Annotated in this window: 43 protein-coding genes; 25 read left to right on the top strand and 18 right to left on the bottom strand. The window is 72.5% G+C overall.

Going from position 1 to position 57671, the window contains the following annotated elements:
• Window positions 1-10: 10 nt before the first annotated feature.
• A complete protein-coding gene (locus ABTW95_RS22465) occupies window positions 11-10984 on the bottom strand; it encodes a LamG-like jellyroll fold domain-containing protein (RefSeq protein WP_500227298.1) in 10974 nt (3657 codons plus the stop codon).
• A 324-nt stretch (window positions 10985-11308) separates the two neighbouring features.
• Here ABTW95_RS22465 and ABTW95_RS22460 point away from each other — a divergent pair, with 324 nt between their 5' ends.
• On the top strand, window positions 11309-11845 hold the full coding sequence (locus tag ABTW95_RS22460; RefSeq protein ID WP_396447697.1) for a hypothetical protein: 537 nt from the start codon (window positions 11309-11311) through the stop codon (window positions 11843-11845).
• A 30-nt stretch (window positions 11846-11875) separates the two neighbouring features.
• Here the strand turns inward: ABTW95_RS22460 and manB are convergent, their stop codons facing one another.
• The 3 genes from manB to ABTW95_RS22445 form a co-directional block, all read right to left on the bottom strand.
• Window positions 11876-12943 carry a mannose-1-phosphate guanylyltransferase gene (gene manB, locus ABTW95_RS22455; RefSeq protein ID WP_500227297.1) on the bottom strand — a complete coding sequence of 356 codons (1068 nt, stop codon included), beginning with the start codon at window positions 12941-12943 and terminating at the stop codon, window positions 11876-11878.
• 34 nt (window positions 12944-12977) lie between these two features.
• Entirely contained in the window at window positions 12978-14126 is a 1149-nt protein-coding gene (locus tag ABTW95_RS22450; protein WP_396447695.1) for a glycosyltransferase family 4 protein, read from the bottom strand.
• A gap of 120 nt (window positions 14127-14246) precedes the next feature.
• The gene (locus ABTW95_RS22445; protein WP_396447694.1) at window positions 14247-14951 is read right to left on the bottom strand and encodes a class I SAM-dependent methyltransferase; all 705 of its coding nucleotides are present in this window, start codon (window positions 14949-14951) and stop codon (window positions 14247-14249) included.
• 67 nt (window positions 14952-15018) lie between these two features.
• On the opposite strand from ABTW95_RS22445, the gene ABTW95_RS22440 reads away from it, so the two are divergent.
• Entirely contained in the window at window positions 15019-15987 is a 969-nt protein-coding gene (locus tag ABTW95_RS22440) for a lysylphosphatidylglycerol synthase domain-containing protein (protein WP_500227317.1), read from the top strand.
• Complete coding sequence (gene trxA / locus ABTW95_RS22435; protein ID WP_396447693.1) at window positions 15984-16307, top strand: thioredoxin; 324 nt, start codon at window positions 15984-15986, stop codon at window positions 16305-16307. The genes ABTW95_RS22440 and trxA overlap by 4 nt, the downstream gene beginning before the upstream one ends.
• On the opposite strand, the gene ABTW95_RS22430 is transcribed toward trxA, so the two are convergent.
• The 3 genes from ABTW95_RS22430 to ABTW95_RS22420 form a co-directional block, all read right to left on the bottom strand.
• Window positions 16279-17376 (bottom strand): glycosyltransferase family 4 protein, encoded by a 1098-nt coding sequence (locus ABTW95_RS22430; protein ID WP_396447692.1) that lies wholly within the window; start codon window positions 17374-17376, stop codon window positions 16279-16281. The genes trxA and ABTW95_RS22430 overlap by 29 nt on opposite strands.
• A gap of 17 nt (window positions 17377-17393) precedes the next feature.
• Window positions 17394-18272, bottom strand: a complete 879-nt coding sequence (locus tag ABTW95_RS22425) for a glycosyltransferase family 2 protein (RefSeq protein WP_500227316.1) — start codon at window positions 18270-18272, stop codon at window positions 17394-17396.
• 208 nt (window positions 18273-18480) lie between these two features.
• On the bottom strand, window positions 18481-20538 hold the full coding sequence (locus ABTW95_RS22420; RefSeq protein ID WP_500227296.1) for a hypothetical protein: 2058 nt from the start codon (window positions 20536-20538) through the stop codon (window positions 18481-18483).
• A gap of 137 nt (window positions 20539-20675) precedes the next feature.
• Between ABTW95_RS22420 and ABTW95_RS22415 the strand changes: the two genes are divergently transcribed.
• The 8 genes from ABTW95_RS22415 to ABTW95_RS22380 all read left to right on the top strand — a co-directional run bounded on the left by ABTW95_RS22415 (window position 20676) and on the right by ABTW95_RS22380 (window position 33292).
• Complete coding sequence (locus ABTW95_RS22415; protein ID WP_396447690.1) at window positions 20676-21551, top strand: TIGR03089 family protein; 876 nt, start codon at window positions 20676-20678, stop codon at window positions 21549-21551.
• Window positions 21552-21666: 115 nt separating this feature from the next.
• Window positions 21667-23088, top strand: coding sequence for an LCP family protein (locus ABTW95_RS22410; RefSeq protein WP_396447689.1), 1422 nt, complete (start codon window positions 21667-21669; stop codon window positions 23086-23088).
• A gap of 12 nt (window positions 23089-23100) precedes the next feature.
• The gene (locus ABTW95_RS22405) at window positions 23101-24234 is read left to right on the top strand and encodes an acyltransferase family protein (protein ID WP_500227295.1); all 1134 of its coding nucleotides are present in this window, start codon (window positions 23101-23103) and stop codon (window positions 24232-24234) included.
• A gap of 17 nt (window positions 24235-24251) precedes the next feature.
• Window positions 24252-25421: an acyltransferase family protein gene (locus tag ABTW95_RS22400; RefSeq protein ID WP_500227294.1), complete on the top strand. Its 1170-nt coding sequence runs from the start codon at window positions 24252-24254 to the stop codon at window positions 25419-25421.
• A gap of 48 nt (window positions 25422-25469) precedes the next feature.
• Window positions 25470-27722 (top strand): bifunctional glycosyltransferase/CDP-glycerol:glycerophosphate glycerophosphotransferase, encoded by a 2253-nt coding sequence (locus tag ABTW95_RS22395; RefSeq protein WP_500227293.1) that lies wholly within the window; start codon window positions 25470-25472, stop codon window positions 27720-27722.
• A 111-nt stretch (window positions 27723-27833) separates the two neighbouring features.
• Window positions 27834-31256 carry a bifunctional glycosyltransferase/CDP-glycerol:glycerophosphate glycerophosphotransferase gene (locus ABTW95_RS22390; protein WP_500227292.1) on the top strand — a complete coding sequence of 1141 codons (3423 nt, stop codon included), beginning with the start codon at window positions 27834-27836 and terminating at the stop codon, window positions 31254-31256.
• A 114-nt stretch (window positions 31257-31370) separates the two neighbouring features.
• Window positions 31371-32117, top strand: coding sequence for a hypothetical protein (locus tag ABTW95_RS22385; protein WP_396447684.1), 747 nt, complete (start codon window positions 31371-31373; stop codon window positions 32115-32117).
• Window positions 32114-33292 carry a glycosyltransferase family 4 protein gene (locus ABTW95_RS22380; RefSeq protein ID WP_396447683.1) on the top strand — a complete coding sequence of 393 codons (1179 nt, stop codon included), beginning with the start codon at window positions 32114-32116 and terminating at the stop codon, window positions 33290-33292. Before ABTW95_RS22385 ends, ABTW95_RS22380 begins: the two co-directional genes overlap by 4 nt.
• A gap of 76 nt (window positions 33293-33368) precedes the next feature.
• On the opposite strand, the gene ABTW95_RS22375 is transcribed toward ABTW95_RS22380, so the two are convergent.
• The gene (locus tag ABTW95_RS22375) at window positions 33369-34859 is read right to left on the bottom strand and encodes a hypothetical protein (RefSeq protein ID WP_396447682.1); all 1491 of its coding nucleotides are present in this window, start codon (window positions 34857-34859) and stop codon (window positions 33369-33371) included.
• 126 nt (window positions 34860-34985) lie between these two features.
• Between ABTW95_RS22375 and ABTW95_RS22370 the strand changes: the two genes are divergently transcribed.
• Window positions 34986-35987 carry a CDP-alcohol phosphatidyltransferase family protein gene (locus ABTW95_RS22370; protein WP_396447681.1) on the top strand — a complete coding sequence of 334 codons (1002 nt, stop codon included), beginning with the start codon at window positions 34986-34988 and terminating at the stop codon, window positions 35985-35987.
• Window positions 35988-36040: 53 nt separating this feature from the next.
• Here ABTW95_RS22370 and ABTW95_RS22365 read toward each other — a convergent pair whose 3' ends face one another.
• Window positions 36041-36850: a class I SAM-dependent methyltransferase gene (locus ABTW95_RS22365; protein WP_396447680.1), complete on the bottom strand. Its 810-nt coding sequence runs from the start codon at window positions 36848-36850 to the stop codon at window positions 36041-36043.
• Between the two features lie 113 nt (window positions 36851-36963).
• Here ABTW95_RS22365 and ABTW95_RS22360 point away from each other — a divergent pair, with 113 nt between their 5' ends.
• Window positions 36964-37656, top strand: coding sequence for a winged helix-turn-helix transcriptional regulator (locus ABTW95_RS22360; RefSeq protein ID WP_500227290.1), 693 nt, complete (start codon window positions 36964-36966; stop codon window positions 37654-37656).
• A 10-nt stretch (window positions 37657-37666) separates the two neighbouring features.
• Here the strand turns inward: ABTW95_RS22360 and ABTW95_RS22355 are convergent, their stop codons facing one another.
• Window positions 37667-39541, bottom strand: a complete 1875-nt coding sequence (locus ABTW95_RS22355) for an outer membrane protein assembly factor BamB family protein (protein ID WP_500227289.1) — start codon at window positions 39539-39541, stop codon at window positions 37667-37669.
• Between the two features lie 135 nt (window positions 39542-39676).
• Here ABTW95_RS22355 and ABTW95_RS22350 point away from each other — a divergent pair, with 135 nt between their 5' ends.
• The 7 genes from ABTW95_RS22350 to ABTW95_RS22320 all read left to right on the top strand — a co-directional run bounded on the left by ABTW95_RS22350 (window position 39677) and on the right by ABTW95_RS22320 (window position 46309).
• Window positions 39677-40273, top strand: coding sequence for an HD domain-containing protein (locus tag ABTW95_RS22350; RefSeq protein ID WP_396447674.1), 597 nt, complete (start codon window positions 39677-39679; stop codon window positions 40271-40273).
• A 32-nt stretch (window positions 40274-40305) separates the two neighbouring features.
• Entirely contained in the window at window positions 40306-40803 is a 498-nt protein-coding gene (locus ABTW95_RS22345) for an SRPBCC family protein (protein ID WP_396447673.1), read from the top strand.
• A gap of 51 nt (window positions 40804-40854) precedes the next feature.
• A complete protein-coding gene (locus ABTW95_RS22340) occupies window positions 40855-41589 on the top strand; it encodes an acetoacetate decarboxylase family protein (protein WP_500227288.1) in 735 nt (244 codons plus the stop codon).
• Window positions 41586-42215 carry an SDR family NAD(P)-dependent oxidoreductase gene (locus ABTW95_RS22335; protein WP_500227287.1) on the top strand — a complete coding sequence of 210 codons (630 nt, stop codon included), beginning with the start codon at window positions 41586-41588 and terminating at the stop codon, window positions 42213-42215. The genes ABTW95_RS22340 and ABTW95_RS22335 overlap by 4 nt, the downstream gene beginning before the upstream one ends.
• Before the next feature lie 91 nt (window positions 42216-42306).
• Window positions 42307-44817 (top strand): HelD family protein, encoded by a 2511-nt coding sequence (locus ABTW95_RS22330; protein ID WP_500227286.1) that lies wholly within the window; start codon window positions 42307-42309, stop codon window positions 44815-44817.
• 85 nt (window positions 44818-44902) lie between these two features.
• On the top strand, window positions 44903-45607 hold the full coding sequence (locus tag ABTW95_RS22325) for an MBL fold metallo-hydrolase (protein WP_500227285.1): 705 nt from the start codon (window positions 44903-44905) through the stop codon (window positions 45605-45607).
• A 63-nt stretch (window positions 45608-45670) separates the two neighbouring features.
• Window positions 45671-46309, top strand: a complete 639-nt coding sequence (locus ABTW95_RS22320; protein ID WP_396447668.1) for a TetR/AcrR family transcriptional regulator — start codon at window positions 45671-45673, stop codon at window positions 46307-46309.
• A gap of 14 nt (window positions 46310-46323) precedes the next feature.
• Here the strand turns inward: ABTW95_RS22320 and ABTW95_RS22315 are convergent, their stop codons facing one another.
• Genes ABTW95_RS22315 through ABTW95_RS22300 form a run of 4 tightly spaced genes read right to left on the bottom strand, consistent with a single transcriptional unit; the run spans window position 46324 to window position 49884 of the window.
• The gene (locus ABTW95_RS22315) at window positions 46324-47178 is read right to left on the bottom strand and encodes a glycosyltransferase family 2 protein (RefSeq protein WP_500227315.1); all 855 of its coding nucleotides are present in this window, start codon (window positions 47176-47178) and stop codon (window positions 46324-46326) included.
• 23 nt (window positions 47179-47201) lie between these two features.
• Complete coding sequence (locus ABTW95_RS22310; protein ID WP_396447667.1) at window positions 47202-48050, bottom strand: CDP-alcohol phosphatidyltransferase family protein; 849 nt, start codon at window positions 48048-48050, stop codon at window positions 47202-47204.
• Window positions 48040-49113, bottom strand: a complete 1074-nt coding sequence (locus ABTW95_RS22305) for an iron-containing alcohol dehydrogenase family protein (RefSeq protein ID WP_396447666.1) — start codon at window positions 49111-49113, stop codon at window positions 48040-48042. Before ABTW95_RS22305 ends, ABTW95_RS22310 begins: the two co-directional genes overlap by 11 nt.
• A 39-nt stretch (window positions 49114-49152) precedes the next feature.
• A complete protein-coding gene (locus ABTW95_RS22300) occupies window positions 49153-49884 on the bottom strand; it encodes a phosphocholine cytidylyltransferase family protein (protein ID WP_500227284.1) in 732 nt (243 codons plus the stop codon).
• Window positions 49885-50150: 266 nt separating this feature from the next.
• On the opposite strand from ABTW95_RS22300, the gene ispD reads away from it, so the two are divergent.
• Both ispD and ABTW95_RS22290 read left to right on the top strand, forming a co-directional pair.
• Complete coding sequence (gene ispD, locus ABTW95_RS22295) at window positions 50151-50852, top strand: 2-C-methyl-D-erythritol 4-phosphate cytidylyltransferase (RefSeq protein ID WP_500227283.1); 702 nt, start codon at window positions 50151-50153, stop codon at window positions 50850-50852.
• On the top strand, window positions 50849-51598 hold the full coding sequence (locus ABTW95_RS22290) for a glycerophosphodiester phosphodiesterase (protein WP_396447663.1): 750 nt from the start codon (window positions 50849-50851) through the stop codon (window positions 51596-51598). Before ispD ends, ABTW95_RS22290 begins: the two co-directional genes overlap by 4 nt.
• Here ABTW95_RS22290 and ABTW95_RS22285 read toward each other — a convergent pair.
• The 3 genes from ABTW95_RS22285 to ABTW95_RS22275 all read right to left on the bottom strand — a co-directional run bounded on the left by ABTW95_RS22285 (window position 51532) and on the right by ABTW95_RS22275 (window position 54037).
• Entirely contained in the window at window positions 51532-52032 is a 501-nt protein-coding gene (locus ABTW95_RS22285; RefSeq protein WP_396447662.1) for a hypothetical protein, read from the bottom strand. The genes ABTW95_RS22290 and ABTW95_RS22285 overlap by 67 nt on opposite strands.
• 81 nt (window positions 52033-52113) lie before the next feature.
• The gene (locus tag ABTW95_RS22280) at window positions 52114-52890 is read right to left on the bottom strand and encodes a hypothetical protein (RefSeq protein ID WP_396447661.1); all 777 of its coding nucleotides are present in this window, start codon (window positions 52888-52890) and stop codon (window positions 52114-52116) included.
• A gap of 94 nt (window positions 52891-52984) precedes the next feature.
• The gene (locus ABTW95_RS22275) at window positions 52985-54037 is read right to left on the bottom strand and encodes a glycosyltransferase family 2 protein (RefSeq protein ID WP_396447660.1); all 1053 of its coding nucleotides are present in this window, start codon (window positions 54035-54037) and stop codon (window positions 52985-52987) included.
• 271 nt (window positions 54038-54308) lie between these two features.
• Between ABTW95_RS22275 and ABTW95_RS22270 the strand changes: the two genes are divergently transcribed.
• The 3 genes from ABTW95_RS22270 to ABTW95_RS22260 all read left to right on the top strand — a co-directional run bounded on the left by ABTW95_RS22270 (window position 54309) and on the right by ABTW95_RS22260 (window position 57362).
• Window positions 54309-55973, top strand: coding sequence for an LCP family protein (locus ABTW95_RS22270; RefSeq protein WP_396447659.1), 1665 nt, complete (start codon window positions 54309-54311; stop codon window positions 55971-55973).
• A gap of 40 nt (window positions 55974-56013) precedes the next feature.
• Entirely contained in the window at window positions 56014-56814 is an 801-nt protein-coding gene (locus ABTW95_RS22265; RefSeq protein WP_500227282.1) for a thioesterase family protein, read from the top strand.
• Between the two features lie 74 nt (window positions 56815-56888).
• Window positions 56889-57362, top strand: coding sequence for a hypothetical protein (locus tag ABTW95_RS22260; protein ID WP_500227281.1), 474 nt, complete (start codon window positions 56889-56891; stop codon window positions 57360-57362).
• Between the two features lie 217 nt (window positions 57363-57579).
• Here ABTW95_RS22260 and ABTW95_RS22255 read toward each other — a convergent pair.
• Window positions 57580-57671, bottom strand: a 92-nt coding sequence (locus tag ABTW95_RS22255; protein WP_353821960.1) for an acyl-CoA dehydrogenase family protein, incomplete at its 5' end; no start/stop codon positions are given.

The raw sequence follows: 57671 nt of genomic DNA, 5'->3' as shown, positions 1-57671 counted from the left end.
GATGGCCCGGCTACCGGCCGAAGGTTTTCGGATGAACGACCGAATCCGGGAAGACTATGCCGTATTCTGCAAACTTCGCACGTGCCAGGGCGAGAGATTCCGGTTTCGGCCAGAAATGACCGCTGAAGTTGTCCAGATACTCTCCCACATACCCACCTGCAACCTTCCGTATCGCAGCCACACCTGCGGCGTTCAAATAATCCTCTTCCTTGCTCACCATTCCGTTGAGCGCCCCATGGCTGAGCGGCATGGAATTCGGATCGTTCGGGACCGAGTACTGGGGGAGCGTCACCAAATTGCCATCGGTTCGCACTCCGAAAAGCACCCTGCCACCATCGGCAATCTGGCGATCGAATTCGGCGGATCCAGGAGTGGCCGGACTGAATCCAGAAGCTTCCATATCTGCGATGTCGAGTACCTTTGCGTCATCGTATTCGCGGTTGGGATACGGCGGGCAGTTGTGGACGAGGACGGGGGTGGTGCCGGCTTCTACATAGTAGGTGTGGAGGCCGTTGATGGTCAGGTCGTAGGTGACCTGTGTTGCGGTGTGGCGGTGGACCTTCTTGACCGTGGCGGTGGTGCCGTCGGGCTGTTGGAGTTTGTCGCCCGGCTTGATGTCGGCCGCGTCTGCGAAGGCCGACTGCGTGATGTCGTAGAAGGGGTGGGTCGCGGTGGTGGTGAGGGTGGCGGGAGGGCCGCGGCCCGGGTGGCTTGTTGCGATGGTCAGGTCGACGAAGTCGTGGTCGGTGCGGGTGACGATGACGCGTTCGACCTTGTGGGTTTCGGTGTGGCCGCCGGGGACGGAGGCTAGGACCTTGTCGCCGACCTTGATCTTGCTGATCGGCTTGGCCGAGCCGTCGGCCATCAGGACGGGGGTGGCCGCGGTGAAGCTGTGGCACTTGGAGCGCAACAGGCGGCCGCCTGCGGCGCCGAACGCGGCTCCGCTTACGGCGCCGATCGCGGCGCCCTTGCCGGCGGCGCTCACGGCGCCGGACCAGGTGCAGCCGCCTGAGCGTTCCTGGCAGTTCAGGCCGTAGTCGAGGGCACCGGTCGCGCCGCCGGACAGGCCGCCGATGGTGGCGCCTTCCAGGGCGTCGGTGGCCAGACTGGGGAGGATCCTGCCCAGAGCGGACTGGGCTAGTTTGCCGCCCAGGCTTCCGCCGAGCGCGCCGCCGATGGCGCCGCCTACGCCGCCGATCAGGATCGACTTGCCGAACGAGCCCGCGGAGCAGGCGCCCTTCTGGCCCTTCATGCACTTGGAGCCCTGGTCGATGGCGCCGCCGACCATGCCGGCGAGCATCCCGCAGCCCGCCGCGCCCGCCACGGCGCCCACGCCCGCGGTGGTGGCTCCGAGCACGGCCTCGCAGCCGACGAATGTCGCGGTCGCCAAGGCGATGGACGCTATGGCGGCGCCGTGGTGCTTGACGAAGGTGGCGGTGGTGTTCACCGCCTTCTGGAGTTTGCTGACGGAGTACTTCCCCAGGTTGTACGCCTTGTTGTAGGCGTCGATCGCGCGTTTCTTGGCTCGTGCCGCGGCTTTTCGTGCTCGTTCGGCGGCGCGTTTGGCCGCGGCTTTCGCACGCACGATCTGCTGGTGCAGCTCGCGTTTCAGGTCCCTGATCTCCTGGGCCAGGACCTGGAGCTGGTGTCCCAGGGACGCGACGGCGTCGCTGAGGGCGTGCGCGGCGTGGCTGACGGTCCAGGAGACCCCTTGCTGCACCTTGTGGGCGCCCCACTTGATGAAATGCCATACCGGCTGGACGACATAGCGGTTGACGGCGCTCGCCGCCTTGCAGACCAGGCCGAAACCGCTCCAGCAGTGACCGGTCGGGTCGGTGCCGAGCAGCGGGTTGTCGCCGACGTAGGCGAACGGGTTCGCCTGCGCCGGGTCGGGGATCGGGTTGAGGGCGACGGTGTCCTTGTTCTGGAACTGGCCGACGGCCGGGTTGTACCAGCGGGCGGCCATGTTGACCTTGCCGGTGGTGTCGTCGGTCCAGCCGGACTGGTAGCCGAGCCGCCCGGACATGGTGGTGCTGTCGGTGACGTTGCCGAGCGGGTCGTAGGTGGCCGAGCCGGCGAGGGCGGTACCGGTCGCGGTGAAGTCGCCGACGACGTCGTCGTGCTGGTCCAGGTAGGCCAGGACGCCGCTGCCGCCCGCGGGCGTGCCGATGCCGACCAGGGAGTCGTCCGGCGTCCAGGTGTAGGTGCTGGTGCCGTCGGACGCGAGAGTGTTGCCGGTGCCGGAGTAGGCGAAGGTGCGGTCGGGGCCTGCGGTCGAGTTGGCGGTGATGACGCGTCCGAGCGCGTCGGTGACGTAGGTCTGGGTGCCGGCGGTGGCGGCGACGGTGACCTGCTGCCCGTAGGCGTCGCTGGTGGCGGTGAGGGTCTGGGTGGGCGTGGTCTGCGCGGAGAGGGTTCCCCGCGCGGTGTAGGTGTAGGTGTTCGTGCCGTCGGAGGTGAGCTGGTCCCGGGCGTCGTAGGTGTAGACGTCGGCCCCGACCCGGGTGCGGTTGCCGGAGTCGTCGTACTCGTAGGGCGTGACGGTGGTTCCGTCGTCCCAGCTCGTGAGGCGGTTCGCCCAGTCGTAGGCGTAGGTGTTCTGAACTGTGCCGCCGAATCCGGTCGTGGTCTTGGACGTCTCGTTCCCGTTGTCGTCGTAGCCGTAGGCGATCGACGCGATGGTGGCGCCGTCCGGTGTCTTCAGGGCGTCGCCGGTGAGCCGGTGCAGGTGGTCGTAGGTGTAGGTGCGGGTGTTGCCGCCCGAGCCGTAGGCGATCGAGGTGAGCTGCGAGAGATCGTCGTAGCCGTAGGTGAGGGTCGTGCCGGTGGCCGGGTCCGCGAGCGTGGACAGCCGGTCGGCGACGTCGTAGGTGTAGGTGGTCGTCCCGGCGGCGTCGGTGCGGGACGTGGGCAGGCCGTCGTCGTTGTAGGCGAACGAGCTGGCGCCGGCGGAGCCGGACGCGGTGAGCAGCAGGCCGCGGTCGTTGTAGGTGAACGTCTCGCTGGTGGCGGGCGCGGTCCCCGCGGCCGAGGTCGCGGCGGTGAGCATGCGCCCGTCGTCGTCGTAGGTGAACGTCCGGTCGGGTGTGGGAGCGTCGGCTCCGCTTCCCGATTGGCTGGTGACCCTTCCGAGGTCGTCGTAGCCGGTGGTGACGGTCACGCCTCCGGGCAGCGTGTTCGTGACGGGACGCCCCGCTGCGTCGTAGGCGACGGTGGACGTGCGGTCGCCGGCGGAGGTGTAGGTCGCGGTGGCCGGTTCGAGAACCGATTCGGGTTTGTTCCAGGTGTTGTAGCCGTAGATCCACGAGTTGCCGCGCCCGTCGGTGAAGCGGGTGCGGTTCCCTGCCGCGTCGTAGCCGAACGAGGTCGTGATCGAGTGGGTGGCGTCGACCGGCTGCACCTCGGAGGTGATGTTGCCGACGCCGTCGCGGGTGAAGGTCGTGGTGTGGCCGCGTGCGTCCGTGGTGGAGACCAGCTGCCCGTTCGAGTCATAGGCGGCGGACACGGCGGCCAGCGTGCTTCCGTCGGTGTCGAGTTCCTGGGTCGTGGTCGGCTCGCCGTACTGGTTGAGCGTGTACCTGGTGGCGGTGCCGTCGTCGCGGATCTTCTTCGTCACCTGGCCGAGCAGGTTGCGGCGGTACTGGGTGAGGGCTCCGGCCGGGTCGGTGACCTTGACCAGTTCGCCCATGTGGTCGTAGCCGTAGGAGGTCGTGGCCCCGTCGGGCGTTGTCTCGGCCGCCAGCCACGTCCCGCCCCGGTTGTCGTTGGAGGCGGCGTAGCTGTACGTCGTCGTGGCGGCGGTCGGCGAGGGGCGGCGTTCCAGCACCGTCCTGGTGAGGGGCCGTCCGAGGTGGTCGTAGGTCTGCCGGGTCTGCGCCCCGGTCGGCGTCGTGACCGACAGCAGCTCGCCGTTGGTGTCGTACACCGTCTTGGTGACGCCGCCGGACGCGTCGGTGACCGTGGCGACGTCTCCGAGCTGCGTGTAGTCGTAGTGGGTGGTCTTGCCGAGCGGGTCGGTGACGTCGGTGGGGTTGCCGTCGAGGTCGTAGGCCCGGCTGGTGACCGCGGTGATCTCGCTGGTCCCGCCCGGCGGGGTGTATCCCGGCAGGGTCGTGCTGACCTGCTGCCTGGCGGCGTCATAGGCGATGGTGCTGACGTTGCCGTTGGGATCCTGGAGTTCGGTCGTCTCGCCGAACGTGTCGTAGCCCGTCGTCATGATCGGATGCGCGACCACGGGGGTGCCGCCGCCGGTCTCGGTGTTGACGGTCGGCAGGCTGGTGACCGCGAGGCGGCCCGCCTCGTCGTAGGTGTAGTGGGTGTTGCGGCTCTTCGGGTCGGTCATCTTCGTGGGCAGCCCGCGCTGGTCGAGCTCCCAGGTGGTGGTGGCGGTGTGCCAGGAGTGGACGGTGCCGCCGTCGCGGCCCTTGCCGTAAAGCGAGGACACCTCGTCCGCGGTGAGGATGCGGTCGTAGACCTGGACGTTGGAGACCGACCCGTTGAACAGGTCCGTCACGGCGCTGTTGTACTGGGCGCGGCCGATGACCAGCGGGCCGGGCGCGTTGAACGGCGTGGAGTCGACGGCCGAGCCGTCCGCGGCGCCGTCGACGTAGAGGGTCATCGAGCCGTCTTCGGCGTCGAAGACGCCGACCAGGTGCGTCCAGGTGCCGGCGGACGGCGTCTTGGTGGTGGACAGGGCGCGCATGCCGGCCGCGCCGTCGGTGTCGGTCGCGACCCGGCTGAAGGACCATTTGCCGTCGGCCCCGTCGTACTGGAGGAAGAAGCCGCTGGCGTGCTCCCCGTCCTGGCTGACCGCGGTCTGGAACCCGGTGGACGGTGTGGCGGCGAGTTTCACCCAGGCCGACACCGAGAAGCTCTGCGATGTGTCCACTACGGGGCCGTTGGTGGCGATGTCCTGGCCGGACGTCCCCGGGAGCACCGCGGCCTGGTCGGCCCAGGTGACGCCGGTTCCGACGTGGGCGTCGTTGCCGACACCGGAGGAGTCGGGCACGGATTCACCGGACGTCTGGTCGAGCTTCCACCAGGCGACAGGGTGGTCGGGATGGTCGCCGCCGAGGACGCGGCTGGTCATCCGCCCCATCGGGTCATAGGTGAAGGACGTCGAGTACCACCAGCCGTCGATGTCGGTCTGGACGCGCCGCGCCACCTGGTCGTCCGGGGTGTAGGAGATGGTGGTGGTGCGGCGTTCCTTGTCCGGGTCGACGACGGTCCTGGTGGGACGGTCGGCGGCGTCCAGGGTGGCGGTGGTGACCGTCGCCCCGTTGTTCGTCACCTGCTGGACCGGGTTGCCCGCGGCGTCGTAGGTGGTGGACCGCTCGACGAAGGGGTTCGCCCCGGTGGAGTCGGTGCGCGTGACCGTCGCGACCAGGTCGTTGTCGGTGTAGGTGTAGGACGTGGTGTTGCCCATCGAGTCGGTCAGCGTGGCGAGGCGGCCGGCCGGGTCGTAGGCGCGGGAGGACTCGACGAGGTCCGTCGCGTCCTGGGGGTCGTTCGGGTCGCCGGTGTAGTTCTTGAGGGTCTGGGTCAGCTGCTGGCCGCTGGGGTCGTAGGTGTAGGCGACGGTGATGCCGCCTGGGCTCTTCTCCGTCGCCTTGTTGCCGTAGGCGTCGTAGGTGAATTCGGTGACCCTGCCCAGGGGGTCGGTGCGAGAAGTGATCTGGCCGTGCTCGTTGTAGCCGGTGTGGGTGGTGCGTGAGGCGTCCCCGCCGGTCGTGTCGGCGACGGTCGTCGACGTGACGTCGCCGTTGGCGTTGTAGGCATTGGTGGTCTTCGCCGTGTGGACGGCGCCGGTGACCCGGTTGGTGACCGGCGGATCGGTCTTTGTGAGGACCTGGCCCATCTTGTTGTAGGTGTAGGACGTCGTCAGCCCGGCCGGATAGGTGTCGGACACCTCGGTGCTGGTGAGCACCCGCCCGAGGCCGTCGTACGTGAACCGGGTGATCTTCCCTGCGGCGTCGGTGACCGAGGCGACGTCGCCGGTGTGGAAGTAGCCGATGGTGTTGACGGCTCCGCCCGGCGAGACGGTCTTGTAGGGCAGCCCGGCGGGCGCGAGGCCGGAGTCGGCGGCGGCGACGGTGGTGCCGTCGGTGTAGGAGATCTTGGTGGTGCGGCCGTTCGGGAAGCCGGCCACCGGCGGTGTCGTCACCGCGGTGCGGTTGCCGGCGTCGTCGTAGGTGTAGGACGTCTTGTACCTGTCGTCGGACGGCCCCGACGAGCGGCCGTCCCGCACGGTGGCGACCAGGTCGTTCTTCGGATCGGGCGTCAGTTGCGCGCTGGTGTCGTCCGGCAGGTAGGTCGTGTACGTCGTCGAGCATTTGCGGGCGGCCTGGTCCTGGCAGGTCGTCTCAGAGACAGTGTTGCCGCGCACGTCGTGCCCGGTGGTCTTCACGTTCCCGTTGGGGTCGGTGACGGTGTGCAGGAAGCCGCCGGAGTCGTAGCCGAAGGTGGTGCGGTGGCCGAGGCCGTCGGTCTCGGAGATCGGACGGTTCCCATGGCCCGGGTCGTACTGGTACACCAGCGTCCTGCCGCCGGGGTCGGTGACGTTGACGGTCGTGGTCGGGGCCAGGCCGCGCGAGTCGCGTCCGGCGGTGAAGTGGCGGACGACGTCCTCTCCGGACAGTTGCGAGTGGTAGAAGGCGAACTCGGCGATGGACCCGGTGAAGTACCCGGTGGTGTCGGCGGGGTGGGACGGCCAGTGGCCGCCGGAGATGCCCGCGCCGACGTAGACGTAGTTGACCCCGGTGGTGGCCAGTGGCGCGTTCAGCGTGCCCTGCGCGACGCCGTCCAGGTAGAGGGTCTGCGTGTTCGTACCGGCCGCGAGGGCGACGTGGTGCCAGACGCCGTCGTTGACCTTGCGCCCGGAGGCGAGGACCTTGGTGGTTCCGTCGGTGTCCCAGAACTTGCCGTGCATCTTGCCGTCGGTTCCGACGTACAGCGCGGGGACGTAGTTGCCGGCGACCGGGCCGACCGGTTCGGACTCCTCGTCGAACAGGACGCCGCCCGCGGTGTTGCCCGCCGGGACCTTGAACCACATCTCGATCGAGCCGGGCGAGGTCTGGACCTGGTCGTCGATCGGCAGCCGCACGAGCGACGACGAGCCGTTGAAGGCGGCCGCCGTGGCGTCGTCGAACGGGCCGTCCGTGCCCAGCGTGACGTTCGAGTACTCCGCCTTCTCGGAGTTGGTCTCCCCGACGGCCTGGGCCGCGCCCGCGGCCTCACCGAACCGGTAGTAGGTCGCGGGTCGCGAGCCGAGCACCGCGGCCCGGTACACGTTCGAGGTGCCGGTGACGGCGGGGGCGGGCAGGGTCCACGAACCGCCGTTCTCGTCGGTGACGTGCGTGACGGTGGACGTCAGCGGGTCGTAGGACACCGCGGCGTAGGTGTCGCCGGACGGCTTGGTGACCGAGGTGAGCAGGCTCGACTGCTGCTTCCCGCTGTTGTAGAGCGCGGTGACATCGGCTTGGACGAGGGGCTCGCCGAACAGCGCCACGTCGGCCATCGAGCCGTTGAAGTACGTTCCGTAGACGGTGTAGGACGACGTGCTGTAGTGCGGCTGGTCGGGCCATTTCCAGCCGAGGTAGCCGGTGCCCAGGTAGTGGTGCCTCAGCGAGGACGGCTGGAAGTTGAAGGAGAAGGACGAGGACCCCGGCCCCGTGCCGGCCACGGTGCCGTCCAGCCACATCGTCTGGCCGGTCGGCGAACCCGACAGCACGACATGGTGCCAGGCGCCGTCGGCCACGGAACCGGACGTGCTGATGGGGTTCGGGTTCTCCCCGTCCCACCAGAGGGTGCCCTTCAGCTTGCCGTCCGTGCCGATGTAGAGGGCGGGCGTGAAGTCGCCCTTGTCGTTGCTGGGCTTGATCTCCACGTCGGAGTAGGACAGCAGCACGCCCGGTCCCTGCGAGGTCTTGAACCACATCGAGACGGACTCGGTGGTGGAGACGCCCATGTTCAGGTCGGGCAGGCTCACCTTGGACGACGTCCCGTTGAATCCGGCGGCCGTCGCGGTCGCGGGGTTGAGCGGTCCCGGCTGCCCCAGCGTCACGTCCGTGTAGGTGCCGTTGTCGGTGCCCTCGCGGATCAGGACGGCGCTGGCCGCCGTTGTCCCCGAGGTCTCCGCCAGCGGCCAGAACGACGACGCGCCCTCGTCGAGCACCTGCTCGTGGTGGGGCGACGCGCTCTGGTAGCCGTACCGGGTGCAGTCCGGGGCGGTGTCCTCCGGTGAGCACACCGAGGTGAGCCGGTCGCCCGTGTAGGAGTACGTCCAGGTCAGCGCGGTCGACGTGTCGGCCGGATCGACCGGGTCGGTGACGACGGTCGCGATGTGCGGGCTCGCGGCGTCCTGCGACGCGGCCCAGGTCAGGTGCAGCGACCGCCCGGACGCCTGCGACGTCATCGCGGTGATGTGCCCGGACGACCAGGTGAAGTCCACCGTCCGGCCGGAGGCGTCGGCGACCGAGGTGATGCCGTACGCGCCGGAGCCGAGCGCGTGCCCGAAGGTGTAGACGGTGTCGTTCTTGTCGGTCAGCCGGTAGCCGCCGGTGATCGCGGTGAACGTCGCGAACCGCCCGGACGGCGGGCTGAAGGACCCGTCGGAGTTCTTCCCGAACCCGACTGTGGAGCCGTTCGGGTAGGTGACCGCGACGCTGCGGACGGCGCCGGACGGCGTGTACCACTCGGTCGCCTTCGCGTCGAAGACGCTGGCCCAGCCCGCCCCGAACCCGCCCGATGTGCGGGGGTCGCGGGAGTTGTAGTCGCGCACGACCGACAGGCTCGGCCCCACCGTGGCGATGTTCGCGTCCGTCGCCGTGGAGGTGTAGTTGCCGATCGCGGGGTCGAAGTCGTGCCCGGAGTTCTGCGCCAGGCTCGACGTGATCGACGGCTGCGGCACGCTCACGACCAACTGGTTCAGGGTGGGCGCCGCCGAATAGTTCGTGCCGTCGAAGGCGACCGCGCCCCAGTAGTAGGTGCGGCCCCATTTCAGCTTGCCCGCGGGCACCTTCCACGTGGCGGTCGTGGAGTCGCCGGGCGGGGTCACCAGCCCGGAGTCCGCGACCGTCTTGCCGTCGGCGTCGAGGACGCGGAACTGGAACTTCACCGTGACGGGCAGGTTGGGGTCGCGGCCGCCCCACGCGGTCAGCTGCGGTGTCAGTGTGTCGGCGCGGTGGCCGCTGGCCGGGATCTGGCCGTACACCTGCGGGAGCAGCGCGCCCGTGTAGGTGAGGGCCAGGATCGGGGTGCCGGTCGGCGCGTAGGCGGTGTTGAACTGCTTCCAGTGCAGGTTGTCGGACGTGGCGGCGTACAGGGCGAGGCCGAAGTCGTCACCGCCGTTGGCCCAGTCGTTGAACGGGGTGGTCGAGAGGTTCACCGTGACCCAGTCGCCGACGGTCCGGTCGGCGCCGGTGTTCGCGCAGGCGTGCGGGACGTTCGGGGTGGCGTGCCCGATGGAGCCGCTGTGCGACGGCCCCGGATAGGACACGACCTCGTACGGCGTCCAGTCCTCGGTGACGGCGGCGACGTCGAACCGTTCGGCGGTGCAGGTGGACGCCCAGGTGTCGAAGAGCGTGAGCTGCGCGGCGGAGACGGGGACCTGGGAGCCGTCGATCCCGGCGCGCGGGAACTTCAGGAAGGAGTTGGCGCTGTGCGGGCCGGCGTCCCAGGATCCGACCTTGATGGTCTGCTCCGTCGAGTGGTCGCCGGGGTCGATTCCCGATTCGGCGTAGGTGGTCGACCAGGTCAGGATGTTGTTGTAGGACGGGTCGACGGTCACGGGGAAGACGCGCTCGGGGGCGTGCAGCCACTTCGCGTCGAGCGTGACCGTCAGCGCGGGCTTCCCGTCGACCTCGGTGAGGCCGTAGGTGACGGCGTGCGTGCTCGCCCCTTCTCCCGACCGCTTGTCGATCTTGGAGTCGTAGGCGTACCCGGCGGGGATCCGCCCGGCGGCCTTGCCCGAGCCGTCCACCAGCTCGATCGACCCGTCGGCGGCCTTGCGCGGCTTGAGGCCCGTCAGCTTCAGCGGGAACACCCAGAAGTTCCCCGCGTCCGCCGAGTGCAGGACGATCGACTCCTTCATGCCGGTCGCGGTCGGCCACATCGACAGGTCGGTGGACGGGAGCACCCGCGGATAGGTGACGACGGAGCCCGACACGGTCGGGGCGACCGGCGCCGCGCCCTGCAGCGCGTAGGCGAGCCGCCGCCCGTCCTCCCCCTCCACCTGGGCCAGCCGCGCGTCGGACGCCTTGGGCGCGAAGCTCACCCCGAACGCGTTGGCCCGCTCGTGCCAGCGCCGGTCGCCGCCTTGCCGGACGGTGGTGTCGATGGGTTGCCAGCCGCCGTGCCCGTCCGGGTAGTTGATCGGCTGCTGCGCGAACTCGCGCGTGTAGGAGCCGTCGGCGTTCCGGTAGTAGTCGGTCGTCGCCGTGGATTTCGCGGCGTCCCGGCGGCTGGTGCTCTTCGCGAAGCCGACGCTGCCATGGCCGCTGCGCCCCTTCGGGACCTTGCGCCCGCCGGCCTCGTAGGCGGGCAGCTCGCCCTTTCCGTGCCCCGGCTCGCGGCCCGTGCCGCGGCCGGCCCGGGTCGCGCCCGCCGTCGCGGAGTGCGAGCGGCCGGCCGCCGTCCCGGACTTCTGCCGCGGCAGCCGCCCGAAGTGCGGGACGGGTTCGCCGGTCAGCCATCCGAACATCCCGGTGATCCCGGCGAACGACACCTCCGGCATGCCCTCGCTGGCGAGGGCGGGCTGCTCGGTGGCCATCAGCGCCAGGGCGACGCACAGCAGGATCGCGGTGCGCCGGGCCGCCGCGCTCCGGCGGAGGCCGCGCAGCGCGCCCGGCCCGCGGCGCGGCCCGCGGGGGCGCCGGAACCGCAGCGCGAGGCGGTACAGCGCGTCCGCCGTGCGGGCGCCGGCCGCGGCGGCGAGGGCCACCGCGAACAGGACGATCACGATGCCCAGAACCTGCGAGCTCGGCACCGAACACCCGGCCTCTCCTGGAGCCGGGTGTCACAACACGACAAACCAGCCCAATGTGAACTTTTCTCCCATAACTTCCAAACAGCCGGAAAGTAACCTCGTTCATTGCACTGTGCAAGACTCGGCCCGGGCCGCTGACCGGATCCGGTAAGCGATGTTTTCGTGATCGTCGCCGAGGGGAGAACGATCATCCGGAAACCGGTCGCACGGTTCGCGCCGAGGCCGGCCGACCCCGGGAGAAGCGAGGCACCCCCCATGCCGGCACACCGCACGCGTCCCCCTGACCTGCGGCGACGCACAACCGGCCGGGGGCGCCGAGGCGTCGTGGAGACCGCCGTCCGGCGGGCGGCGGCCGGGCTCGACCGGTGCAGGCGCCTCTCGCCGAAGTGGCGGGCGTCCATCGCCGCGGCACTCGCGGCGGCGGTCGCGGGCGGGGTCTGCCTGGCGCTCCTCACGCCGTCGGACAAGCCGCGCGCACGCCGGTACATCGCCTTCAAGGCGTGTCTGCTGACCGACTCCCGCGGCGTCGCCGGCCGGGAGGCCGCGCCCGTCTGGGAGGGCATGCGGCGGGCGTCGCTGAAGACCCGCGCCAAGATCCAGTACCTCGCCGTGCCCGGTCCGGCGACGGTCGCGAACGCGCGGCCCTACCTCGCGAGCCTCGTGCAGCGGCACTGCGGCATCATCCTGGCGGCCGGCAAGCTCGCCACCGACACCGTCACCGCGAGCGCGCGGAGCTTCGGGGACGCGCGCTTCGTCGTGGTCGGGGCGGCCGGTGCGACCGGGAACGTCCGCGCGGTGCGGGCGTCGGGCGCGCCCGTGCCCGACGCCGTCGAACGCATCGTCTCCGCGGCGGTCACGTGAGCCGGCCCCGGGGACCCCGCGGCGGCGCGGTCAGGTGTCGGTGGAGAAGCGGATGGCCGTCGGAGGCAGCTCTATGCCCGGCCAGACGCGCAGGCCGGGGCGCAGTTCGTTGCCGGGCCCCACCACCGCGCCGTCGCCCAGGACCACGCCGTCCAGGACGGCGCCGGGGCCCACCCGGGCGCCTCGGCTCAGGACGGAGTCGCGGACGGTGGCGCCCTCGGCGACGAAGGCGTCGTCCAGGAGGACGCTGCCGGTCACGGTGGCGCCCGACTCGATGACGGCGTTGCGGCCCACCGCCGTGCCGCCCCGCACCACCGCGCCCGGCGCGACCCGGGAACCCGCGAGGGTCAGGCGCTCGCCCGGCTCGCCCGGCATGGCGGGGGAAGCGAGGGCGCCCATGACCAGGTCCCGGGAGCCCTGGACGAACGCCTCGGGGGTGCCCACGTCGAGCCAGTAGGCCGATTCCACGTGGCCCATCACGACGGCGCCGGAGCTGATCAGGGCGGGGAAGGTCTCGCGCTCCACCGAGACCACCTCGTCTTCGGGGATCGTGTCGATGACGGAGCGGCGGAAGACGTAGCAGCCGGCGTTGATCTGGTTCGTGACCGGGTGGGACGTCTTCTCCAGGAAGGCGGTCACCCGGCCGCCGGGGTCGGTGGGGACGCAGCCGAAGCGGGACGGGTCGTCCACCTCGGTCAGGTGCAGGGTGACGGCGGCGCCGGCCTCCTCGTGCAGCTTCACCTGGGCGCGGACGTCGTGGCCCGACAGGATGTCGCCGTTCAGGATCAGGACCGGGTCGTCCGGGGCGCAGGTCAGGGCGCGGGCCGCGTTGCGGATGGCGCCGCCGGTGCCGAGCGGCTCGCGTTCGCAGACGTAGGCGAGGTCGACGCCGTAGGCGCGGTCGCCGAAGGCGGCTTCGAACATCTCCGCGCGGTAGGACGTGGCGAACACGATGCGTTCGACGCCGGAGGTGTGGGCGCGGGCCAGCTGGTGCGCGAGGAAGGCCACGCCCGCGGTGGGGAGCAGAGGCTTCGGGGTGGAGATCGTCAGAGGGCGCAGGCGGGTGCCCTGGCCTCCCACCAGGAGGATCGCTTCCACTCGGCTCCTTTCTCCACGCGCGGTTGGAGAGAGCCTAGTGGGTGCGGGACGCGGTGTACTGGTCGACTGCGCGCTGGTAGGAGGCCATGTGCGCCTCGGCGGAGGCCGACCAGGAGAACTCGCGGGAGCGGGTGTGGGCGGCCTCGGCCAGCGCGGCGCGGCGGGACGGGTCGTCGATGAGGGCGGCCAGCGCGGCGGCTATGCCGGACGCGTCGGGTTCGGTGTAGGCGACCGCCTCGCCGCCGACCTCGGGCAGCGGCCCGCGGTGCGTGGTGAGGACGGGCGCGCCGCACGACATCGCTTCGAGGACGGGCAGGCCGAACCCTTCGCCGCGGCTCGGGATCGCGACGACCAGGGCGCCGCCGAAGAAGCCGGGCAGGGCCGCCCACGGCAGGTAGCCGGGGCGCAGGACGCGCAGGTCGAGGGGGACGGTGGCGAGCGCCGCGTCGACCTCGTCGTCCCAGCCGCCGCTGCCCGCGAGGACGAGCGCGGGAGGGTCGGGGCGGTCGGCGCAGGCCCGCACCCAGCCGCGGATCAGGTTCGGGACGTTCTTGCGCGGCTCCAGCGCCCCCAGGTAGGCGATGTAGGGGTGCCCGTGCAGGCCGAGGCGGTCGGAGACCTGCTTGGTCTCGGCCTCGGACGGGCGGTGGAACACCTCGTGGTCGACGCCGTGGTAGGCGACGTCGATGTTCGCCGGGTCGGCGCCGAGCACGCTGACCAGCTCGTCGCGCGTGGCGCGGGACGGGGCGATCAGCCGGGTCGCGCGGCGGGCCGCGGTGCGGGTCGCCGACTTGATGTAGGAGGTGCGCACCGGGTCGTGCGGTTCGGGCTCGGCGAACAGCGTCACGTCGTGGATCGTCACGACCGTGGGCAGGGCGGCGCTCACCGGCATCGTGTACGTGGGCAGGTGGATGACGTCCGCGCCGACCCGTTCGGCGACGTGCGGCAGGCCGGACTGCTCCCAGGCCAGGCGGGTGGCGCGGTGCGCCAGCGTCGCCGGGCCGGCGACGACCCGGGCCCCGGGGACGAGGCCCTCATAGCGCTTCTCGTCGGCCCGCTGGCAGGCGACGGCGAGATCGGCGCCCTGCGCGTGCAGTGCGCACAGCAGCCCGTCCACGTACCGCCCGAGCCCGCCGCGGTCGGCAGGCACGGCGGTGGCGTCGAGGAGAATTCGAGGCGCCACGGTCCACTCCCCCATCCAGCGCGGTGGCGTAGATCACTCTTTACTCTCCGAGCCTACGCCCGGAGGGCGCACGCTCGGGTGACCTCATCCACGTGATTCACGAGGGCACCTACCCGTCCGCTACCTCTTACGCGCCTGGACGAGGACGATGCTGCCGCGCTCGTTGGGCGCGCCGCGGTCGGCGAGGGCGACGAGCGGGGTGAGCGGCGCGGCGGCGTTGAAGCCGACCTTGCCGCCGTAGGTGGAAAGCGACAGGTAGAGGCGCTCCGTCGCGGCCGTGCGGAACTGGTAGCTGTGCCGGACGAGGTCGAGGCCGCGCTCGTCCATGAGCTTGCGCAGGCTCTCGTGCGTGTAGGTGTGCTGGACGTGGTACTTGGCCTTGTGCGCGTCGCGCAGCTTCGGCCACGCGTCGGCGCGGCTCAGCACGTCGGCGGACATGAATATCTCACCGCCGGGCTTCAGCACCCGCGCCATCTCGTCCAGCGACCTGCCGCCGTCGTCGAAGTGCTCGATCGCGCAGACGGACAGGATCGCGTCGAACGACCCGTCCGCGAAGGGCAGCCGCAGCGCGTCGCACTCGATCAGCGCGGGGGCGTTCGCGAGCGTCCGGCCGTAGACCATCTTGCCGCGGGCGAGGTCGATCGAGACGGCGTCGGCGCCGCGCCTGCGCGCCTGACCGGCCCAGTAGCCGTCGCCGCCCGCGACGTCGAGGACGCGCCTGCCGCGCAGGTCGCGGCCCATCCAGGCGAGCAGCGTCCCCGCCTCGCGGTACCGGCACACGTGCACCTGGTGGCCCATGAAGGCGACCACATCCGAAATCTTCATCGTGTCCCCAACTCTAGGGCGAGCGGGCGGGTGGGAGGTCGCGTTCGCCTAGGCTGGGCGGGTGAGGATGAAGGTCGTCGCCGTGCGGGCGCTGCGCGTGCTCCTGGTGCTGCTCGCGCTCGCGTTCTGCGGCTACAGCGTGGCGTCCCAGTGGGACGCGACGGTCCGGGCGTTCGAGCAGATGTCCTGGGCGGCGCTCGCCGGGGCGCTGGCGGCCGGGCTCGCGGGCCTCTTCATCTGGATGCTGGGGTGGCGCGAGTTCCTCGCCGGCCTCGGGTCGCCGCTGCCGGTGCGGGCCATCTTCCGGATCTCCGGGATCTCCCAGCTCGGCAAGTACGTGCCGGGCAAGGTGTGGGCGCTGGTCACGCAGATCGAGATGACCCGCGAGCACAGGGTGCCGCCGGAGCGCAGCTTCGGCTCGACGATGCTGGCGGTCGCGACGTCCACGGCGTGCGGGCTGGCGGTCGCGGCGGTGACGCTGCCGCTGACGTCCGAGGCCGCGCGGAACGAGTACTGGTGGCTGTTCCTGCTCGCGCCGGTGCTGCTCGCGCTGCTGCACCCGAAGATCGTGACCTGGGCGCTCGGCACGATGCTGCGGCTGATCCGGCGGCCGCCGCTGGAGCACCCGGTGAGCCTCGGCGTCACGCTGCGCGCCGTCGGCTGGACGGTCCTCGGCTGGCTCCTGTTCGGCGTGCACACCTGGCTGCTCTGCACGGCCGTCGGCGGCGACGGGACGGGGCTGCCGTTCCTCGCGACCGGCGCCTACGCGCTGGCGTTCGTCGCCGGCTTCCTGGTGTTCATCGCGCCGGGCGGCATCGGGGCGCGGGAGGCCGCGCTGACGGTGGTGCTGACGCCGGTGCTGCCGGCGGGCGCGCCGGTCGTGGTCGCGATCGCGTCGCGGGTGCTGCTGACGCTCGCCGACCTCATCAACGCGGGGGTGGCGTTCCTGCTCGGGCGCACCGTGCCCGGCGCCGGGAATGAACCGCCCCCCAAAGAGCTTGTGACGGGAACACAGCCTACGAAGGAGGGACCGTGACGGCCCCGATCACCGTGACCGACGCGACGTTCGCGGACGAGGTCCTCAACAGCGACACCCCGGTACTGGTCGACTTCTGGGCCGACTGGTGCGGGCCGTGCCGCATGATCGCGCCGATCCTGGAGCAGATCGCCGAGGAGCAGGACGGCAAGATCCGGATCGCGAAGATGGACTACGACGCGAACCCGGAGACGCCGAACAAGTACGGCGTGATGGGCCTGCCGACCCTGCTGCTCCTCAAGAACGGCGAGGTCGTCGAGCAGATCGTCGGCGCCAAGCCGAAGCGCGCCCTCATGAAGGTCCTCGAACCGCACCTGTGAGCGCGTCGATGTAGGCGGCCCACACCGGGCCGTGGTCGACCGGGCGGACGCCGGAGCGGAGGCGCTCCGGCGTCCCCGGCTCGTAGAAGCGCCGCAGCGCCGCCGCCAGGGACGCGACGTCGTCCGGCCGGCAGACCAGGCCGTCGACGCCGTCGCGGATCTGGTCCGCGAACCCGCCGACGTCGGTGGCGATCACCGGCAGCCCGTGCTCGTAGGCCATCCACACGTTCTGCGACGCGGTCGCCGTCCGGTACGGCAGGACCAGCGCGTCGGCGGCGGCGAACAGCCCCGGAACATCGGCGGCCGGGACGTAGCCGGGCCGCAGCTCCACCCGCGACGCCAGGTCGAGCGACCTGATCAGCTCCCGCGTCTCGTCCAGCCCGCCCCAGAACTCGCCCGCGACGGTCAGCGCCACGTCGTCCGGGCCTTCCGCCAGAGCGCGCAGGAGGACGTCCAGGCCCTTGTACGGGCGGACGATCCCGAAGAACAGCAGCCGCCGGCGCACCTTCTCGTCGCCCGCCGGAACGTCCCCGCCCCCGGTGGCGGGCAGATGCGCGGCCATCTCCGCGACCCGCACCGGACGCCCGGTGAGGCCACGCGCCGCCTCGGCCTGCGCCTCGGTGTGGACGAGGACGCCGTCCACCTTCCGCAGCAGCCGCTTCATCAGCGGCTCGTCGTACGGCTTGCGCTCGTGCGGCAGGACGTTGTGGCACAGCGCCACCACCCGCGCACCGCGCCGGACGCCGGCCAGTATCCCCAGGTAGGACGGCACCTGGACGGTGCTGAGCACCACCAGGACCACCAGGTCGCGGGAGCGCAGCGCGCGGCCGGTGCGCCACCAGCCGTCCGGACGCCGCCAGTCGAGCCGGCGCCGGGTGCCGGGGAACGGCTCGCCCTCCGGCTCGGCGATGGTCTGCTGCCCCGGATACAGGAACGACGGGTACTGGGCGCGCCACGACTCGATGACGACCTCGTGCCCGGCGGCGGCCAGCCGGTGCGCCAGCTCGGTCGTGTGCCGGGCGCCGCCGCCCTTGTACGGGAACGCCGGCCCGACGATCGCGATGCGCATGCCCCCGGCCGCCACCGCTAGACGTCGCCGCGCGATCGGACGATCAGGTCGGCGAGCAGCGCCAGCGACGCGATGATCAACCCCGTCACGAAGATCATGATGGTGTTGTTGGCGAAGTAGCCGAAGTGCACCACCATGTCGAACACCCCCTTGGCCAGCCCGATCGCGATCAGCCACAGCGCGGGCGGCATCAGCACCTTGAGCGGGTTGAAGTACATGACCATCCGCAGCACCTGCAGGATGTAGCGGTAGGCGTCCTTGGTGAAGTGGAACTTGGACTTGCCTGCCCGCTTGGCGTAGTCGATCGGCATGTACCGGACGGGGTGCTGGTTCGACAGGAACGCGATAGTGATCGTCGTGACGCAGGAGAACCCGGGCGGCAGCAGCCGCAGGTACGGCAGCGACACCTCGCGGCGGAACGCGCGCAGCCCCGAGTTCAGGTCGGGGATCTTGGAGTTGGTGAGCCGCTCGGCGACCTTGCGGATGAACCACTTCGCGGGGACGCGCAGCACCTTGTGCGTCCCCTCCTCGCTGGTGCGCGCACCGACGACCTGGTCGATGGACGGGTCGTCGTCGAGCGCGTCCACGAGCTCGGGGATCCGCTCGTTCGGGTAGGACATGTCGGCGTCCGTCCACACGACGATGTCGCCGCGGGCCTGCTGCGAGCCGATGCGCCGGACCGTCCCGGACCCGCTGTTGTGCTGGAAGGCCATCACCCGCATGTGCGGGAAGCGCGGCTCGGCCTCGCGCAGCCGCGCGAGCGTGTCGTCGGTGGAGCAGTCGTCGACGGCGAGCAGCTCGTAGGTCTTGCCGCTGTTGTCCATCGCCTTGCAGATGCGCTCGACCTCGTCGATCACGTGGTCCTGCTCGTTGTAGCAGGGCAGGACGATCGTCACGTGGACGGGCGGCTCCGCGGCGGGCTCGGCTGGCGCGGCGTGCTCGGCGGGCGCGGCGTGCTCGGCGGGCGCGGCGTGCTCGGCGGGCGCGGTGTCGGACGTCGGCTCGGCAGACTGGGTGCTCACGCAGCGCGAGGATACTCGCCCGGTCCCACCTCAGCAGCCTCGTCGCACGCGAGGACGCGCGAGAGCACGCGCGGGGGCGCGGTCACGGGGCAGACGGGCGGGCGATCCACACGTCCATGACCAGGCCCCACGTCCCGCCCGGCGGCCTGCTGAGGGTGCGCCCGTCCTGCCGGGTCCGCACGTGCAGGACCCGCTCCGGCGTCCCGTACGGCGCGACCTGCCCCGGTTTCGCCGCCATGATCACCGGCTGCCGCCCGGCCCGCCGCACGCCGGCGATGACGCGCGCCACGTCGGCGGGCGCGGCGCCGCCCCGCACCCGCGCGGCGGGCACCCCGCACATCCCGCGCACGACCTCCAGGAACCGGTCGGCCGTCGACTGCTCGACCACCACGACCGAGCTGCGCGGGCGCAGCGCGCCGCACATCCCCCGCACGGCGCCCACCTCGTGCTGCTCGGTCCGGGTCACCAGGAACCCGCCGGACGTCAGCACGACCGGCACGAGCATCAGCGCGACGCCGGCGACGGCGCCGCAGTTCACCGGCTTCGTCCCGTACCCGAGCCGGCGGACGCGCCGCACCGTCCACGCCGACGCGAACACGGTGAACAGCAGCAGGCCGGGGATGACGAGGCCGATCAGCCGCCGGGACGCCCACGGGTGGTCGGGCGTGATGCCCGGCCGGATCAGCACCTGCGTCGTCGTCCAGGCGATCATCGCGTAGGGCGGCAGCCACTCCGGCGACCGCCCGCTCAGCAGCCGCCGCGCCAGCAGCGCCGCGCCCAGCGTCGCGAACAGCAGCGCGGGGACGCCGATGTACCAGGCGACCCAGTAGAGGGACAGCTCCGAGTACTGCCGGGTGCCGTCCACCGGGAGGTGCTGGATGCGCTGCACCATCTCGATGAACCGGACGTTCAGCTCGTCGTCCCTCGTCGCCGGTACCCGGCGGACGGTCTGCACCAGCGGCCGGACGGCGAAGCCGGCCATCACCAGCACGGTCAGGCCGGCGGCGATGCCCGGCAGCGGGCCGCGCGCGGCCGCCGAGCCCAGCCTCCGCAGCCGCGTCCCCGTCCGGTCCAGGCGCAGGAGGACGGTCAGGGCGACCGTGGCGGCCGGCACGGCCGCGCTGATGGCCAGCAGCGGCTTGAGCGACGAGTCGAGGTACCGCAGGTAGGGCCGGGACATGGTGAAGCCCTCGACCAGCCCGGCGCCCGCGCCCAGCAGCAGGCCGCCGGCGAGCCAGTACCCGGTGCGCCGCCGGAGCCCGACCAGCAGGCCGGCGAAGGCGAGCACGGGCAGGACGTCGCGCAGCCCGTCGATGCGGACGAGCACGATGAGCCCGAGCGCGAGGCCCGCGAGGAACGCCTTCGCGGTGGCGTCGCGCCCCTTCTCCCTGCGGACGTCGTCCAGCAGGGACAGCCCGCCCAGCAGCAGCACGATCGCGGGCAGCTCGCTGAAGGTGCTGCGCGAGACGTAGAGCATCGGCAGCGTCAGCGCCAGCAGCAGCGCCCCGGCGGGCGCCCAGCGCGGCCCGACGAGCCGCGCGACGAGCCCGGCGAACGCGAGCACGCCGCACGCGCCGAGCAGCGGCGCCATGAGCAGGATGCCGTGCGTGCCGCCGAGCCAGCCGCCGAGCGCGAGGACCAGCGGCATCCCAGCCATGAACTGCGGGACGATCGCGCCGCCGTCCTCGTAGAAGGCGGGGCTGTCGAAGCGGAGGGCGGCGTCCGGACCGCCGAACGCGCCGGCCGAGCGCGGGATGGGCAGCGATCCGTGCTCGGCCAGCCAGGTGGCGAACTGGACATAGGACGCCGGGTCGCGGCGGACGACGATCTGCTCCGAGACCATGACCACCTGGAGCACCAGGAACGCGACCGTGATCGCGAGGACGCTCCCGGTCGTCCACCACGGCACCGCGTCGGCGCCGCGGCCGCTCAGGCTCCCCCGCGCCGCCTCCGGCAGGCCGCACGGCCGGTACCGCAGCCCGAACCACAGGACCACGGCCGCGACCGGCGCGAACAGCGCGATCGCCGGGGCCGGGCGGAACACGCCCGCCATCAGCAGCGGCAGCGCGACCGCCAGCCACGCGAGCACGAGCAGCGCCGGGGCGACGGTGGCGCGGACGAGCAGCCGACCAGCGTTCATCGTCCCGCCCCGTGCGTGTTCGTGCGGCGTTCGTCCGCCGGCAAATGGTTCATGGGGTGGTCATCCACCCGTGCGGAGCGTAGCGGCACCGGGCGGGTGGTGGCTCCCGGACGATCATGCGGGCATACGCTCTGCCCATGAGCGCACACGACCGGGGCGCGGCCGTGCCCGCCGACCTGCTGCGGCGGCGGGTGGCGGACGACCCGTCCAACCCGCTGGTCACCTTCTACGACGACGCGACCGGGGAGCGCGTCGAGCTGTCCGCCCGCACGTTCGACAACTGGGTCGCCAAGACGGCGAACTTCCTGGTGGACGGCCTCGGCGCGGAGCCGGGGACGCGGGCGGTGCTCGTCCTGCCGCCGCACTGGCAGACGGCGGTGTGGCTGATGGCCTGCTGGTCCGCGGGCATCGTCGCCGAACCGGTCGATCCGGCGGAGGTGAAGGGGCGGGCCGGCGAACCGGCCGGGGCGCCCCGGCCGTACCCGGATGAGGGGGCGGCCACCGGGGACGCCCCCTACATCCTGGCCGCCGCTCGGGAGGTGCTGGACGACGTGGTCGACGACGCGGACGCCGAGGAGATCGTCGGCCTGTCGCTGCACGCGCTCGGCGCCCCGCTCGCCGACTGCCCGCCCGGCGTGACCGACTACGCCGACGAGGTCCGCGGCTACGGCGACCGGTTCGCGCCGGGGGCGGAAGTGACGCCGGAGACGCCCGCGCTGAGTGTGACAAACACCACATTCACCGGGGGCGAACTGGTGGCGGCCGCCCGCGAGGCCGTCGAGAAATGGGAGCTGGACGCACGCGACCGGCTCCTGGTTGACATGCCCTTCACCACACTGGACGGGGTACTGATCGCACTGCTGGCACCACTAGCCTCGGGTGCTTCCGTCATAATCCAACGAAACTTCGACAAAGCCGCCCAAGATCGACGTCTGGCAGTGGAGCATGTGACGGTGGTTGCCGGTCTGCCGGGACCGAATGACGCATCCGGGTCCCTGTACCGGCTCCCCTGACCTACGCTCTCCTTGCCCCAGTCCCGTTACCCGACCCCTGAAAGCGGGCGATCCGCTGCGGGAGGGATGACCCCCGCACCACCATGAACCGCTGAGAACCTGGACCACGGAGCCGATGAACAGCAACCCGATGTACATGGAGTACGTCGACGACGCCGACCCGCAGCCGGCGCCGCGGCGCGGCTGGCGCATCCTCGGCTGGGTGTGCATCGGGCTGTCGGCGGTCATGGTGGCCGGCTCCCTGACCGCCTACGGCCTGTACCGCAAGGCGTTCGGGAACATCTCGCACGAGGACGTCAACGCGCAGCTGGGCCCCAACCGGCCGAAGAAGCTGAACAACGCGATGAACATCCTGCTGATCGGGTCGGACAGCCGCGCCGGAGCCAACGTCAAGTACGGGCGCTCGTACCGCAACGTGGCACCCCGCTCGGACACGATGATCCTGCTGCACCTGTCGCCCGGGGGCGGCCAGGCGCTGGGGATCAGCTTCCCCCGCGACCTGGTGATCCCGATCCCGGCCTGCAAGAACCGCAAGGGCGAGACGGTCCCGGCGCAGTCCAGCGCCATGATCAACTCATCGTTCACCAACGGCGGCGCGGCCTGCGTCATCCTGACGATCGAGCACCTCACCCACATCCGCATCGACCACTTCATGCAGGTCGACTTCACCGGCTTCAAGAACATCACGAAGGCGGTCGGCGGCGTCCCGGTGTGCCTGTCGAAGCCGGTGAACGACAGGCATTCCGGGCTCCGGCTGAGCAAGGGCAAGCACGTGATCTCGGGCGAGACGGCGCTCGCCTACGTGCGCACCCGGTACGGCCTCGGCGACGGCTCCGACACCTCCCGCATCAAGCGGCAGCAGAAGTTCATGGGCGCCCTCGCCAACAAGGCGATGAGCGCGGGCGTGCTGAGCAACCCCAAGAAGCTCTACTCGCTGATGAACGCGACCACCAAGTCGCTCACCACCGACAAGGAGCTGACGCCGCAGGTCATGATGGACATCGCCCAGGAGATGCAGGGCATGACCTCCGGCAAGCTGCGGTTCGTGACCGTCCCGTCCGGGCCCGACCCGGCCGACCCGAACCGGGTGGTGCTCAGCGACGCCGCGCAGCCGTTCTTCGCGGCCGTCCGCAACGACACGACCGTCCCCAAGGAGCCGGCGGCCCGCGGCCCGAAGATCCCGCCGAGCCAGGTGCGGGTGCGGGTCTACAACGGCAGCGGCATCACCGGGCAGGCCAGGCGCGTCGCCGACGACCTGGAGTCGCAGGGCTTCCAGGTGACGGTGGGCGGCAACGCGCCGTCCACCACGGCGGCCACCAAGGTGCTGTACGGTTCCGGCGCCGACCAGCAGGCCGCGACGCTCGCCGCGCTCATCCCGAGCAAGCCGCAGCCCGCTGCGCGCGGCAAGGGCGCGAGGCCGGGCGTCGTCGACCTCGTCGTCGGAAAGAACTGGACGAACCTGAAGAGCGCCGGCGCCGGTATCCCGAAGCAGCAGGGTGAGGTCCGGGCCAGCGACGACATCTGCAAGGAGACCTGACCGGGCATCCCCATGACGTACACCACCAGCCCCTCGGGAGCCGACACCGCTCCGCCCCCCGCGCAGCCCGGGCCCACCGCGGCCCCCGGAACCTCCGGCGCCGCGGTCGCCGCGCCCGCGCAGGCGGCCCGGCCCCGCAGGCAGCGCGACCCGTTCTTCGACAACGCGAAGTACTTCGCGATCCTGCTGGTGGTGGCGGGCCACTCCCTGGCCAACCTGCTGAACGTCCCGATGGCCAAGGGCCTGTACATCTTCATCTACATGTTCCACATGCCGCTGTTCATCGTGATCACCGGCTACTTCTCCCGGAACTGGACGTTCGCGGGCGGCAAGGCCCGCAAGCTCATCACCAACGTCGGCGTCCCGTACGTGGTGTTCGAGGTCGCCTACTCGCTGTACGACTGGCTGGCCGGGCGCAACGAGCTGGAGATCAGCCTGCTCAACCCGTACTACCTGACGTGGTTCCTGATCGCGCTGTTCATGTGGCGGCTGTCCACCCCGGTCTGGCAGCAGATCCGCTGGCCGCTCGCGGTCGCGGTCGCGTTCGCCCTGCTGTCGTACATGAGCAACCTCGGCGGGACGTTCGACATCCACCGCGTCTTCGGGCTGCTGCCGTTCTACGTCCTCGGCCTCTCGCTGCGGCCGGAGCACTTCGAGCTGCTGAAGAAGCCGATCGCGCGGCCGATCGGGGCACTGGTGCTCGCCGCCGGCCTCGCCGGGTCCTACCTCGTCATGAACCACATGTCGCGGAACTGGATCTACTGGAAGCACGCGAACTTCCAGCTCGGCGTCGACAACTTCACCGGCACCCTGATGCGGCTCGGCATGTTCGCCTGCGCGACCGTGTTCGTCGCCGCGTTCCTGAGCCTGATCCCGCGCCGCCGCCACTGGTTCACCCAGCTCGGCGCGTACACGCTCTACGCCTACCTGCTGCACGGGTTCGTCACCCGGCTGCTGAACTTCACCGGCTGGTGGGGTGCGGACTGGATGCACACCCCGCCCGGCGTCGTCATCGTGATCTGCGGCGCGCTCGTGGTCGGGACGTTCCTGTGCTCCAAGCCCGTCGTCCGGTCCATGAGCTGGGCGCTGGAGCCCAAGATGACCTGGGTGTTCACCCCGCTGCGGCGGCCGAGCGGATCACGCTAGACGAAGCCATCGGAGACATGACCGACATCCATCCCCCCGCGCGCCGGCCCGCGTCCGTCACCGTCCCGGATCCGGTGCCGCCGGGCGCGGCGGTCCCGGCCGCGCCGCCGGTGCCGGCCCCGCGGCACTCCGGCGACCGGCCGGCCGGCGAGCGGCCCGCGCCCAAGCAGCGCGACGCGTACTTCGACAACGTCAAGTTCTTCTTGATCATGCTGGTCGTGCTGGGGCACTGCTGGGAGGTGTTCCGCAACGACAGCCACGCGGTGAACGCGGCCTACTCGCTCGTCTACGGCTTCCACATGCCGGTCTTCGTGTTCGTCTCCGGCTACTTCTCGCGCGGGTTCATGAAGAACACGGAGAAATTCCGGGTCATTTTCCCGACACTGATCGTCCCTTATGTAATTTTCGATGTCCTTTACCGGCTGCAGCTTGTGGTCATCAGGGGCAACGAGTTCCGCCTGCACGAGCTTTTCCGCCCGCAGTTCCTGATGTGGTTCCTCGTCGCGCTCGTGCTCTGGCGGCTGAGCGCCCCGCTGTGGGGGCACCTGCGGCACCCGGTCGCGGTGTCGGTGGCGCTGTGCCTGGTCGCCGGCAGCTGGAGCTTCAACTCCGACTCGACGCTGTGCCGGGCCGCCGGGCTGCTGCCGTTCTTCGTCCTCGGCCTCACCATCGGGCGGGACCGCGTCGAGGCGCTGCGCCGCCCCCGCTGGACGCGCTGGGCGGGCGCCGCCGTGCTGCTCGCGGCGCTGCCGGTCGCCTACGTGTGGCAGCTCGGCAGCGTCGTGCCGAAGGTCGAGCGCGGCGTCCTGCTGTGGAACCGCGGCTACGAGCACATGGGCTTCGGCGCCCTGGAGGGCATGGCGTACCGCCTGCTCGCGCTGGGGATCGCCACCGTCCTCGGCATCGCGTTCCTCGCCGCCGTCCCGCGCGGACGCGCCTGGTACACCACGCTCGGCACCCGGACGATGTACGTCTACCTGCTGCACGGCCTCGTGGTGAAGACGCTCGACTACGGCGGCGTCCTCGACGGCCACTTCTTCCAGACGCCGCTCGGCCTCGTCCTCGTGACCGCGGGCGGCCTCGCGCTCGGGCTCCTGCTCGCCACCGTGCCCGTCCAGCGCCTCACCCACTGGGCCGTCGAGCCCAAGGGGCGGTGGCTGCTCAAGCCGTCGCATGGCGGGACATAAGATCTACCTACGATCTGCGGGTATAGTCCAAATTCACCGAGTAGCTGATTGGCCTACGCGTTGAGCACTGATCACGGCATCTCTTTGAGCATCATCGTTCCCGTGCACAGAGTGCAGGGGTACATCCGGCAGTGCCTGGACTCGATCCTCGACCCGGACCTGCCGAACCTGGAGGTCATCGCGGTCGACGACGCCTCGCCGGACGGCTGCGGTGAGATCCTCGACGAGTTCGCCGCGCGCGACCCGCGGGTCAAGGTGCGGCACCTCACCGAGAACGTGGGCCTGGGGCACGCGCGGAACGTCGGCTTCGACATGGCGACCGGCGACTACGTCTGGTTCTTCGACAGCGACGACTACGCGACCGACGGCGCCGTCCGGGCCGTCATGGACCGGCTGGACGAGACGCGGCCGGACGTGCTGATGTTCGACTACGCGCGCGCCTACTGGAACGGGCGGGTCAAGCGCAGCATCATCAACCACCTGTTCCGCGAGCCGCCCGCGCCGGACGTCTTCACCATCAACGAGCGGCCGAGCCTGCTGGAGATGTTCACCTCGATCTGGAACCGGGCGATCCGCCGCGAGTTCATGATCGAGCACGGGCTGCGCTTCAACAGCGGCTACTACGAGGACGTCAGCATCACCTACCCGGTCCTCATGGCCGCCGAGCGGGTCAGCTTCCTCGACCGGGTCTGCTACGTCTACCGGCAGCGCCGCCGCGGCGCGATCACCAAGACGGCGAGCGCCAAGCACTTCGACGTGTTCGACCAGTACGACCGGATCTTCGCGTTCATGGACCGGCTGGGCCCGTCCATGGACCCGCTCCGCCCGCTGATGTTCAACCGGACGATCTGGCACCTGCTGGTCATCATCGAGCGCGCCGACCGCGTGTACCCGTCGGAGAAGCCGCGCTTCTTCGCCGAGATGACCAAGACCTACAACCGGTACAAACCCGCCGGGCACGTCCCGCCGGACGACGAGCCGGGCCTCGCCGAGAAGCACCGGGCGATCGAGCGCGGCGACTTCAAGGCGTGGGAGCGCCTCAACTCCCCGACGTTCGCGTCCAAGGCCAGGAAGCGCGGGCGCAAGGTCCGCAAGCTGCAGCGGCAGGGCGTCCTGCGCTCCAAGGAGCTCGCCAAGGAGCGCTACTACCAGATGCGGCGGCACATGCCGATCGAGGAGGACCTCGCCGTCTTCGCCGCCTACTGGTACCGCGGGTACGCCTGCAACCCGGCCGCGATCTACGAGAAGGTCCGCGAGCTGGCCCCGCACATCCGCTGCGTGTGGGTGGTGAAGCCGAGCGCCCGCAAGACCATGCCGGAGGGCGTCGACTACGTGGTGGCCGGGTCCGCCGAGTACTACCGGACGATCGCCGCCGCGAAGTACTTCGTCAACAACGTCAACTTCCCCGACCACCTGGTCAAGCGGCCGGGGCAGGTGCACCTGGAGACCCAGCACGGCACGCCGCTGAAGAAGATGGGCCTCGACCAGATGGAGTACCCGGTCGGCGCCGGCGACATGGACTTCAAGGCCCTCATCGAGCGGTCCGACCGCTGGGACTTCCTCATCTCCGCCAACCCGCTGACCAGCGAGGCGTGGGAGCGCGGCTTCCCGTGCCACTACGAGATGCTGGAGATCGGCTACCCGCGCAACGACCGCCTGGTGCGGGCGACCCCGGAGGAGCAGGCGCGGCTGCGCGCCGAACTGGAGATTCCCGAGGGCAGGACGGCGGTCCTGTACGCGCCGACGCACCGCGACTACCAGCGCCGGTACACGCCGATGTTCGACATCGGCCGGGTCGTCGAGCAGCTCGGCGAGGACCACATCCTCCTCCTGCGCGCCCACTACTACTACAAGCTCAAGGACATGGCGGCCGACCTGGGCTGGCCCGAGGACCAGGTGATCGACGTGTCCAAGCACCCGTCCGTCGAGGACCTCATGATCGCCTCGGACGCGCTGCTGACCGACTACTCGTCGATCATGTTCGACTACGCCAACCTGGGCAAGCCGATCGTGATCTACGCGAACGACTGGGAGACCTACCGGCTCACCCGCGGCGTGAACTTCGACCTCACCGAGTTCCCGCCCGGCGTCGTCGCCTACACCGAGTCCGAGCTCGTCAACGCGTTCGTGTCGCGGGCGCCGTGGGGCGACGCGGCGTCGAAGAACCTGGAGGCGTTCCAGGCGCGGTTCTGCCCGTGGGACGACGGCCACGCGTCCGAGCGGGCCGTCCGCCGGGTCTTCCTCGGCGAGAAGATCGAGAATCCGCCGCAGAGCCCCACGGCGAGGGCCGCGGCGCAGTAGCATCCGGCGCACGCCCCCGTTGCGCTCCCGGGCCCGCCCGCCGCGCAAGCCCGCCGCCACCGGCCCGGCGCCGCCGCCCGGCCGGCCGAAGTGTTCGAAGGAGTGGGTCGCTTGTCCGCCCGCATCAGCGTCATCGTGCTCACCCACGGAGCCGGGGAGCACCTCGGCGACGCCCTGGAGTCGATCGCGGCCCAGACCTGCCGGGACCTGGAGGTCCTGGTCGTGGACGACGGCACCGGCACCGCCGCGCGGGCCGCGCTGCCCGACGACCGGTTCCGGCTGATCCGGCAGGGCGCGCCCAGCCGCGGCGCCGCCCGCAACCTGGGCGTGGCCGAGAGCGCCGGCGAGTTCCTGCTGTTCGCCGACAACGGCGACCCGATGCCGCCGGACGCCGTCGCCTCGCTCCTCACCGCGCTAGAGGCGTCCGGGTCGGAGCTGGCGAAGGGGCCCGACGCGGCCCGCAAGTGGACGGGCCAGGTGTCGCAGTGGAAGGCGCGCGGCGACAACGCGCCCCCGGCGACGGGCACCGACCTGCGCCGCTGCCCGGAGCTGCTGGCCAACCGCAAGATCTCCGGGACGCTGCTGCGCCGCTCCTTCTGGGACGCGCACGGGCTGGAGTTCCCCGACCTCGGCCGCTACGACGACCTGCCGGTGATGATGCGGGTCCTGCACCTGGCGAAGTCCGTGGACGTGGTGCCGGACGTCGTCCTGCACCGCCGCACGCGGCGCTACGCGCCGACGACCGAGCCGCAGGAGATCGCGGACGGCTTCGGCGCGGCGACCCTCGCGACGACCTGGGTCGCCGAGCGCGGCGACGCCAAGGAGCTGCGCCGGTTCCAGCTCGCCCTCGTCACGACCGAGCTGAAGACGTTCCTGGACGCCATGCCCGACCTGTCCGGCGACGAGCGGGAGCAGGTCGTCGCGCAGGCCGCGGCGTACGCCAAGGGCGTGTCGCCGAAGGTGTTCGCCGAGGCCCCGGCGCTGACCCGGCTGAAGTGGCATCTCGCGCAGGCGGGCCACACGATGGAGCTGGTGAAGGTCGTCCGGTACGAGCGCGGCAAGTCGTCGCCGTCGATCGTCCGCGACCCGGTGCGCCGCTACGTCGTCTACCCGTACTGGAAGGACGCCAAGCTCGACGTCCCGCGCGAGGTGTACCGGGCGCGCGACGAGGTCAAGATGCGCGGCCGGGTGCACGCGGTGCGCTGGGACGGCGACCGGCTCGTCGTCACCGGCGAGGCCTACATCAACTCGGTCAGCTCGCGCCGCCGCTGGACGTCGATCAAGACGGTGACGCTGCGCAACGGCCGCCGCAGGATCGTCATGAAGGCGCGGCAGACGCCGAAGCCCGGCAAGTCGTCCGGCGGCTGGACCGGGTTCGAGTTCTCCGTCGACGCCGCGAAGCTGAAGGAGCGCGGCGGCTGGGCCGAGGGCACCTGGGAGGTGCACGCCGCGGTGCTGAACGCGGGCGTGTTCCGGCAGGGCCCGGTGCGCGGCGGCGGGTCCGGGACGGGCGCGCACCCGCCCTACCGGTACGTGGCCGACGACGTGCGCGTCGTCCCGAAGGTCGTGGACGGGCACTTCGTCGTCCAGGTGGAACGCGTCAAAGAGCGGGCGACCGCGCTGCGCTGGGACGATGACGCGCTGCTCATCGAGGGCGAGTCGGCCGGCGGGCCGCCCGCCGAGCTGGTGCTGACGCTCGGCGACTCGCGCGTCCCCGTCCCGGTGGCGGCCGGGGCCGCCTCCGGGGACGCGGGGAGCGGGTGGACGGCGCGGGTCGACCCGGCCGCGCTCGACATGGACATCGACCCCGAGTCGATCGACGACACCCGCGACTGGACGCTGTCCGCGGACGGCCGGCCGCTCGTCCTCGCCGAGGGCGTGGCGGAGGCGCGCCGCACGTTCGGCGCCCTCGAGGTCACCGCGGGCCGCGGGCACGGCGGTTACGTGCGGGTGCGGCGGTCGACGATCCGCCTGTCGGTGGACGGCTGCGAGCTGCGCCCCGACGGGACGCTGGCGCTGACGGCGACGCACCCGGCGCACGAGTCCGGGCAGATCGTGGTGCGCAGCCGCGGGCGGCGCAAGCAGCACGCGTTCGACCTCGTCCCCGACGGGTCGGGCAGGCTGCGGGCCGAGGTCCCGGTGGCGGCCGTGCCGGGCGTCGCGGGCGTCCTGCCGCTGCGGCCGGGCCGCTGGGACGTGCTGTTCCGCCCGCCGGGCGAGCGGGCGCTGACCGTCCGGCTGACCCAGGGCGCGCAGCAGGGCCTGCCGGGGCCGGTCGAGGTGGCGCGGCGCGGCTACGAGCTGGAGACCAAGGACGGCCGGCTCGTCGTCGCCGTCACCGGGGACGTGTCGAGCGAGGAGAAGAGCGCCGGCCCGAAGTACCGGGAGGAGGCGCGCCGCACGGTCGCCCGCGAGGGGCTGCGCGACGCGGTGCTGTTCTCCTGCTTCAACGGGCGGCAGTACTCCGACAGCCCGAAGGCCATCCACGAGGAGCTGCTGCGGCGCGGCACCGACCTGGAGCAGCTGTGGGTCGTCAACGACGCGCAGGTCGAGCTGCCGGACACGCTGCAGGCCGTCCGGCTGAACGGCAGGGAGTGGCAGGAGGCGGTGACGACGTCCCGCTACATCGTCACCAACCACCGGCTCGGCGACTGGTTCCAGCGGCACCCCGACCAGATCGTCCTGCAGACCTGGCACGGCACCCCGCTGAAGAAGATCGGCCGGGACGTGAAGGAGGTCCACTTCGCGTACGCGCCGGGGATGAAGTCTGCGCTGCAGAGCAAGGAGAAGAAGCCGGAGGGGCCGGCCGTCCCCGAGTGGAGCCACCTGCTGTCCCCGAACCCGTTCAGCACCGAGATCTTCCGCCGCGCGTTCGCGTTCAAGGGCGAGATGCTGGAGGTCGGGTACCCGCGCAACGACCTGCTGCACAGCCCGGACGCGGACGTCGTGGCACGGTCGGTCCGGGCCCGGCTCGGCATCCCGGAGGGCAAGCGGGTCGTGCTGTACGCGCCGACGTGGCGCGACGACCAGTACTACAGCCGCGGCCGGTACAAGCACGACATGCGCCTCGACCTGGACCGGGCCCGCGCCGCCCTCGGCGACGACCACGTGCTGCTGGTCCGGCTGCACAGCAACGTGGTGGACGGCGTCCAGGAGGACCCGGAGGGCTTCGTCCGCGACGTGTCGCTGTACCCGGACATCACCGAGCTGTACCTGATCTCCGACATGATGATCAGCGACTACTCGTCGGTGATGTTCGACTACGCCAACACGGGCCGCCCGATGCTGTTCTTCACCTACGACCTGGCCGACTACCGGGACCGGCTCCGCGGCTTCTACTTCGACTTCGAGGCGGAGGCGCCGGGGCCGCTGGTGGAGACGTCCGACGACCTGATCGACGCGATCCGCGACGTCGACGCCGCCGTCGCCGGGCACAAGGAGCGCTACGACGCCTTCGTCGACCGCTTCTGCCCGCTGGACGACGGCCACGCCGCCGCCCGGACCGTCGACCGGGTCTTCGGCCCGGAGCGCTGACCGGCCGATGCCGATGGCGAACGGGCATCGCGGGCGCGTTGGTAGGCTACGCGCCTGCACCGGCGACCTGGGGAAGGGCTGCGGACATTGGACGCGGTAGCGAACCACTGCAGGGTGGGGTCCGACGACCGCCTGAGCATCCGGTGGCCCGACCCTCTGCCGGCCGGCCGCCGAATCGTGCTGCGGCACCGCAAGTCCGGCGAGACGCGGGCCGAGCCGATCACCGGCGACCGCCGCTCGGTGGAGCTGGACGCCGCCGACCTGGCGTCCGGCAAGTGGACCCTCGCCGTCGAGGGGGACGGCGCGGAGCGCCCGCTGCTGACCGACGACCCGGGGTTCTCGCTGGCCGGGCTGCGCGCCTACGCCGACGTGCCCCGCGAGCGCGCCGTGCGGGTGGTGCGGGCCGCGGACGGGCGCGTCGCGCTCACCGTCCGGAAGGTCGCCCCGCACGCCGAGGTCGAGGCGGTGCACCCGCGCGACGGCGAGATCAGGATCGTCGGGCGGCTCGCGTACGCGGGCCCGCAGCCCGGGGAGAGCGCCCGGCTGGTCGCGGCGGCGCGGGACGGCGACGCCGCGGTGAGCGGCGGCGTCCGGCTCGACGGCACCCGGTTCGACGGCCGCCTGGACGTCGAGGCGCTCGCCGCGGCCGAGCCCGCCCTCTGGGACCTGTGGCTCGACGCCGGCGACGTGCACGCCCGCCTCGCGACCCGGCTGGACGACGCGCCCGGGAAGCGCGGCAAGCTGTCCTACCCGCGGCAGGTCGCCGCGCACGGAGGCCGGGAGATGACCGTGCGGCCCTACTTCACCGACCGTGACCAGCTGTCGATCGCGTGCAGCCTCGTCGAGGACGACGCCAAGTGAAGATCACCTTTCTGCTGCTGGAGGCGTTCTCCATCGACGGCACCGTCCGGTGCACGTTCACGCTCGCCGACGAGCTGTCCCGGCGGCACGACGTCGAGATCGTGAGCGTCCTGCGGGACCGGGACCGCCCCGTCCTGCCGCTGTCGGACCGGGTCCGGCTGCGCTCCCTCGTCGACCTGCGGGCGGAGGCGAAGGTCCCGTGGCCGCACACCGCGCGGGCCGAGCGGCTGATGCCGGAGCCGTCCGCGCTGGTCCCCGAGCAGGAGCGCTGCTACGACAAGTTCAGCGCCTGGACCGACGACCGGATCAGCCGGTTCCTGCGGCGCCCGCGCACCGACGTGCTGGTCACCACCCGGGCCGGGCTCAACCTGCTCGCGGCGCGCACGGCGCCCCGCAAGGTGGTGGTCGTCGGGCAGGAGCACCTGCAGCTCGGCATCAACGAGCCGGAGATGATCACCGAGTTCCGGGAGTGGTACCCGCGGCTCGACGCGCTGACCACCCTCACCGCCGCCGACGGCGCGGACTACGAGGCGGCGCTGCCGGACGGGTCGTGCCCGGTCTACACGATCGGGAACGGGCTGCCGCCGCGGCTGTACCCGCGCTCCCGGCAGGAGAACAAGGTCGTCGTCGCGGCCGGCCGGATGGTGTGGATCAAGGGCTACGACCTGCTCATCCACGCGTTCGCGAAGGTCGTGGAGAAGCACCCGGAGTGGCAGCTGCGGATCTACGGGGACGGCTCCCGGCGCGACCAGCTGCGCCGCCAGGTCACCCGGCTCGGGCTCTACAACAACGTCCTGCTGATGGACCCGACGGACGACATGGAGGGCGAGTTCGCCAAGGCGTCCGTCCTCGCGATGTCGTCGCGGGCCGAGCCGTTCGGCATGACGATCATCGAGGCGTTCGCGTGCGGGCTGCCGGTGGTCGGTTTCGACTGCCCGCAGGGCCCCCGCGAGATCATCACCGACGGCCACGACGGGCTGCTCGTCCCCCCGGAGGACCCGGACGCGTTCGCCGAGGCGCTGATCAGGCTGATCGACGACGAGGACCTGCGGCTGACGATGGCCGAGCGCGCCTTCGCGTCGGCGGAGCGCTTCGACATCGCGGTCGTGGCCCGGCAGTGGGAGAAGATGCTCACCGAGCTGCGGACCGCGCCGCGCCGAAACTCCGGCCGCTAGGGACGGGACCGCGGGCCTCGCCCCGGCCGGGCGCCGCCGGGCTCGGCCTTGCTAGGTGCGGCCGGGCTCGGCCCTGCTAGGTGCGGCCGGCCTCGGCCTTCTCGCGCTCTTCGGCGGGGGCCGGCTCGGCGGCCGGGCGGGGGCTCCGCGGCGGCGGGAGCAGCGCCAGGCCGAGGGCCAGGCAGGCGAACGGGACGGCGGGCACGACGTAGCGGTAGTCGAAGTCGGCGGTCGCGGCGGGGATCACCAGCAGCGCGAGGCTCGTCCCCCAGGGGAGGAGCGCGCCCGTCCCCCAGTGCCGGACGGGGCCGAGCGGGCGCCACCGGCCCCGCGACCGGACGTACGGGAACGCTCCAGCCAGGCCGCCCAGCAGCAGGACGCCAAGGAACGTGCCCGGCATGGCAAATTCGTCTTGGTAGGCGAGCATCTGGTCGGCCCAGGGCCGGACGACCTTCGTCTCGGCGCCGTCCGGGTCGTACTGCTCGGCGAGCAGCGCCTGCTTGTCGCTCCACTCCTCGCCCTCGGGGAAGTCGTACTCCAGCGACGTCCACGGGTTCGGGTACGGTTCCCGGTCCCACTCGAACGCCTTGAACGTGTCGTGGACGACCACGCCCGCGTAGTCGCCGGGCTGCTCGCGGATCGCCGCCCACGCGAACTCGCTCGCGAGCCGGTCGGCCTCGTCGCCCGTCACCCAGCCGGGGATCTCGCGGAACGGGGAGTCCTTCGTCCACATCACCGCGAACGCGGGCGAGATGCGCGGGTCGGTGAGGTGCGGGCACATGATCCGCAGCTCGGGGCGGGGTTTGATGACGTCGCAGTCGGCGAACGCGGCGGTGCGCCCGTACAGCCAGATCGAGTTGGCCTTGGCCAGCTTGAACTCGCCGTACTCGGACCGGAACCAGAACATGTACCCGGCGATCGGCAGCGCGAACATCACCACCGCCGCGACGCAGGCCCACCGGCCCGCGCGGCGCAGCAGCATCGCGACGACGATCACCGCGATCAGCGCGAGCCCCGCCGTCCTGGTCAGCGCGGCGAACGCCGCGAACGCGCCGGCCAGCCCCCCGAGCCACCACGTCGAGCGGCGCCGCCACAGCGCCGCCGCGACCGCCGCGAGCAGCAGGAACGTGAACAGCGAGTCCGACATGAGCATGTGCTCCAGGGAGATCTGGTGGACGGGCATCAGCACCGGCACCGTCACGGCCGCCGCCAGCAGGTTGGGCAGCCACATCCGCCACGCCCACCGTCCGCGCTCGTCCGGCGGCCACGCCTCCCTGCCCGCGCGCACCACCAGGATGTAGACCAGGACGCCCGTGAGGACGCCGATGGCGTGCTGCACCGACACCAGCACGGTGAAGCTGTGGAACGGTTCGATCAGCCAGAGCAGAATCGGGTATCCACTCGGACGCGTCTCACCCGGCCGCAACTGGAGGGCGGCCTCGAGATAACTCTTCGAGTCGCCGAACCACAACGGCGCCGGATAGCCCAGGACCGCGATGACCCTGATCCAGATCGCCGCCGCGAGAACCCCCGCGAACGGCGCATGAGCGATGAGTCGGACGCGCACCCTGCCAGGCTACCGATGGAAATGATCACCATGTCCTCGGCGCAGTCACGGATCCGCGACAATGCCGGGGACCGGAACCGGACAGCCGATAGCATCGGATCGCTCCTCACGATGAAAGGGAACTCCATGGCGAACTTCACGCTCGACGACGTTCGGCAACGGACGTACAAGGCGCGTGACGCCTGGTGGACCGTCCTGCTGGTCGATCCGCTCGCGTCCAGGCTGGTGAAGTTCACGGCCAACCGGACGCGCGTGACCCCGAACCAGCTCACCGTCGGAGCCCTGGTCCTCGGTCTCGCCGCGGGCGCCTGCTTCGCCGTCGCGTCCTGGCCGTGGCTGCTCGCCGGCGCGCTGCTGTACCACCTGTCGTTCACGCTCGACTGCATGGACGGCAAGATCGCCCGCCTGAAGGGCACCGGCTCGGTCTTCGGCGCCTGGCTCGACTACATCTTCGACCGCGTCCGCGTCCTGGCCTGCGCGATCGCCCTGATGGCGGGGCAGTACGCCGCCACGGGCAACGCCGCCTACATCTGGACGGCCGTCGCCGTCGTGTTCCTCGACATGCTCCGCTACATGGACGCGCTGGAGATCTACAAGGTCCGCACCCAGATGCGGACGAAGCTGAACGCGGCCCGCGCCGAGGCGCGCGCCCTCGAACGCGCCGCCCAGCGCGCCAACGGCGAGGTCTCCGGCGAGGACGAGGACCTCCGCTCCGCCGAGGCCCTCGCGGAGGACCCCGAGGCCGACCTGGAGAACCGCGTCGTCGGCGACGACCCGACCATCGCGACGCTCCAGCAGGGCTTCAACCGGCAGTTCCCCTGGTACGCCCGGATCCGCAACGTGCTGATGGCGGGCCGCATCCGCCCGCACCTGATCAGCGGCATCGAGTTCCAGATGGGCGTGTTCATCGTCGCGCCGGTCGCCGCTGCGATCGTCCCCGGGGCCATCATCCCCGTCGTCGCGGCGAGCGCCGCCGGCCTGCTGGCCTTCGAGCTCGTGATCATCTACAAGTTCTGGCTGTCCAGCCGCGACTACAGCCGCAGCCTCGCCAAGCTCAACGCCAAGATCGAGACCTACCGGGCCGCCCTCCCCGACGACCAGGAGGTCACCGTGGGCAGCGCCGGCTGACCGGTGCCACGCGGAAGGCCCCCCGGCGCGCGCGCCGGGGGGCCTTCCGCCGTTCAGCGCTTGCGCGCGGTGAGGAGCAGGTACTCCCACTCCATGACCAGGCCGGACGTCCCCACGTCCTGCCCTCGCGCCAGTTCGACCAGCGCGGTGTCGAGCGCCGCGACCTTCTCCGGGTCGTCGGCGATGCGCCGGTAGACGGCGATGGTCGGCCCGTACCGGGTCTTGAAGTAGTCGCGGAACTCCTCGGGCTTGCCGAACCGGTCGACCCGCACCGTCCGCCGCTCGGCCCGCACGTCGGTGACGCGGTCCCCGAACAGCTCCTGGACGTGCTCGGGACGCCCCCACAGCGGCGGCGGCTGCGCGCCCTCCGGGGGCGGCGGCGCGTAGGGCTTCATCACGCCGAACATCTGCCCGATGAAGCCCTCCGGGGTCCAGTTGGCCAGCCCGATCGTCCCGCCTTCGCGGCAGACCCGCACCACCTCGTCCGCGGACGCCCGGTGGTGCGGCGCGAACATGATCCCGACGCACGACAGCACCGCGTCGAACTCCCCGTCGCCGAACGGCAGCGCCTCGACGTCGGCCTCCCGCCAGGCCAGCTCGGCGCCGCGCCGCACCGCCTCCTTCTCCCCCGCCCGGAGCAGTTCCGGCGTGAGGTCGCTCGCGACGACGTCCGCCCCTTCGAGCGCCGCCGCGATGGCCGCGTTGCCCGACCCGGCGGCGACGTCCAGCACCCGCTGGCCGGGCCGCACCCCCGCCGCCCGGACGAGCACCGCGCCCATGTCCGGGATGATCTCCGACGCCACCGACGGATAGTCCCCCGAAGCCCACATCGCCCTGTGGGCGTCCTTCACCGTGTCCCCCATGACAATTCTCCTCCCGTTGTCGGTTCAACGTTAGGAATCCGAAGGGTGCGGTCCTAGTACAGGATCTGTACCGGGCTTGGACGCCCTGGCCGAACCGTCCTAGCCTGCGCGGTATGGGGGCTTCGTACTACCAGTTCTGCCCCGTCGCCAAGGCGATGGAGCTGCTCGACGAGCGCTGGACCATGCTGATCGTCCGCGAGCTGCTCGCCGGCAGCGAACGCTTCAACGAGCTGCGCCGGGGCGTCCCCCGCATGTCCCCGACGCTGCTGTCCAAGCGCCTCAACCAGCTGGTGCGCGCGGGCATCGCGGACAAGCAGGGGGACCGCTACGTCCTGACCCCCGCCGGCGAGGAGCTGCGCCCGGTCGTGGACGCACTGGCGGTATGGGGCCTCCGTTGGATCGGTGAGCTGGGCGACCGGGACCTGGACCCGAAGCTCCTCCTCTGGGACATGCGCCGCAACACGGCTCTGGACGCCGTCCCCGACGACCGGACCGTGGTCTTCTTCGTCTTCCCGGACGTCCCGCCCCGCAACCGCCACTGGTGGCTGGTCCTCACCCCGGAGGCCGCCGACGTCTGCGACATCGACCCCGGCTATGAGACGTCCGTGACCGTTACCGCCGACCTCCGCACCATGGTCGCCATCTGGCGCGGCGACACACCCTGGCAGGACGCCCTGCGCTCCGGCGCCCTGCAGATCCAGGGTCCCGAGCCTCTCCGCCGCACCCTCCCGACCTGGTTCGCCCTCTCCCCCTACGCCACCGTCCCCCGCCCGGCCGTTCACGCCGGTGAAGCACCTCAAGCTTGATGGACGCCGGTCAGGCCGGGTGGTGCAGCCGGTACGCGACCGACCGGGCGATGCGCGCGGCGGCCCCCGGCGGGCGGTTCGCCTCCACCACCACGACGTACCGGCCGACGCGCAGCGCGATCATCCCGGCGGTCGGGCCGATCTCGTACGCCTCGTCGCCGCCGATGTCGCGGCGCCGCCGGGCCTGCGCCTGCGTGGCCTGCAGGGCGTCCAGCATGCGGGAGGCGGCCTCGCCGGTCTCGGCCACCCAGCGGACGCTCACGGTGAGGCCCCGCACGGCCGGCCCGGCCGGACGCGCCGACGACTTCAGCACACTCGGCTGCCCGGGCTTCGGGCTCTCCTCGCCGTCGTCCTCCCCGGACCTGCGCTCGCCGCGCTCGCCACGCTCGCCGCGCGGCTCGTAGGTGCAGGAGACCGGGCGCGGCAGCCGCACCGGCCCGGCCGACGCGCGGCTCGGCACGGCCTTGTAGCCGTCCATCCGCGCCGCGACCAGGTCGGTCTCGGTGAGCAGCGAGCACGCGTCCGGCCAGGCCGCCACGGGGACGCCGCCGAGTTCGGCGGGGCCGGCGCCGGTCGGCCCGCCGCGCAGCGCGAGCAGCCGCGCCGCGCCGTCCGGGCGGGGCGCCGCCTGCGGGACGGCCGCGTACAGCATCCCGCCCGCCGCCGCGAGCCACGGCCGCGCGCCCGGCAGGTCCGGGTCCATCGAGAACGGCGCCGGCGCGGTCGTGGTGCGGCCGTCGCCCGGCTCGACGATGTCGACGCCGGCCGGCAGCAGCCCCTCCGACAGCCGCGGCCGCAGCGCGAACACGTGCCCGCCGGCCTGCGCGAGCGCCGCGTACGGGGGGACGTCGCGGCTCCATTCGACGCGCCCGGACGGCACGTCCACCGCCTCCATCCGGGCGCCGTCGGCGCCCTCCGGGTGGTAGACGACCACGAGCCGCCCGGTGGTCAGCACGCCCGGGCACATGAGGTCGCCGCACACGCCGTCGCCCTTCCAGACGCCGAACTGGTCGCCGTCCTCGCCGAACGCGCGCAGCGCCGTGCCGTCCGAGACGAGCGTCACCCCGTCCAGCATCGCGACCTCGGGCGACTCCTTGGAGCCGAGCCGCTCGTCCCAGCGGACGGTGCCCTTCGCGGGGTCGACGGCGAGCAGCCGGCTGCGGCGCCGCCCGTCGCGCCGCCCGCCCTCCCGGCAGTCCATGCCGAACGCGGCGAGGTCCTCGCGGCCGTCGGACGGGTGCGCGCCGCCCTCGAACAGCCGGCAGCCGCGCGGCAGGGCGCGCCGCCACATCCGGTTGCCGGTCACCGCGGAGACGCCGAACAGCGTGCGGTGCCCGCCGTCGGTGGTGAGGACGATGTCGGATCCGGCGGGCCAGCGCAGCGTCGTCCGGGACACCGCGGCGGGACTCTCGCCCTCCCGCCGCCACAGCAGCCCGCCCGACAGCGCGTCGAACGCGACGAGCACCCGGTCGCTCCGGTCGCCGTTCCGCTCGAAATAGGCGACGATCCGGGATCGGGTGGAGGTCCAGCCGAGCAGCGTCCACCCAGACCGCCGGTAGCTCCAGCGGTCGCCGCCGGTCCGCGCGTCCCGCACCTCCAGCCCGTGCCCGGACGCGGTCACGACCTGCCCCTGCGCGACCTGGTAGGCGACGCCGTCGTAGCCGCCGACCGCGCCGTGCCGCATCCGGGTCGTCCTCTCCCAGCTCACCGCGAGCGGGCCGGGCGGCGGCCCCACCTCGCGCTGCGGCGTGACGGGCTCGCCGGTCACGGTGTGCCGGACCTGCCACCACTCGGCGCGCAGGACGTACTGGTCGACGAGCACGACGCACAGCACCACGGCGACCGTCGCGGAGGCGAGCCCGAGCGCGACGCGGACCCTGCCCACGGACTCCGGTCGGCCACCAGGCCGCTGCCGGCTCCCGACCACGACCGCGCCGCCTCCTTCCGCGTACTGTGCCTGAAAGACGACTCCCACCATGCCTTGTGAGGGACGCCGGGCGCGACAGAACGGAGATGAAGCGTGGAGGTCTTCACCCGCTGGCACAGCTGGGACACGGCCCGTGCGGACATAGCCGCGTCCGGCGCCCCGGTCGACACGGACGTGCTGGGCGCGGCCGTCGGCGCCGCCCTTCGCTGGCACGGCGACCAGAGGCGCCCCACGGGCGCCCCCTACGTCGAGCACCTGCTGGAGGCCCTCGAAGTGCTGGTGCGCGGGGCCGGAGTGACCGCTCCGGCCGTGCTGACCGCCGCGGTCCTGCACGACGTCGTCGAGGACACGCCCGCGACCCCGGCGGACGTGGAGGCCGAGTTCGGCGCGGAGGTCGCCGAGCTGGTCGACTGGGTCACCAAGCCGCCCGCGCCCGGCGGCGGACGCCAGGCCAAGCGCGGCGCCAGGGCCGCCTACCTGCGCCGGCTCGGCGACGCCCCGCCGGAGGCCGTCCAGGTGAAGCTGGCCGACCGCGTGAGCAACGTCCAGACGCTGCACAGGATGCCGCCGGACTTCCAGCGCCGGTACTACGCCGAGACCCTCACCTACATCCTGCCCCTGGCGGAACCGCACCCCTGGTTCAGGGCCTGGTACGCCGCCTGGAGGACGGAGTACGCCCACCTGCTATGACCGGATGGTCATGAGATGGGAGTATCGGGGGCATGGAACGCGAGTGGGTGGTCGAGGAGAGCGTCGCCGTCGCGGCGCGTCCCGACGAGGTGTACGCGGCCGTCGCCGACCCGCGGCGGATGGTCGAGTGGAGTCCCGAGGTGTTCGCCGTCCGGGTGCGCGGCCGGACGGTCGGGCAGGGCACGAGGTTCGTCGGCTTCAACCGGATCGGGTGGCGCGTGTGGTTCACCACGTGCCGGGTGACCGCGGCCGTGCCGGGCAAGGCGTTCGCCTTCCGGGTGTCGAGCTTCGGGATGCCGGTCGCGCTGTGGGGCTACCGCGTCGAGGACGTGTCGGACGACCCGTCCGCGCCGCGGACGCGGCTCACCGAGTACTGGGAGGACCTGCGCCGCGAGGGCCGCAGCGCGAAGATCGTCTCGGTCCTCGGCAAGGTCTTCACCGGCGTCCCGGCGGAGCGGCGCGCCGCGGTGAACCGCGCGGGCATGCGCGCCACCCTCGACCGCATCCGGACGGCCGTCGAGGCGGGCTGACCCCGCCCCCGGTCCTTGGCAGCAAAACGAGAACCTGTTCTACTAAGCGGTGTGACAAGCACCGTGCAAGCGCATGCCGTCCAGGGCGAACGGGTCGCCCTCCCGGTGCGGATCCGGGACGCCGCCGTGGCGTCGGCGATGTTCGCCGTGCCCGCCCGCGCCGCCCGGGCCGTCATCGCCTACTCCGGGCTGGAGGTCGCCGAGCCGCTGCCCGGGCGGGCGATCTGCTCGCTCGCCTTCGTCCGGTACGCGGACGGGGACCTCGGCCCGTACCACGAGTTCGCCGTCGCGTTCCTGGTGCGGCCGCCCGGCGCCGACCCGGCCGGGCCGCTCGGGCGGCTGCGCGGCGTCGGGGCGTTCATCCACTGGCTGCCGGTGAACCAGGAGTTCACGCTGGAGGCCGGGCGGACGATCTGGGGGTTCCCCAAGGAGATCGCCGACATCCCGATGGACCTGGCCGGGCGCGTGAAGCGATGCGCCGTGCGGTTCGGCGGGCACACGGCGATCGAGGTGGCGGTGAAGCCGGGCGTGCCCATGCCGGGCGGCACCGCCGCGCCGAAGCTCGACGCCTACTCGTGCATGGACGGCGTCACCCGCCGGACGCCGTGGACGCTGACGCCGTCCGACGTCCGGACGCGGCCGGGCGGGGCGAAGGTCGTCCTGGGCGACCACCCGGTGGCGGAGGAGCTGCGCGGGCTGGGCCTCGACCGCGCCAGGGCGCTGAGCAGCAGCACGGTCGGGCACCTGCAGATGGTCTTCGACGGCGCCGAGGAGGTGCGCCGGTGAGGCGGACGGCGCTGGTCACGGGAGCGGCCGGCGGGATCGGCGCCCTGGCCGCACGGCGGCTCGCCGCGGCGGCGTGGGACGTCGTCGCGGTGGACACCGACGAGGCGGGCCTGGCGGAGACGGCGCTGCGCTCGCCGAACATGCACGTGCGCACCTGCGACGTCACCGACCCCAAGGCCGTCCTGGACGTGCTGGCGGTGATCGGCCCCGTCCACCGGGTCGTGCACGCCGCCGTGATCGCGCCGGCCGCGCCCGTGCTGGAGCAGCCGCCCGCCGAAGTGCAACACGTTCTCAGCACCGATGTGCTCGGCACCATGCACATCGTGCGCGCCACGCTGCCGGGGATGCTGGAGCGCGGCGCCGGGGAGCTGGTCCTCTGCGCGCCGCCCCCGGAGCCCGGCGCGGCGGCCGCCGCGTCCGGGGCCGTGGCCGCGTACGCCGGGGCGCTCTTCCGGGAGCACGGCGGGCGCGGGGTGACGATCCGCTGCGTCCACCTCGACGGGGAGACGCCGGCGCGGCTCGTCCTCGACGCGCTGGACCGCTCGTTCGCGCGCCCGGCCGGCGACCTGCACGTCCGTCCGCGGCGCGGCCGCCTGCCGTTCGCCCGGGCGGCCGCGCCGCGCTGAACCGGGGGCCGACCGCATAAGCTGTCTCCTTCGCCCCTTCGGGGCGCCGGGGGACGTCCCCGGCGCGACACACGTGCGAGGAGCAGCCTGCATGTCGTCCCAGGTCACCGGGCCACCGGCCGGTTCCGGCGGCACGGTGAAGGATCAGGAGATCGCCGCCGAGCAGCGCTACGTCGACGTCGCCTACGCGCGGCTGGAGGAGATGCGCGCCGACGCCCAGGCCATGATCCGCGAGGGCTACCGGCAGTCGCTGGCGGGCACCAAGGGCTCGCTGGTGGACCGGGACGCGATGGTCCACCAGGCGGCGCTGCGCATGCAGGCCCTCGACGTCGCCGACGACGGCCTGGTGTTCGGCCGGCTCGACCTGGCCCCCGGCGAGCAGGCGACCCGGGAGGTCCGCTACATCGGGCGCATCGGCGTGCGGACCAGCGAGCACGACTCCCTCGTCATCGACTGGCGGGCCCCGGCCGCCGAGGACTTCTACCGCGCCACCCCGGAGGACCCGCGCGGCGTCGTCCGCCGCCGCGTCCTGCACTCGCGCGGGCACACGGTCGTCGACCTGGAGGACGACCTCCTCGACCCGGACGCGGCGGACGGCCTGACGATCGTCGGCGACGGCGCGTTCCTCGCCTCCCTCGCCCGCACCCGCGAGGGCGCGATGCGCGACATCGTCGCGACGATCCAGCGCGAGCAGGACGAGGTGATCCGCGCGCCCGCCGACGGCACGGTCCTGGTGCGCGGCGCCCCCGGCACCGGCAAGACGGCCGTCGCGCTGCACCGCGTCGCGTACCTGCTGTTCCGGCACCGCCGCCGGTTCGGGTCGCGCGGCGTCCTCGTCGTCGGCCCGAACCGCCGGTTCACCGCCTACATCGAGCGGGTGCTGCCGTCGCTCGGCGAGGGCTCGGCGACGCTGCGCTCGCTCGGCGACCTGGTGGACGGCGCGACCGCGACCGTCCACGACCCGCCGCGGCTCGCCCGCGTCAAGGGCGCGGACGCGATGGTCCCGGTGCTGCGCCGCGCCGTCGCCGACCACCCGCCCGGCGCGCCCGACGAGCTGCGCGTGGTGTTCAAGGGCGTCGTCGTCGCCCTCGACCGCGCCCGCCTCGACCGGATCAGGAACGACCTGCACCGGCGCAGCCGAGGCAGCGTGAACGCGGCCCGCGGCCGTGCCGCCGAGATGCTCCTGGACGCCCTCTGGCGCCGTTTCGAGGACGTCGGCGGAGCCGAGGCGGCCGAGGCCGAGGAGAGCGCCGAGACGGGGCTGTGGAACGCGATCCTGGCCGCCGACGGCCTCGCCTCCCTCGACGAGGAGCCCGCCGCACGGGGGCGGCAGAACGGCGACCCGAAGCGCGCCCAGTTCGACGCGCGCGTCCGGGAGCAGCGCGCCTTCACCGACTTCCTGGTCGCCTGGTGGCCGATCCGCCGCCCGCTGGACGTCCTGCGCTCGCTCGGCGACCCGGCCCGGCTGCGCCGCGCCGCCGGCCGCGACCTCGACCGCGCCGACATCGAGCCGCTCGCCGCGTCCTGGGCCGAGGGCGCCCCGCTCAGCTACCAGGACATCGCGCTCCTGGACGAGCTCGACGCGCTGCTCGGCTCGCCGCCCCGCCCGTCCCGCCGCCGCGGGGCGCCGTCCGAGGACGACCCGTTCGTCGTGGACGGCGTCAACATCCTCACCGGCGAGGAGGTCGCGGACGAGACGTGGGAGCCGGAGATGCAGGAGCTGACCACGTCCATCGAGCGCCTCGAACGCTCCCGGCGCGTGGACGACGGCGTCGTCGAGGAGCGCCCCGAGTACGCGCACATCGTCGTCGACGAGGCGCAGGACCTGTCCCCCATGCAGTGGCGCATGCTCGGCCGCCGCGGCCGCCAGGCGAGCTGGACGATCGTGGAGGACCCGGCCCAGAGCGCCTGGGAGGACCTCGACGCCGCCCGGCAGGCCATGGAGGCCGCTCTCGGCGGCGGCAAGCCGTCCCGGGGCCGCCGCCGCGCCCGCAAGGCCGCGCCCCGCACCCGGCACGAGTACGAGCTCACCACGAACTACCGCAACTCCACCGAGATCGCAGCCGTGTCGGCCCGCGTCCTCGCCCGCGCCCTCCCCGAGGCCCGCCCGGCCCGCGCCGTGCGCACCTCCGGGATCGACCCGGTCGTCCGCGTCGTCCCCGGACCCGACCACCTCACCGCCGCCCGCGAGGCGACGGAGGAACTCCTCGGCCAGGTCGAAGGCACCATCGGCGTGATCGTCCCCATGGCGTCGGACGAGCCCTGCACCGCGTCCGGGTCGCCCCCGCCGCCCGCCGCCGGGCAGACCTCCCTCTTCGACGCCCCCGCCGCCGCGCCCGGCGCGGGCGAGGGAACGGTGGCGTGGACGGAGGCCGACCGCCTGCGGCTCGGAGAGGGGCTGCCGGAGCGGGTGCAGGTGCTGGACGTCCTCGAAGCCAAGGGGCTGGAGTTCGACGCGGCCGTGATCGTGGCGCCCGAGACCGTCGCCGCGCAGTCGCCGCGCGGGCTGCGCGTCCTCTACGTGGCGGTGTCCCGGGCGACGCAGCGGCTGACCGTGCTCACCGCCGACCCCGAATGGCGCAACATCCTGCTGAACGACTGACCGCCGGCCGGGTTACGCCCACCGCTGATCTGCCCAGGGCAGAGAAACGCGGGCTCGCGCGAGACCCGTCCTTAACGTCGGCGCCATGGACGTCATCCGACTGCACCCGCATCTGCACCAGATCCGCTTCCCCATCGGGCACGCCTACCTGTGGGAGGCGGCGGACGGGCTGACGCTGATCGACAGCGGGCTCCCCGGGTCGGCGCCGATGATCGCCGACGCCGTCCGCTCGCTCGGCCGGCGCCCCGGGGAACTGCGCCGGCTCATCCTCACGCACTTCCACGAGGACCATGCGGGGTCCGCCGCCGACGTCGCGGCCTGGGGCGACGTCGAGGTGCTCGCCCACCGCGCGGACGCGCCGTTCATCCGCGGCGACGCCGCGGGGCCGCCGCCGCAGGTGCTCGACTGGGAGCGGCCCATCTTCGAGCAGAGCCAGGCCGCCCTCGCCGGCTTCCCCCCGCCGGCGCCGGTCCGGGTGGACCGCGAACTCGACGACGGCGACCTCATCGACCTCGGCGGCACCCCGGCCGTCGCCGTCTCCGCGCCCGGCCACACGCCCGGCAGCGTCGCGATCCACGTGCCCGAGGAGCGGGTCCTGTTCACCGGGGACACCGTCGCCCGGCTGGACGACGGCCGGGTCATCCTGGGCGTCTTCAACGTCGACCCGCCGCTCGCCGCGGAGACGTTCACCCGGCTCGCCGCGCTCGACACCGAGATCGCCTGCTTCGGGCACGGCGAACCCGTCACCGAGGACGCCGCCGCCCGGCTGCGGGAGGCCGCGCGCGAGTGATACCTGCCCGTCCGCGCGGGTTAGGCTGACGCTGCCCCCTTTCGCACGGGTGAACGGAGATCGATGAGCGGCCGGAATCCCGCACCCAGGCGCAGCTACGGCGGCCGGTCGGCGGAGGAGCGCCGCGCGGAGCGGCGTGAGCGGCTGCTGGCCGCCGGGCTCGAACTGTTCGGCACGCGCGGCTACGCGGCCACCTCCATCGAGCGGCTGTGCGCGACGGCGAGCGTGTCGACCCGCAACTTCTACGAGGAGTTCACCGGGCGCGAGGAACTCCTCACCGCCCTGCACAGCAGCATCAACCAGCGCGCGGCGGAGGCGCTCGCCGCCGCCTACGCCGAGGCCGCGGACGCCGACCTCGGCACCCGCGTCGAGAGCGCCGTCCGCGCGTTCGTCACCGTCACCGCGAGCGACCCGCGCTGGGCCCGCATCGCGTTCGTCGAGGTCATCGGGGTCAGCGCGAGCCTGGAGCAGCACCGCTTCCGGTGGCGCGGCCGGTGGGAGGACACGCTGACCACGATGGCGCGGGAGGCAGTCGAGCGCGGCGAGGCCGTCGACCGCGACTACCGCCTCACGATGATCGCGGTGATCGGGGCGGTGAACAACCTCGTCCACCACTGGTCCGCCCGCGACCAGGACATCCCGCTCGACGACATCATCGCCGAGCTGACCCATCTGATCCTCGCGGCGGTGCGCACGCCCTAGACGGGCGCCCCGCCCTAGATGATGGGGGGACGGCCCGTCCTCGTCATGCGCCAGGCGGTGCGGTAGGAGATGGGGCGGCGGGGCCCGGCGGGCTTGCGCCAGCCCTCCAGGAAGCCCTTGAACCACGGCTTGAGGGCGCTCGGCCTGCGCTCGCGGAGCACCGTCATGCCGACCCACACGGCCACGTACGTGAAGGCCAGGGGCCACGGGAGGTTGCGGCGGGCCAGCCAGACGCGGTTGCGGGCGTTGTAGCGGTAGAACATCTCGTGCCGCGTCGGCTGGACGGCCGGGTGGAACATGACCGCGGACGCGTCGTAGACGATGCGGTACCCGGCGTCGAGGATCCGCCACGCGAGGTCGGTCTCCTCGTGGGCGTAGAAGAAGTCCTCGGGGAGGCCGCCGCCGGCGTCGAACGCGGCGCGGCGGATCGCGCAGGCCCCGCCGAGGAACGTCGTGACGGCGGACGAGCGCTCCGGGTCGCCGGCCCGCAGCCGCGGCACGTGCCGCCGCTCGCCGCGCCCGCCCTCGGGGTCGCGGACGCGGAACGACACGACGCCGAGGTCGGGCTCGGCGGAGAACCGGTCGCGCAGGTGGGCGCCGAGGCCGGTGGAGCCGTACCAGCCGTCGTCGTCCAGGAAGAGGATCACATCGCCGCAGGACGCCTCCACGCCCCGGTTCCGCCCGCCCGGGATGCCCAGGTTCGTCGGGAGGCTCAGCGTCTTCACGCGCTCGTCGTCGAACGGCGCCGCGTCCGCGCGGTCGCCGACCGGGTCGACGCCGTTGCCGACGAGCACGACCTCGACGTCCACGTGCTCCTGCTCCAGGGCGCTGCGGACGGCGCGGGCCAGCTCCTCCGGCCGGTTCCCCATGGTCAGGACGACGACGCTGAGCTTCACTTCAGCCTCCGGGAGGCCAGGATGCTGACCAGGTGGAGCAGGGTCTGCACGACGGCGACCGCGGCCACCGCGACCGTCAGGACGCGGACCGCGACCGGACCGTCGGCGCCGAGGACGGCGTCGGCCACGGCGGCCGCGAGGATGAGCAGCGACAGCTCGACGGCCCCGATGATCCGGTGGAAGCGCAGCATCGACGCGGCCTGGCGGGCCAGCGCGATGCGGGTGGAGCGGGGCCGCAGCGCCCGGTCGCCGCCGGACGGGTCGGCGGGCAGCCCCGACTTCGCGCGGGCGACCACGACGTTGTCGGTCTCCGCCTTGATCAGCGCGGCGCCGAGCGCGGCGACGAGGCCGAGCTCCACCCAGCCGCCGTTCCGCCAGCCGCCCTGCGCCATGAAGCCGAGCCCGGCGAGCAGGGAGATCTCCGACAGGTAGTGGCCGATGCGGTCGAGGAACACCCCGGCCACCGACGTCTGCCGCAGGTACCGGGCGACCTCGCCGTCCACGCAGTCGAGCAGCAGGTACACCTGGACGAGCACGGCACCGCCGAGCGCCGTCCACAGCGGATCCGCGGGCAGCGACACGACCAGGCCGGCGAGGACGCCGCTCGCCATCATCAGGTAGGTGAGCTGGTTCGGGCTGAACCCGAGGCGCAGCGCGAGCCACGCGAAGTACGGGGACACGTCCCGCATGTAGAGGCGGCCGGCCCAGTGCTCCTCGTTGCGCCGGTCCTTCAGGCCGGGCGGCTGCCCGTACCGGCGGACGTCGGCGACCTTCGCGCCCTTGCGGTGCGGGCGGTGGTCGTCCCCGGGCGACTCCGCGGAGTGCCCGGGGATCTCAGCCTCCATGGGCCTGGACATACTCATCCACCGCCTTGCGGGCCTCGCCCTTGTCGAGATTGAGGTATTCCAAGATGGTGTAGCGGCCGGGCCGGGTCTGCGGCGCGAACAGCACCGCCTCGGTGAACTGCTCGGCGGACAGCCCGATGTCGCCGGGCAGGCGGGGCAGCCCGTGCCGGCCCAGGCAGTCGAGGATCTCCGCCAGCCGCTCGCCGCCGGCCCCGAGGCGGGTGGCGCGCAGGTGGTAGCAGAACGCCGCGCCGATCCCCGCCAGCTCGCCGTGGTTGGCCGTGTCCGGGTAGAGCTGGTCGATGGCGTGCAGGATCTCGTGGTCGCCGCCGCTGGCCGGGCGGGAGTCGCCGGCGAACGCCATCGACATCCCGGACAGGACCAGGCTCTCGGCGAGGACGGTGAGGAACCGGTCGTCCTCGATCGAGCCGGGCAGGTGCAGCAGCGCCTCGGCGGCGGTGCGCGCCACGGTCAGCGCCATCCGGTCGATCCGCTCGCCGCACTGCTCGGACGCGAGCACCCAGTCGTCCACCGCCGAGAAGTTGCTCAGCACGTCGCCGATCCCGGCGCGGATGAGCCGTCCCGGCGCGGCGTGCACGTAGTCCAGGTCGACGATCATCGCGAGCGGCATCACGACGCCGAACGAGCCCTTGCCGCTGTCGTGCACGAGCGAGGCGACCGGGGAGCAGATCCCGTCGTGGGACAGGTTCGTCGCGACCGACACCATCGGTATGCCCGACAGCGTCGCCGCGTACTTGGTGGCGTCGATCGTCCGGCCGCCGCCGATCCCGACGACGGCCTCGTAGGACCCGGCGCGCAGCTTGGCGGCCAGCGCGACGGCCGCGTCCACGGTGCCGCCCTCGACCTGGAACACGTCGCAGGCCGACAGGGACGGGCGGACCTGCTCGGCGATCTGGTCGCCCTGGCCCGGGCCGACCGCGATCGCCACCCGTCCCTCGGTGGCGATCCGCTTGTCGGCGAGCAGGTCGCCGAGGGCGGCGACGGCGCCGCGCCGCACGTCGATGGAGAGCGGCGCGTTCAGCATCCGCGTCAGCAGGGGCATGTGCCTCCTCGCTCGGTGGAGCGCCCGGGGTCCGGCGGGTCAGTAGCCCTTGGCGATCCGCCGGGCCTTCTCCAGGTCGTCGTGGTTGTCGACCTCGACCCAGTCGACCTCGCCGATCGGCGCGACGCCGATGCGGCCGCCGCGGTTCACGTGCTCCTGGTAGCCGTCCTCGTAGTAGAGGTCGGGGTCGCGCTCCCAGGTGGCCTTGAGCGCGTCTGCCAGCGGCTCGGCGGCGGCGGGCTCGATCAGGGTGGCGCCGATGTACTCGCCGCCGGCGGCGGACGGGTCCATCAGCTTGGTGATGGTCTTCAGGTGGCCCTCGCCGTCGAGGATGACCTTCATCTCCTCGTCGGCGAGCTTCTTCACGTCGTCCACGGCGAGGAGGATGTCGGGCCCGCGGTTCGCCAGCAGCGTCTTCTCCACGCTCACCGGGTGGACCGTGTCGCCGTTGACCATGAGGACGCCCTTGGAGAAGTGCTCCCGGGCGAGCCACATGGAGTAGGCGTTGTTCCACTCCTCGGCCTTGTCGTTGTGAACCAGCGTGATGCGCACGCCGTACTTGTCCTCGAGGGCGGCCTTGCGCTCCTCCACGGCGCCGGCGCGGTAGCCGACGACGATGACGACGTCGGTCAGCCCGACCTCGGCGAGGTTGCGGAGGGCGATGTCCAGGATCGTGGTCTCGCCGTCCACCGGGACCAGGGCCTTGGGGAGGGTGTCGGTGTAGGGCCGCAGCCTCCGGCCCGCACCCGCCGCCAGCACCATGCCGATCATGCTTCCTCTTTCCTCAGGTCGAACGTGATCCGTGCCCGCAAGGTAAACGGTCGGCGCGGCACACGCGAACGAGCCGGGCCCATCGCGGGGCGGACGGTGCCGCCGTGGTGGCGCGGCGCCTGCACCGTCTGCGCGGACCCCGACACGGCGAGGTAACCATACTCGATCCCGCGCGATCGGGCGGTGCGAGCCGGTTCGCCCGCGCCCCGCCCGGGAGCCGTCCGGTACGTTGAGCGTGGCCGGGATGCCGGGAAGACTGGGGAGACATGGCGGCGCGGACGGTTGCGGTGGTGCTCGCCGGCGGGGTCGGCGCGCGCATGGGCGCGGGGCGCCCCAAGCAGCTCATGGAGGTCGGCGGGCGGCCCATCCTGGCGCACGCGATCGGCGCGTTCGACGCGCACCCCGGCATCGGCGAGGTCGTCGTCGTGATGGCGGCCGGGCACCTGCGCGACGCGGCCGCGATCGCCGCCCCGTTCCGCAAGGCGGCCGCCGTGGTCGAGGGCGGCGACACGCGCACCGCGTCGACGGCCGCGGCGCTCCAGGTGCTGGACGGGCGCCCAGACGACGTCCGCGTCCTCTTCCACGACGCGGCCCGCCCGTTCGTGGACGCCCCCGTCATCGACCGCGTGCTGGACGCGCTCGACGACTGCGAGGCGGTCGCCGTGGGCGTCCCCTCGTCCGACACGGTCGTGGTGGTGCGGGACGGCGTGGTCGCCTCGATGCCGCCGCGCGAGACGCTGAGCCGCTTCCAGACCCCGCAGGGCTTCCGGCTCGGCACCATCCGGAAGGCGTACGAGCTGGCGCTGGCCGACCCGGGCCTGCGCGCCACCGACGACTGCGGGATCGTGCACCGCTACCTGCCGGACGTCCCCATCCGCGTCGTCGAGGGCAGCGAGCGCAACCTCAAGGTCACCCATCCCCTCGACGCCGTCGTCGCCGAACATCTCGCCGCGGAGGTGAAGCCTTGATCTTCGAGAACTCCCCCACGGTCATCGGGCACCGCGGGTACGGGTCCGGCGACCTCACGCCTCCCGGGGCCGCGGCGCCCGTCTCCGAGAACACGCTGCCGTCGCTGCTCGCCGCCGTCGACGCGGGCCTGTCCTGGGTCGAGATCGACGTGACGCGCACCGCCGACGACCACCTCGTCCTGCGGCACGACCCGACGACGGTGGACGGCGACCACCTGGTCGACCTGCCCGCCACGGCGAGCGGCCTGCCCCTGCTGGCCGACGTCTTCGACGCGCTGCCGCCGGACGTCGCCGTCGACGTGGACGTCAAGACGGTGCTGGAGGACGCGCTGGACGAGCCGTCCCGCCGCACCGGCGCGCTGCTCCTGCCGGTGCTGCGGCGGGAGGCGCAGCGGCGGCGGCTGCTCGTCACGTCGTTCGACCCGTCGCTGCTGACGTTCCTGAAGGGCGAGCTGCCGGGCGTCCCGGTGGGGCTGCTGACGTGGCTGCGGTTCCCGCTGTGGCACGCCGTCCCGGCCGCCGCCGGGCTCGGCCTGGACGTCGTCGCCGTGCACACCGGGTCCTGCGGGGTCGACCACCCCGACACGCGGCTGCGCCCGCTGGAGCACTGCGTGGACGTCGCGCACAAGGCGGGTCTGGAGACGATCGCCTGGTGCCCGTCGGCGGAGGCGGCGCCGACCTACGCGGAGGCCGGCTTCGACGCGCTGGTCGTCAACGACGTCCCCGGCGTCCTCGCCGCCGTCTGACCGCGCCAGCGGCCGGGCGGCAGGGAGGCCACGACGAGCGCCACCCCGATGATCGTGAAGGTCCCGTTGGCGGCCATGTTCGTGTACCCGATGAAGAAGTCGTCCGGCACGATGTCCGGCGTGCCGTGCTGGACCATCCACAGGGTCTTCGTGACCCACAGCACCCCGACCGCGGTCATGAGGACGCCGGGGATGAGCGAGGCGAGCGCGGAGAGCCGGGCGGTCACCACCAGGCCGATCACGGCCGCGCCCGCCAGCAGCACCGCGAACGCCGTCCAGTCGGGCGACACGGAGGCGCCGTCGATGCTCGCGCCGAGACCGCCGGCGACCGACCTGCGCAGCCTGTCGACGCTGTAGGCGAGGCAGCCGGCGATCAGCGGGGCGGCGACCACCCCCGCGAGCGCGCCGAGCGCGTGCCGGGCGGCGAGGTTCATGGTCGGCTCCTGTCGGTCGGCGTCGAGAGCCCGCTCAACGTACAGAAGCCGCATACCGGGATGATCACGTCCCGGTATCGATCACTTCGGACGGTCGCCGCCGTACATGCGCGTCCACTCGCCGGGGCCGTCGTCGTCCTCGCTGTCGATGGACGGCTCGGCCTTCTTCTCCTGCGCGGGCGGCGCCGCCGGGGACGCGGGCGGGAGCGGAGGCGGGTTCGGCGCGGCGGGCTGCGCGGGCGGCGCCGCGGGCTGCGCGGGCGGCGCCGCGGGCTGCGCGGGCGGCGCGCCGTACTGGGGTGCGCCCTGCCAGGACGGGCCGTGCGCCGGCGGCGGCTGCGGAGCCCCCATGGGCGCGGGGCCGCCCGGCATGGGCGGCGGGCCCATCGGCGCGGGCGGCGGGCCGGTGAAGCGGGGCACCGCGCCGGCGCGCGTGCTCGCCCTCCACCGCGACGGCGGCAGCGACGCCGCCAGGAGCGCGACGCCCAGCAGCAGGAAGACGCCGTACGGGGCGAGCACCGTGTAGCCGATGTGGATGTCGCGCGGCAGCAGGTCGCGCCCGGAATGCCCGACGGACCAGCGCGGAGCGACGACCCAGAGGATCCCGACCACCGTGTAGACGAAACCGGGGATGAGCGAGGCGAGCGGGGAGGTCCGGGAGCCCGCCACGAGGCCGACCAGGACGGCCGCGACCACGACGAGGGCCGTGGCGGCCCAGCGCTCGCTTCCGCCCCTGATGACGAAGTACCGGAAGTACTCGGTGTACTTGGTCGCGCCGTAGGACAGGCACAACGCGATGACCGGCGTCACGACAAGGCCGATCACCACGCCGAGGCCGTGGCGTGCTCCGTTGGACATGACACCTCCGTACCGCGGGCGGGATCCCGCCCAACCTAACGGTGAGGCGGGCCGATGACCACCGGGGATACGCGGGTGGGTCCAGGTCTGCGCGCTATTGGACGGATTCGCCGGGCTTCACCGGGGTGGGCTGGCCGAGCCGCGGCGGGCTGGTCAGGAAGCCGATGCCCCAGGTCACGTGCATGGTCGCGAACACCAGCGGCAGCCGCACCCAGGCCGAGAGCGGCAGCCCGCGCCCTTCCACGACGGCGCCGAGGATCATCGCGGCCGCGTACCCGCCGGGCAGGATCCAGCCGGGCCAGAACCCGAACAGCCCGGCGACCGCGCCCGCCGCCATCGCGACCACGGCGATCGGCGGCGCGAGGTAGCGCAGGTTCAGCGTGCCCTGGTGCTCGCGCCCCACGACGCGCCGCCAGCGGCCGGTGTGGAAGTACTGCTTGGCGAGGGCCCGCAGGTTCGGGCGGGGCCGGTAGGTGACCCGCATGCGCGGGGTGAAGAAGATCCGGCCGCCGGTCTCCCGGATGCGGTGGTTCATCTCCCAGTCCTGGGCGCGGACGAACGTCTCGTCGTAGCCGCCGACCCGCTCCAGCGCGCTGCGCCGGAACGTCCCGAGGTAGACGGTCTCGACCTCGCCGGCCTCGCCGCCGGTGTGGAACCGGGCGTTGCCGACGCCGAGCTTGGACGTCATCGCGCGCGCCACCGCCTTCTCGAACGGGGTGACGCCCTCGGCGGCCATGATCCCGCCGACGTTGTCGGCGCCGGTCTCCTCCATCGTCTCGACCGCCGCGCGGACGTAGTCGGACGGCAGCAGCGAGTGCCCGTCCACCCGGACGATGATCGAGTACTGCGACGCCTTGATCGCGATGTTGAGGCCCTGCGGGGTGCGCCCGGTCGGGTTGGCGACGACGAGGACGCGCGGGTCCTCGGCGGCGAGCTTGCGGGCGATCTCCTCGGTGCGGTCGCGGGACGGCCCGACCGCGAGCACGAGCTCCAGCTCGCCGGGGTAATCCTGGTTCAGGATGCCGCGCACGGCGTCGGCGAGGTGGCGCTGCTCGTTGAGGACGGGCATGACCACCGACACCGCGGGCCAGGTGCGTTCACCGGACTCGGGACGGGACTTCACGGCGTACTGGGCTTCCTGGTTCATGGCGCGATGGGCACGGGGAGACGAATTCATGTGGACTCGCGGGCGCGCGCCGGCCGGCGGGACCGGAGGCGGGCGCCCCTTCCTCTCTTGCTCGCTTGCCTGACGCAGCCCACGCCACCCAGGTTCGCGTGCGGGCCGCCGGGGTGTGGTCAAGACGGCGCCACGTTACTGCAAGGACACGAGGTCCAGGTAGCGAACGGACGGGCGCCCCCCACTTTAGAGTGGTGGGGACTCGCGGTGGAACGTGATCTTCGGGAGGGCGGCGGCCGGCATGGCAGACGGGCACGACTCGGGTCGCGGCGGTCCCGCGGACGCCGATCCGCTGGAGCGCTACTTCCGGCCGCGTCCGGGCTCGCACGCGGCGCCGGGCGGCGACGACGGCGACGGCATCGAGGGCGTGACGATCGACGGCATGCCCGCGCCGCGGGTGACGGTGGACGGCCCGCGCGGCCCGCGCCGGCCCGGCCGGCAGCTGAGCCCGCGCGCCGCGATGAGCGCCCGGCGGCAGAAGCGGTTCCTCACCCTGACCGGGACGATGTCGGCGTTCGTGCTGCTGACCTCGGGCGGCGCGTGGGCGTTCCAGAACTACGTCACCGGCATGATCGACAAGGTGTCGGTGGACGGGCTCGGCAAGGGCCGGGACGCGCCGAAGGGCGCGATGACGATCCTGGTCGCCGGCGTCGACCGGCGCGAGGGGCTGACGAAGGCGCAGCAGAAGGCCGCCAAGCTCGGGCACGAGCCCGGAGAGCGCTCGGACACGATGCTCCTGGTGCACGTGTCGCGCGATCACGACAGCGTGTCGGTGGTGAGCCTGCCGCGCGACTCCTACGTCACGATCCCGGCGCACAGGTCGAACGGGTCGGAGGGCGCGAAGGGGACGCGGGTCCCGGCCCGTCCGGGCAAGCTGACCTGGGCGTACCAGTTCGGCGGCCCCGACCTCACGGTCAGCACGGTCAAGCAGGCGACGGGCGTGTCCATCGACCACTACGTCGAGGTGAACTTCTACGGGTTCGTCCATATGGTCGACGCGCTGGGCGGCGTCGACGTGTGCGTCGAGCAGCCGGTCAACGACGCGAAGAGCGGGCTGAGGCTCCCCGCCGGCACGTCCCACGTCGACGGCCTGAAGGCCCTCGCCTTCGCCCGCGCCCGCTACGCTCTGACCGGCGGCAGCGACCTCGGCCGCATCGACCGGCAGCAGCAGTTCATCGCGGCGATGATGAAGCAGGCGCTGTCGACGAAGACGCTCGGAGACCCGGTCAAGTCGACGAAGTTCCTGAACGCGGCGCTGAAGTCGCTGCGGGTCGACGAGAAGCTGGCCGACAACCTGCCGAAGCTCGCCGACCAGATGAAGAACCTCTCGACCGACGACCTCACGTTCGCGAAGGTGCCGCTCGCCGACCCCGACTACAACGCCGTCCTGTGGAACGCGCCGACCCCGCAGTCGACCGTCCAGTGGGACCACGGGAAGGCGCGCGACCTGTTCACCCGGATCCGGCGGGACGAGCCGCTGGCCCGGCACACCGCGAAGCCGAGCGCCACGCCGACGCAGAAGCCCGAGGACGAGCTGACCGTGCCGCCGGACGACATCTCCGTCCGCGTGCTGAACGCGATCGGCACGCCGGGCCTCGCCACGAAGGCGGGCGGCCAGCTGCGCGGGCTCGGCTTCAAGGTGACGGTCGCGCCGGGCGTGGCGCGGCGCGGCCTGCGGACCACGCAGATCCAGTACGGCCCCGACCGGGCGGACTCGGCCAGGACGCTGGCCGCCGCGATCCCCGGCGCCAAGCTGAAGAAGGTGCCGTCGCTGGGGTCCCGGCTGCAGGTGATGGTGGGCGCGGACTGGGACGGCGTGAAGAAGGTGAAGGTGGCCCCGAGCCCGTCGCCGTCCTCGTCCCCGGCGATCGAGACGGGCACGGCCACGTCGAAGCTCTGCTCCTGAACCTGTCTAGAATGGCATTCTAGGACGTGGGAGGAGCCGCATGACCGAGGACGCGCCCGCCGAAACGTACTACGAGCCGCTGGGGGACGGCCGGTTCGCCTCCACCGCGGCCACGGCCGGCCCCTGGTCGCCGGGCCTTCAGCACGCCGGACCGGTGGCGGCCCTGGTCGGGCGGGCCTTCGAGCGGCACGACCCCGTCCCCGGCACCCGCGTGGCGCGCGTGACGGTCGAGATCCTGAGCCCCGTCCCGGTCGCCGAACTCGAGGTGAGCGTCCGCACCGCGCGTCCGGGCAAACGGGTCAGCCTCCTCGAAGGCGAGATCACCCACGAGGGGCGCACGGTCGTCCGCGCCACCGCCTGGCGGATCCTGGCGGCGCCGTCCCACCTGGAGCCGGTGGTGCACACCGCGCCCCCGCCGTCCCTGCCCGCCGCGGCGCGGCCCTTCGGGGAATGGCACGGCCTCCACGTGCACGGCTACCTCGCGTCGATGGAATGGCGCCTGGTCCACGGCTCGTTCGCCGAGCCCGGCCCCGGCACGGTCTGGGCGCGCTCGCGCATCCCGCTCGTCGCCGGCGAGACCGACACGCCGCTGATCCACGCGCTCCGCCTCGCCGACAGCGCGTCCGGCATCGGCAGCCAGCTCGACCTCTCCAAGTGGCTGATCATCAACACGGACCTGACCGTCGCCCTGCACCGCGACCCCGCCGGCGAGTGGCTGTGCATGGCCGCGTCCCTGCATGCGAACCCGGGCGGCAGCGCCCTCTGCGAGGCGACCCTGGCCGACCGCTCCGGCGACCTCGGCCGCGTCCTCCAGACCCTCCTCGTCGACGAAGTCTCGTGACCTAGTGTTGTCAATCGATCACTCTGGGTAACAATCGCGGTGACAGACCGAAGTCACCATCAGGAGCCCAGAACATGTCGACAAGGTTTCTCGCCCTGTTCACCACGACCGCCGCCGTGTCGGTGACGCTCACCGCCGGCATCGCCGCCGCGACCGCCTCACTGGCGGCCCCGCCCCCGTCTCCGGCCGCCGGCGCGCCGGCGGCCGCGCCGCCGTCCCCTTCGGCCTCTCCCTCGCCGTCGTCCTCGCCGTCGGCCGCGCCGTCCGCCGAGGACGACGGCGCGAAGGAATGCGCGGACGCCGACTGCGAGATCAAGATCCACGACGGCCAGACCATCACGCTCGACAAGAAGTACGGCGTGGCCCCGATCCACATCGGCATCGAGGGCAGCCGCGTGACCTTCACCATCCGCGGCTCGGGCTCGAGCATGAAGAGCACGGTCGACGCGGGCTGGCGAGGCGACGCCAGCGCCACGTACAACGGCATCACGCTCCGCCCGCGCCAGAACAGGGACGGGACGATGACCCTGAAGATCTCCCACAACTGAGCGGCTCCGCGGGGGCGGGCCAACGCCCGTCCCCTATCCGGAGACCCGGGGAGCGGACGAGGCCCGGTCGCGCCAGGCCCGCTCCAGTTGACGGGTCAGCAGCGGGTAGACGATCAGGTACCGGAACGGCGCCGCGCCGCCACCCTGATCCTCACCCCCGGCCCGTAGGCCGCGGGCGATGTGCGGGCCGGGGGCCGCGCCCCCGGCCTTCCGGCGGCTACTTGAGGAGTTGGCGGGCCATGACCATGCGCTGGATCTGGTTGGTGCCCTCGTAGATCTGGGTGATCTTGGCGTCGCGCATCATCCGCT

The organism is Spirillospora sp. NPDC127506, from assembly GCF_040302145.1.
Classification (GTDB): Bacteria; Actinomycetota; Actinomycetes; order Streptosporangiales; family Streptosporangiaceae; genus Spirillospora.
The sequence above is the reverse complement of the archived record's forward strand: the minus strand, read 5'-3'. Positions and strand labels throughout refer to the sequence as shown.

Excerpts from the sequence above, each read along its gene's own strand:
- ABTW95_RS22360 (WP_500227290.1), top strand. The coding sequence starts at position 36,964 with ATGGGGGCTTCGTACTACCAGTTCTGCCCCGTCGCCAAGGCGATGGAG.
- ABTW95_RS22330 (WP_500227286.1), top strand. The coding sequence starts at position 42,307 with ATGTCGTCCCAGGTCACCGGGCCACCGGCCGGTTCCGGCGGCACGGTG.
- ABTW95_RS22410 (WP_396447689.1), top strand. The coding sequence starts at position 21,667 with ATGAACAGCAACCCGATGTACATGGAGTACGTCGACGACGCCGACCCG.
- ABTW95_RS22445 (WP_396447694.1), bottom strand. The coding sequence starts at position 14,951 with ATGAAGATTTCGGATGTGGTCGCCTTCATGGGCCACCAGGTGCACGTG.
- ABTW95_RS22320 (WP_396447668.1), top strand. The coding sequence starts at position 45,671 with ATGAGCGGCCGGAATCCCGCACCCAGGCGCAGCTACGGCGGCCGGTCG.
- ABTW95_RS22315 (WP_500227315.1), bottom strand. The coding sequence starts at position 47,178 with ATGGGGAACCGGCCGGAGGAGCTGGCCCGCGCCGTCCGCAGCGCCCTG.
- ABTW95_RS22405 (WP_500227295.1), top strand. The coding sequence starts at position 23,101 with ATGACGTACACCACCAGCCCCTCGGGAGCCGACACCGCTCCGCCCCCC.
- ABTW95_RS22285 (WP_396447662.1), bottom strand. The coding sequence starts at position 52,032 with ATGAACCTCGCCGCCCGGCACGCGCTCGGCGCGCTCGCGGGGGTGGTC.
- ABTW95_RS22430 (WP_396447692.1), bottom strand. The coding sequence starts at position 17,376 with ATGCGCATCGCGATCGTCGGGCCGGCGTTCCCGTACAAGGGCGGCGGC.
- ABTW95_RS22365 (WP_396447680.1), bottom strand. The coding sequence starts at position 36,850 with ATGGGGGACACGGTGAAGGACGCCCACAGGGCGATGTGGGCTTCGGGG.
- ABTW95_RS22260 (WP_500227281.1), top strand. The coding sequence starts at position 56,889 with ATGTCGACAAGGTTTCTCGCCCTGTTCACCACGACCGCCGCCGTGTCG.
- ABTW95_RS22310 (WP_396447667.1), bottom strand. The coding sequence starts at position 48,050 with ATGGAGGCTGAGATCCCCGGGCACTCCGCGGAGTCGCCCGGGGACGAC.
- ABTW95_RS22415 (WP_396447690.1), top strand. The coding sequence starts at position 20,676 with ATGAGCGCACACGACCGGGGCGCGGCCGTGCCCGCCGACCTGCTGCGG.
- ispD (WP_500227283.1), top strand. The coding sequence starts at position 50,151 with ATGGCGGCGCGGACGGTTGCGGTGGTGCTCGCCGGCGGGGTCGGCGCG.
- ABTW95_RS22400 (WP_500227294.1), top strand. The coding sequence starts at position 24,252 with ATGACCGACATCCATCCCCCCGCGCGCCGGCCCGCGTCCGTCACCGTC.
- ABTW95_RS22440 (WP_500227317.1), top strand. The coding sequence starts at position 15,019 with ATGAAGGTCGTCGCCGTGCGGGCGCTGCGCGTGCTCCTGGTGCTGCTC.
- ABTW95_RS22325 (WP_500227285.1), top strand. The coding sequence starts at position 44,903 with ATGGACGTCATCCGACTGCACCCGCATCTGCACCAGATCCGCTTCCCC.
- ABTW95_RS22275 (WP_396447660.1), bottom strand. The coding sequence starts at position 54,037 with ATGAACCAGGAAGCCCAGTACGCCGTGAAGTCCCGTCCCGAGTCCGGT.
- ABTW95_RS22265 (WP_500227282.1), top strand. The coding sequence starts at position 56,014 with ATGACCGAGGACGCGCCCGCCGAAACGTACTACGAGCCGCTGGGGGAC.
- ABTW95_RS22370 (WP_396447681.1), top strand. The coding sequence starts at position 34,986 with ATGGCGAACTTCACGCTCGACGACGTTCGGCAACGGACGTACAAGGCG.
- ABTW95_RS22300 (WP_500227284.1), bottom strand. The coding sequence starts at position 49,884 with ATGATCGGCATGGTGCTGGCGGCGGGTGCGGGCCGGAGGCTGCGGCCC.
- ABTW95_RS22345 (WP_396447673.1), top strand. The coding sequence starts at position 40,306 with ATGGAACGCGAGTGGGTGGTCGAGGAGAGCGTCGCCGTCGCGGCGCGT.
- ABTW95_RS22280 (WP_396447661.1), bottom strand. The coding sequence starts at position 52,890 with ATGTCCAACGGAGCACGCCACGGCCTCGGCGTGGTGATCGGCCTTGTC.
- ABTW95_RS22305 (WP_396447666.1), bottom strand. The coding sequence starts at position 49,113 with ATGCCCCTGCTGACGCGGATGCTGAACGCGCCGCTCTCCATCGACGTG.
- ABTW95_RS22420 (WP_500227296.1), bottom strand. The coding sequence starts at position 20,538 with ATGAACGCTGGTCGGCTGCTCGTCCGCGCCACCGTCGCCCCGGCGCTG.
- ABTW95_RS22270 (WP_396447659.1), top strand. The coding sequence starts at position 54,309 with ATGGCAGACGGGCACGACTCGGGTCGCGGCGGTCCCGCGGACGCCGAT.